This is a genomic window from Phaeovulum vinaykumarii, assembly GCF_900156695.1.
GTDB classification, from domain to species: Bacteria; Pseudomonadota; Alphaproteobacteria; order Rhodobacterales; family Rhodobacteraceae; genus Bieblia_A; species Bieblia_A vinaykumarii.
Window position 1 is genome coordinate 615743 of sequence record NZ_FTOM01000002.1, and the last position, 57046, is coordinate 672788.

48 protein-coding genes and 2 tRNA genes (1 of these 50 only partly in view) are annotated in these 57046 nt (G+C 69.7%); 32 read left to right on the forward strand and 18 right to left on the reverse strand.

Features of this window, described 5'->3' with window-relative positions; genetic code table 11:
* Window positions 1–54: 54 nt before the first annotated feature.
* Both BW949_RS07190 and BW949_RS07195 read right to left on the reverse strand, forming a co-directional pair.
* A complete protein-coding gene (locus tag BW949_RS07190) occupies window positions 55–240 on the reverse strand; it encodes a hypothetical protein (protein ID WP_076364458.1) in 186 nt (61 codons plus the stop codon).
* A 241-nt stretch (window positions 241–481) separates the two neighbouring features.
* A complete protein-coding gene (locus BW949_RS07195; RefSeq protein ID WP_076364460.1) occupies window positions 482–2002 on the reverse strand; it encodes a DEAD/DEAH box helicase in 1521 nt (506 codons plus the stop codon).
* A 250-nt stretch (window positions 2003–2252) separates the two neighbouring features.
* Here BW949_RS07195 and BW949_RS07200 point away from each other — a divergent pair, with 250 nt between their 5' ends.
* The 7 genes from BW949_RS07200 (at window position 2253) to BW949_RS07230 (ending at window position 9979) form a co-directional block, all read left to right on the forward strand.
* Window positions 2253–4073: a cation:proton antiporter gene (locus tag BW949_RS07200; RefSeq protein WP_076364462.1), complete on the forward strand. Its 1821-nt coding sequence runs from the start codon at window positions 2253–2255 to the stop codon at window positions 4071–4073.
* Between the two features lie 118 nt (window positions 4074–4191).
* Window positions 4192–5931 (forward strand): arginine--tRNA ligase, encoded by a 1740-nt coding sequence (argS, locus tag BW949_RS07205; RefSeq protein WP_076364464.1) that lies wholly within the window; start codon window positions 4192–4194, stop codon window positions 5929–5931.
* A 129-nt stretch (window positions 5932–6060) separates the two neighbouring features.
* Window positions 6061–7158 carry an SPOR domain-containing protein gene (locus BW949_RS07210; RefSeq protein ID WP_076364466.1) on the forward strand — a complete coding sequence of 366 codons (1098 nt, stop codon included), beginning with the start codon at window positions 6061–6063 and terminating at the stop codon, window positions 7156–7158.
* Between the two features lie 28 nt (window positions 7159–7186).
* Window positions 7187–8245 carry a glycoside hydrolase family 3 N-terminal domain-containing protein gene (locus tag BW949_RS07215; RefSeq protein WP_076364913.1) on the forward strand — a complete coding sequence of 353 codons (1059 nt, stop codon included), beginning with the start codon at window positions 7187–7189 and terminating at the stop codon, window positions 8243–8245.
* A 6-nt stretch (window positions 8246–8251) separates the two neighbouring features.
* Window positions 8252–9031: a segregation and condensation protein A gene (locus BW949_RS07220; RefSeq protein WP_076364468.1), complete on the forward strand. Its 780-nt coding sequence runs from the start codon at window positions 8252–8254 to the stop codon at window positions 9029–9031.
* A gap of 134 nt (window positions 9032–9165) precedes the next feature.
* Window positions 9166–9771: an SMC-Scp complex subunit ScpB gene (scpB, locus tag BW949_RS07225; protein ID WP_235816245.1), complete on the forward strand. Its 606-nt coding sequence runs from the start codon at window positions 9166–9168 to the stop codon at window positions 9769–9771.
* A 13-nt stretch (window positions 9772–9784) separates the two neighbouring features.
* Window positions 9785–9979 carry a hypothetical protein gene (locus BW949_RS07230; RefSeq protein WP_076364470.1) on the forward strand — a complete coding sequence of 65 codons (195 nt, stop codon included), beginning with the start codon at window positions 9785–9787 and terminating at the stop codon, window positions 9977–9979.
* A 50-nt stretch (window positions 9980–10029) separates the two neighbouring features.
* Here BW949_RS07230 and BW949_RS07235 read toward each other — a convergent pair whose 3' ends face one another.
* Both BW949_RS07235 and carA read right to left on the reverse strand, forming a co-directional pair.
* Window positions 10030–12078, reverse strand: coding sequence for a glycosyltransferase (locus BW949_RS07235; RefSeq protein ID WP_076364472.1), 2049 nt, complete (start codon window positions 12076–12078; stop codon window positions 10030–10032).
* A gap of 285 nt (window positions 12079–12363) precedes the next feature.
* Complete coding sequence (gene carA, locus BW949_RS07240) at window positions 12364–13524, reverse strand: glutamine-hydrolyzing carbamoyl-phosphate synthase small subunit (protein WP_076364474.1); 1161 nt, start codon at window positions 13522–13524, stop codon at window positions 12364–12366.
* Between the two features lie 182 nt (window positions 13525–13706).
* On the opposite strand from carA, the gene BW949_RS07245 reads away from it, so the two are divergent.
* The 3 genes from BW949_RS07245 to BW949_RS07255 all read left to right on the forward strand — a co-directional run bounded on the left by BW949_RS07245 (window position 13707) and on the right by BW949_RS07255 (window position 15770).
* Window positions 13707–14177, forward strand: coding sequence for a GatB/YqeY domain-containing protein (locus tag BW949_RS07245; protein ID WP_076364475.1), 471 nt, complete (start codon window positions 13707–13709; stop codon window positions 14175–14177).
* A 223-nt stretch (window positions 14178–14400) separates the two neighbouring features.
* Window positions 14401–15084 (forward strand): GatB/YqeY domain-containing protein, encoded by a 684-nt coding sequence (locus tag BW949_RS17320; protein ID WP_076364477.1) that lies wholly within the window; start codon window positions 14401–14403, stop codon window positions 15082–15084.
* 341 nt (window positions 15085–15425) lie between these two features.
* Window positions 15426–15770 carry a hypothetical protein gene (locus BW949_RS07255; RefSeq protein ID WP_076364479.1) on the forward strand — a complete coding sequence of 115 codons (345 nt, stop codon included), beginning with the start codon at window positions 15426–15428 and terminating at the stop codon, window positions 15768–15770.
* Window positions 15771–16271: 501 nt separating this feature from the next.
* Here BW949_RS07255 and BW949_RS07260 read toward each other — a convergent pair.
* A complete protein-coding gene (locus BW949_RS07260; protein ID WP_076364481.1) occupies window positions 16272–16688 on the reverse strand; it encodes a c-type cytochrome in 417 nt (138 codons plus the stop codon).
* 278 nt (window positions 16689–16966) lie between these two features.
* Window positions 16967–17692: a lipoyl(octanoyl) transferase LipB gene (lipB, locus tag BW949_RS07265; RefSeq protein WP_268875844.1), complete on the reverse strand. Its 726-nt coding sequence runs from the start codon at window positions 17690–17692 to the stop codon at window positions 16967–16969.
* Window positions 17693–17897: 205 nt separating this feature from the next.
* Here lipB and BW949_RS07270 point away from each other — a divergent pair, with 205 nt between their 5' ends.
* The 3 genes from BW949_RS07270 to BW949_RS07280 all read left to right on the forward strand — a co-directional run bounded on the left by BW949_RS07270 (window position 17898) and on the right by BW949_RS07280 (window position 20282).
* Window positions 17898–19469, forward strand: a complete 1572-nt coding sequence (locus BW949_RS07270; RefSeq protein WP_076364485.1) for a peptidoglycan-binding domain-containing protein — start codon at window positions 17898–17900, stop codon at window positions 19467–19469.
* A 230-nt stretch (window positions 19470–19699) separates the two neighbouring features.
* A tRNA-Leu gene (locus BW949_RS07275) sits at window positions 19700–19786 on the forward strand.
* A gap of 289 nt (window positions 19787–20075) precedes the next feature.
* On the forward strand, window positions 20076–20282 hold the full coding sequence (locus BW949_RS07280; RefSeq protein ID WP_076364487.1) for a cold-shock protein: 207 nt from the start codon (window positions 20076–20078) through the stop codon (window positions 20280–20282).
* Between the two features lie 112 nt (window positions 20283–20394).
* On the opposite strand, the gene metG is transcribed toward BW949_RS07280, so the two are convergent.
* Window positions 20395–22104 carry a methionine--tRNA ligase gene (metG, locus tag BW949_RS07285; protein WP_076364489.1) on the reverse strand — a complete coding sequence of 570 codons (1710 nt, stop codon included), beginning with the start codon at window positions 22102–22104 and terminating at the stop codon, window positions 20395–20397.
* Between the two features lie 227 nt (window positions 22105–22331).
* On the opposite strand from metG, the gene BW949_RS07290 reads away from it, so the two are divergent.
* Window positions 22332–22415 (forward strand) — tRNA-Leu (locus BW949_RS07290).
* A 139-nt stretch (window positions 22416–22554) separates the two neighbouring features.
* A complete protein-coding gene (locus BW949_RS07295) occupies window positions 22555–24348 on the forward strand; it encodes an ABC transporter transmembrane domain-containing protein (RefSeq protein WP_076364491.1) in 1794 nt (597 codons plus the stop codon).
* Here BW949_RS07295 and BW949_RS17645 read toward each other — a convergent pair.
* Complete coding sequence (locus BW949_RS17645) at window positions 24294–24608, reverse strand: hypothetical protein (RefSeq protein WP_076364493.1); 315 nt, start codon at window positions 24606–24608, stop codon at window positions 24294–24296. The two genes, BW949_RS07295 and BW949_RS17645, sit on opposite strands and share 55 nt — an antisense overlap.
* A 345-nt stretch (window positions 24609–24953) precedes the next feature.
* Between BW949_RS17645 and fabF the strand changes: the two genes are divergently transcribed.
* Together fabF and mltG are read left to right on the forward strand one after the other, a co-directional pair.
* A complete protein-coding gene (gene fabF / locus BW949_RS07305; RefSeq protein ID WP_076364495.1) occupies window positions 24954–26216 on the forward strand; it encodes a beta-ketoacyl-ACP synthase II in 1263 nt (420 codons plus the stop codon).
* Window positions 26216–27370 (forward strand): endolytic transglycosylase MltG, encoded by a 1155-nt coding sequence (mltG, locus tag BW949_RS07310; protein ID WP_076364497.1) that lies wholly within the window; start codon window positions 26216–26218, stop codon window positions 27368–27370. Before fabF ends, mltG begins: the two co-directional genes overlap by 1 nt.
* A 95-nt stretch (window positions 27371–27465) precedes the next feature.
* Here the strand turns inward: mltG and purD are convergent, their stop codons facing one another.
* The gene (gene purD, locus BW949_RS07315) at window positions 27466–28731 is read right to left on the reverse strand and encodes a phosphoribosylamine--glycine ligase (protein WP_076364499.1); all 1266 of its coding nucleotides are present in this window, start codon (window positions 28729–28731) and stop codon (window positions 27466–27468) included.
* A 72-nt stretch (window positions 28732–28803) separates the two neighbouring features.
* On the opposite strand from purD, the gene xseA reads away from it, so the two are divergent.
* The 4 genes from xseA (at window position 28804) to BW949_RS07335 (ending at window position 33755) form a co-directional block, all read left to right on the forward strand.
* The gene (xseA, locus tag BW949_RS07320; protein WP_076364501.1) at window positions 28804–30414 is read left to right on the forward strand and encodes an exodeoxyribonuclease VII large subunit; all 1611 of its coding nucleotides are present in this window, start codon (window positions 28804–28806) and stop codon (window positions 30412–30414) included.
* Window positions 30415–30527: 113 nt separating this feature from the next.
* Window positions 30528–32198 carry a signal recognition particle-docking protein FtsY gene (ftsY, locus tag BW949_RS07325; RefSeq protein WP_076364503.1) on the forward strand — a complete coding sequence of 557 codons (1671 nt, stop codon included), beginning with the start codon at window positions 30528–30530 and terminating at the stop codon, window positions 32196–32198.
* 30 nt (window positions 32199–32228) lie between these two features.
* A complete protein-coding gene (locus BW949_RS07330) occupies window positions 32229–33128 on the forward strand; it encodes an EamA family transporter (protein ID WP_076364917.1) in 900 nt (299 codons plus the stop codon).
* Between the two features lie 3 nt (window positions 33129–33131).
* A complete protein-coding gene (locus BW949_RS07335) occupies window positions 33132–33755 on the forward strand; it encodes an inner membrane-spanning protein YciB (RefSeq protein ID WP_076364505.1) in 624 nt (207 codons plus the stop codon).
* On the opposite strand, the gene BW949_RS07340 is transcribed toward BW949_RS07335, so the two are convergent.
* Window positions 33688–34668 carry an alpha/beta hydrolase gene (locus BW949_RS07340; protein WP_143524420.1) on the reverse strand — a complete coding sequence of 327 codons (981 nt, stop codon included), beginning with the start codon at window positions 34666–34668 and terminating at the stop codon, window positions 33688–33690. The genes BW949_RS07335 and BW949_RS07340 overlap by 68 nt on opposite strands.
* Before the next feature lie 298 nt (window positions 34669–34966).
* On the opposite strand from BW949_RS07340, the gene metZ reads away from it, so the two are divergent.
* The 5 genes from metZ (at window position 34967) to BW949_RS07365 (ending at window position 40943) form a co-directional block, all read left to right on the forward strand.
* Window positions 34967–36142 (forward strand): O-succinylhomoserine sulfhydrylase, encoded by a 1176-nt coding sequence (gene metZ / locus BW949_RS07345; protein ID WP_407947240.1) that lies wholly within the window; start codon window positions 34967–34969, stop codon window positions 36140–36142.
* A 141-nt stretch (window positions 36143–36283) separates the two neighbouring features.
* The gene (locus BW949_RS07350) at window positions 36284–36553 is read left to right on the forward strand and encodes a DUF3861 family protein (RefSeq protein WP_076364511.1); all 270 of its coding nucleotides are present in this window, start codon (window positions 36284–36286) and stop codon (window positions 36551–36553) included.
* 123 nt (window positions 36554–36676) lie between these two features.
* Window positions 36677–37774, forward strand: coding sequence for a GTP cyclohydrolase FolE2 (gene folE2 / locus BW949_RS07355; RefSeq protein ID WP_076364513.1), 1098 nt, complete (start codon window positions 36677–36679; stop codon window positions 37772–37774).
* A 158-nt stretch (window positions 37775–37932) separates the two neighbouring features.
* Entirely contained in the window at window positions 37933–39822 is a 1890-nt protein-coding gene (locus tag BW949_RS07360) for an acyl-CoA synthetase (RefSeq protein ID WP_076364515.1), read from the forward strand.
* Window positions 39823–39923: 101 nt separating this feature from the next.
* A complete protein-coding gene (locus tag BW949_RS07365; RefSeq protein ID WP_076364517.1) occupies window positions 39924–40943 on the forward strand; it encodes a hypothetical protein in 1020 nt (339 codons plus the stop codon).
* Window positions 40944–41023: 80 nt separating this feature from the next.
* On the opposite strand, the gene BW949_RS07370 is transcribed toward BW949_RS07365, so the two are convergent.
* The 5 genes from BW949_RS07370 to BW949_RS07390 all read right to left on the reverse strand — a co-directional run bounded on the left by BW949_RS07370 (window position 41024) and on the right by BW949_RS07390 (window position 46143).
* Complete coding sequence (locus BW949_RS07370; protein ID WP_097176981.1) at window positions 41024–42343, reverse strand: SPOR domain-containing protein; 1320 nt, start codon at window positions 42341–42343, stop codon at window positions 41024–41026.
* 66 nt (window positions 42344–42409) lie between these two features.
* Window positions 42410–43042, reverse strand: a complete 633-nt coding sequence (gene upp / locus BW949_RS07375) for a uracil phosphoribosyltransferase (protein ID WP_076364521.1) — start codon at window positions 43040–43042, stop codon at window positions 42410–42412.
* 1 nt (window position 43043) lies between these two features.
* Window positions 43044–44384 (reverse strand): phosphopentomutase, encoded by a 1341-nt coding sequence (locus BW949_RS07380; RefSeq protein ID WP_083947630.1) that lies wholly within the window; start codon window positions 44382–44384, stop codon window positions 43044–43046.
* Entirely contained in the window at window positions 44381–45700 is a 1320-nt protein-coding gene (locus BW949_RS07385; RefSeq protein ID WP_076364523.1) for a thymidine phosphorylase, read from the reverse strand. Before BW949_RS07385 ends, BW949_RS07380 begins: the two co-directional genes overlap by 4 nt.
* On the reverse strand, window positions 45697–46143 hold the full coding sequence (locus tag BW949_RS07390) for a cytidine deaminase (protein WP_076364919.1): 447 nt from the start codon (window positions 46141–46143) through the stop codon (window positions 45697–45699). Before BW949_RS07390 ends, BW949_RS07385 begins: the two co-directional genes overlap by 4 nt.
* A gap of 194 nt (window positions 46144–46337) precedes the next feature.
* Here BW949_RS07390 and prpE point away from each other — a divergent pair, with 194 nt between their 5' ends.
* The 3 genes from prpE (at window position 46338) to BW949_RS07405 (ending at window position 51551) form a co-directional block, all read left to right on the forward strand.
* Window positions 46338–48230: a propionate-CoA ligase PrpE gene (gene prpE, locus BW949_RS07395; protein WP_076364525.1), complete on the forward strand. Its 1893-nt coding sequence runs from the start codon at window positions 46338–46340 to the stop codon at window positions 48228–48230.
* 325 nt (window positions 48231–48555) lie between these two features.
* Window positions 48556–50031, forward strand: coding sequence for an ATP-binding response regulator (locus BW949_RS07400; protein ID WP_076364527.1), 1476 nt, complete (start codon window positions 48556–48558; stop codon window positions 50029–50031).
* Between the two features lie 86 nt (window positions 50032–50117).
* Entirely contained in the window at window positions 50118–51551 is a 1434-nt protein-coding gene (locus BW949_RS07405; protein WP_076364921.1) for a sigma-54-dependent transcriptional regulator, read from the forward strand.
* Window positions 51552–51607: 56 nt separating this feature from the next.
* Here the strand turns inward: BW949_RS07405 and BW949_RS07410 are convergent, their stop codons facing one another.
* Window positions 51608–52360 (reverse strand): NAD kinase, encoded by a 753-nt coding sequence (locus BW949_RS07410; protein ID WP_076364529.1) that lies wholly within the window; start codon window positions 52358–52360, stop codon window positions 51608–51610.
* Window positions 52361–52570: 210 nt separating this feature from the next.
* Here BW949_RS07410 and glyA point away from each other — a divergent pair, with 210 nt between their 5' ends.
* Entirely contained in the window at window positions 52571–53863 is a 1293-nt protein-coding gene (glyA, locus tag BW949_RS07415; protein WP_076364531.1) for a serine hydroxymethyltransferase, read from the forward strand.
* A 192-nt stretch (window positions 53864–54055) separates the two neighbouring features.
* On the opposite strand, the gene glnA is transcribed toward glyA, so the two are convergent.
* Window positions 54056–55465: a type I glutamate--ammonia ligase gene (glnA, locus tag BW949_RS07420; RefSeq protein WP_076364533.1), complete on the reverse strand. Its 1410-nt coding sequence runs from the start codon at window positions 55463–55465 to the stop codon at window positions 54056–54058.
* Between the two features lie 61 nt (window positions 55466–55526).
* Window positions 55527–55865, reverse strand: a complete 339-nt coding sequence (locus tag BW949_RS07425; RefSeq protein ID WP_076364535.1) for a P-II family nitrogen regulator — start codon at window positions 55863–55865, stop codon at window positions 55527–55529.
* A gap of 175 nt (window positions 55866–56040) precedes the next feature.
* On the opposite strand from BW949_RS07425, the gene BW949_RS17650 reads away from it, so the two are divergent.
* Window positions 56041–56790, forward strand: a complete 750-nt coding sequence (locus tag BW949_RS17650) for an NAD(P)H-hydrate epimerase (protein WP_076364537.1) — start codon at window positions 56041–56043, stop codon at window positions 56788–56790.
* Between the two features lie 72 nt (window positions 56791–56862).
* On the forward strand, window positions 56863–57046 hold the 5' portion of the coding sequence (locus BW949_RS17655) for an NAD(P)H-hydrate dehydratase (RefSeq protein WP_076364539.1). Its footprint extends 680 nt past the window's final position; the window shows 184 of its 864 coding nt (coding positions 1–184); the start codon lies at window positions 56863–56865; the stop codon falls past the right edge of the window.

The following is a 57046-nucleotide window of genomic DNA, read 5'->3' on the forward strand; positions in this document are numbered from 1 at the left end:
AGGCCGAAGCCTTCGCACCATTTGGCTCATGCGCGCCGATGCCCCTGTCGCCGCTCAGGCGGATTGGGTCAACTTGCGCGCAACGATGAAGGCCACGGGCAAACCGATGATGAAGCCCGCGGCCACGGAATAGATGATCGCCGTGCTGTTGAACATGTTCATGCTCAGCACTGCGACCATGAGAATGCCGGCAAGCGTAGGTCCGGTCAGCGCATAGATGATGGCGAAAAGACGGAACATGGAAGCCTCCTGTCGGCGCGTTTCATACGCGACGGAATCACGTTTCCGTGCAAGGGGCCTTGATCTGCGTCATGCTGCCGCGGTATTGCGGGCGCGGTGACGCAGATCAAGCCCCCGAAGGGGCCGATCCGGGCGGCGCCCAGCCCGAAAGCGGGGCCGCCCAGGCCATCCGGCCCTTTGCATTCGCAAGGGCAGGGGCATTCGAAAGGGCGGGGTGGGCGCAAGTAGCGGGGTGGGGGGCTCAGTCGTCGGTTGCGCTGTCGGCCACGGCCGTGCGCGTGGTCTTGGCGGCCGAGGCCGTGCTGGCGCGGGGGCGGAAGCTGCGCAGCAGGAAGTCGGGGACGTGATCGCCCATGCCCACCACCGGCGCGCCCCGGTCGCCGCCCCGGTCCCCACCGCGATCGCTGCGCCGGTCGTCCCGCCGGGGCTCGCGGCGGTCTTCGCGGCGCGGTTCCGCGCGCGGGGTCTCGACGGCTTCGACCACGGGCGTCTCGGCAACGGCGGCTTCGGTCTTGGCGCTGTCGCTGCGGCTGCGGCCCCGGCCCGAACGGCTGCGCGCGGGCTTGGCGTCGTCGGAGGCGCGCGCACGCGGCGCGCTGACCGAAGGGGCAAAGCCCTCGGGGATCTCGCCGCGCGGGATCGGCGCCTTGACCAGGCTTTCGATGGCCGCGAGGTATTTCTCGTCGGCGGGCGTGGCGATGGTGAAGGCGCGGCCCTTGCGGCCCGCCCGCCCGGTGCGCCCGATGCGGTGGACGTAATCTTCGGCGTGGCTGGGCACGTCGAAGTTGAAGACGTGGCTCACCGCCGGAATATCGAGCCCGCGCGCGGCCACATCCGAGGCCACGAGGAACCGGACCGACCCGTCGCGGAAGCCATCGAGCGTGCGCATCCGCTGGCTCTGGTCCAGATCGCCGTGGATGGGCGAGGCGTTGAAATCATGCGCCTTCAGCGACTTGGCGACGATATCGACTTCGGTCTTGCGGTTGCAGAAGATGATCGCGTTGGTGCAGGCCTCGCCCTCGGAGCGGATCAGCGCGCGCAGCAGCTCGCGCTTGTTCTTGGCGGCGGTGTCGCGCCGGGCGGGGGTGATCTCGATCAGCTTCTGCTCGATCGTCTCCGAGGTCGTGGCCTGGCGCGCCACCTCGACCTTGACCGGCGTGTGCAGGAAGGTGTTGGTGATGCGTTCGATCTCGGGGGCCATCGTGGCGCTGAAGAACAGCGTCTGGCGGGTGAAGGGCGTCAGCTGGAAGATGCGCTCGATATCGGGGATGAAGCCCATGTCGAGCATCCGGTCGGCCTCGTCCACGACCATGATCTGGACGCCGGTCAGCAGCAGCTTGCCGCGTTCGAAATGGTCCAGCAGGCGGCCGGGCGTGGCGATCAGCACATCGACGCCGCGGTCGATCAGCTTGTCCTGTTCGCCAAAGCTGACGCCGCCGATCAGCAGCGCCTTGGTCAGCTTGGTGTTCTTGGCGTAGACGTCGAAGTTCTCGGCCACCTGCGCGGCCAGTTCGCGCGTCGGCGCCAGAACCAGGCTGCGCGGCATGCGCGCGCGGGCGCGGCCCTTCGACAGGAGCGTGATCATCGGCAGCGTGAAGCTGGCGGTCTTGCCCGTCCCGGTCTGGGCGATCCCCAGCACGTCGCGCCCCTCGAGCGCGGGCGGGATGGCCCCGGCCTGGATGGGGGTGGGGGTCTCGTAACCCGCGTCGGCCACCGCCGACAGAACCTTGGGATCGAGCTTGAGGTCGGAAAACTTCGTCATCAGCGTCCTATTATGGATGGTTTGCGCCCCGGAGCCCCGCGCCTGTTTCGCGCCGGAAGCCCATGCGGTGTCGGACCGCAGAGTAATGAGGGACGCATGATCCGAACGCCCCGAACGTCTTGCCGCCCCGTTGCGGCGCTTTTTGCCCTAATCCAAATGTGCCTGCACGTCAATCATGGCTGGCCGAATTGGCACGCATGCCCCATATCGAAAGGGATGGCCCCATATCGAAATGGATGGAGGGACCGGCATGAGCGACACGACGGGCGCGCTGGGCGCGATCGAGGCGGCGACGGGGCTTCACCTTTCCGGGCCGATGATGGCCTTTGCGCTGGTCGGCGTGCTGGGTGTCGGCGCGCAATGGCTGGCCTGGCGGTTGAAGCTGCCGGGGATCGTGCTGATGCTGGCGGCGGGGCTTCTGGCGGGGCCGGTGTCGGGGCTGGTGGTGCCCGCGCGCGATTTCGGCGCGCTGACGGGGGCGATGATCTCGCTGGCGGTGGCGGTGATCCTGTTCGAGGGCGGGCTGGCGCTTGACGTGCACAAGCTGGGCGATGCGCGCCGCGGCGTGGCCCGGCTGGTGGCGATCGGCGCGCCGCTGGGCTGGGCGGCCTCGACGGTGGTGCTGCATTGGGGCGCCGGCCTGTCCTGGGAGGCCGCGGCCGTCTTCGGCGGCATCATGATCGTGACCGGCCCGACCGTGATCGCGCCGCTTCTGCGCCAGGCACGGCTGCCGCGACGGCCTGCGCAACTGTTGCAATGGGAAGCCATCGTCAACGACCCGCTGGGCGCGCTGGCCGCCGTTCTGGCCTTCGAGGTGGTGCTGGTCACGCGCTCGGGCCTGCCCGCGGCCGAGGCGCTGGGCCAGATGGCGCTGGGCATCGCGCTGGCGGCGGGGCTGGGGTTCGGCGCCGGGCGCGCCATCGCCGGGGCCTTCCGCGCCGCGCGCGTGCCCGATTACATGAAGGTGCCGGTCCTCGTGGTCACGCTGCTGGCGGTCTTTGCGCTCTGCGAGGCGGTGCTGCACGAAAGCGGCCTTCTGGCGGTGACGGTGATGGGCGTGGTCATCGCCAATGCCGGCCTGCCCAGCTTCGAGGATCTGCGCCGCTTCAAGGAACAGGCCACGATCCTTCTGGTGTCGGGGGTGTTCATCCTGCTGGCGGCGTCGATGGATTTCGGCCAGATCGCGCGGCTGGACTGGCGGGCGGGGCTGTTCGTGGCGGCGGTGGTGCTGGTGGCGCGGCCGCTGACTGTGATGGTGTCGCTGATCGGGTCCGGGCTGCCGGGGCGCGAGCGGGCGCTGATCGCCTTCACCGGCCCGCGCGGGGTGGTGCTGGTGGCGGTCGCGGGCCTTTTCGGGGAACGGCTGGCCGAGGCTGGGGTCGAGGACGGCGCGCTGATCGGGCCGCTGGCCTTCGTGCTGGTGCTGGCCACGGTGGTCCTGCACGGCTTCACCCTGGCGCCGATGGCCCGCGCGCTGGGGCTGGCGCAGAAGGGTCGGCCGGGGCTGATCGTGGTCGGTGGCGGGCGCTTCACCACCGCCCTGGCCGAGGCCCTTGCGCGCGAGAAGGTGCCGGTTCTCGTGGCCGATCCCAACCACGCGCATCTGATCCGTCCGCGCGCGGCGGGGCTGCGCATCCATTGGGGCGACATCCTCTCCGAGGAGGCCGAGACCACGCTGGAACGCGCCGAATTCGGCCGGCTGCTGGCGGCCTCCGACAATGACGCCTACAACACGCTGGTGGCGACCGACCTGGCCGCCGAATTCGGCCGCGACGCGATCTGGCAGGTGGCCCGCGCCCGCGAGGATCGCGCCAGCCACGCGCTGCCGCCGCAGCTGGGCGGGCAGGCCTTTGCCGGGCGCCGCCGCATCGAGGAGCTGGACGCGGCCCTGGCCGAGGGCGCCGAGATCCGCGCCCTGCCGCCGGGCGCGCCCCTGCCCGACGGTGCCTGGCCCCTGGCCGCGATCACCCCGCGCGACCTGCGGCTTCTGGCCGATCTGCCCGAGGAGGGCGCCCCTCAGCCCGAGGACACCACGCTTCTGGCGCTGTGCCCGCCCGCGAAGGCGGCATGAGTGGCGGCGGGGCCGGCGGCGTGACGGGGGCAGAGCATTGACGCCGCGGCCGGGCTCTGGCAACAGCAGCCAATCTCCGAAAATGCGCGTGACTGCGCCCGTCTGACAGGTCCGACCGATGAACCTTTTTGCCGATATCCGCACCGCTGTCGTGGAGGCGCTCGCCCGGCTCGAGGCCGCGGGCGATCTTCCGGCGGGGCTCGACACCGCCAATGTGACCGTGGAGCCGCCGCGCGATCCCGCGCATGGCGACATGGCCACCAATGCCGCGATGGTGCTGGCCAAGCCCGCGGGCCGCAAGCCGCGCGAGATCGCCGAGCGCCTGGCCGCGGAACTGGCGCAGGATCCGCGCATCGCCCTGGCCGAGGTGGCCGGGCCCGGCTTCCTGAACCTGCGCCTGGCGCCCGCGGCGCTGGACGATGTGGTGCGCGCGGCGCTGGCCGCGGGGCGCGATTTCGGGCGCTCGGACATGGGCGCGGGGCGCAAGGTCAACGTCGAATTCGTCTCGGCCAACCCCACCGGCCCGATGCATGTCGGCCATACCCGCGGCGCGGTCTTCGGCGATGCGCTGGCCAGCCTGCTGGATTTCGCGGGCTTTGACGTCACGCGCGAATATTACATCAACGACGGCGGCGCGCAGGTCGATGTCCTGGCGCGCTCGGCCTATGAACGCTACCGCGAGGCGCATGGCCTCGAGCCCGAGATCCGCGAGGGGCTCTATCCCGGCGACTATCTGATCCCGGTGGGCCAGGCGCTCAAGGACCGCTTCGGGGATCGCTACCTCGAACAGCCCGAGGCCGAATGGCTGCCGCTCTTCCGCGACTTCGCCACCGAGGCGATGATGACCATGATCCGCGAGGATCTGGCCCTTCTGGGCGTCAGGATGGACGTCTATTCCTCGGAAAAGGCGCTTTACGGCACCGGCCGGATCGAGGCCGCGCTCGAGGCGCTGCGTGCCAAGGGGCTGATCTACGAGGGCACGCTCGAGCCGCCCAAGGGCAAGCTGCCCGAGGATTGGGAGGAGCGCGAGCAGACCCTGTTCCGCTCGACCGCCCATGGCGATGACGTCGACCGCCCGGTGATGAAATCGGACGGCAGCTGGACCTATTTCGCCCCCGACATCGCCTATCACTACGACAAGGTGACCCGCGGCTTCGACCTGCTGATCGACGTCTTCGGCGCCGACCACGGCGGCTATGTCAAGCGGATGAAGGCGGCGGTGGCGGCGCTGTCGGACAATGCGGTGCCGCTCGACATCAAGCTGATCCAGCTGGTCAAGCTCTATCAGAACGGCGAGCCCTTCAAGATGTCCAAGCGCGCGGGCACCTTCGTGACGCTGCGCGATGTGGTCGAACAGGCCGGCGCCGGGGTGACGCGCTTCGTCATGCTGACGCGCAAGAACGATGCGCCGCTCGATTTCGACTTTGCCCGCGTGATCGAGCAATCCAAGGACAACCCGGTCTTCTACGTCCAATACGCCCATGCGCGTGTGTGTTCGGTGCTGCGCAAGGCCGCCGAGGCCGGCATCGCGGTCGAGGACGGGGCGCTGGCCGCGGGGCCGCTGGCCATCACCCACGAGGCCGAACAGGCCCTGGCGCGCAAGATCGCCGAATGGCCGCGCCTGGTCGAGATTGCTGCGCGCACCAACGAACCCCACCGCATCGCCTTCTATCTCTATGAGCTGGCGTCGGATCTGCATGGGCTGTGGAACCGCGGCAACGACGAACCGTCCTTGCGCTTCTTGCAGGACGACCCCGCCGTGTCGCAGGCGAAAATCGCCCTGGCGCGGGCCGCGGCCGTTGTCATTTCGGCCGGTCTTGGTATTCTTGGCGTCACCCCCGCCGAAGAGATGCGCTAGGCATCCGGCGCGGATCCTTCGACGGGCCGCGGGTGGCTTCTGCCCGCTGCCCTCCCGGTGCCGATCGGGGCGCGCGGGACGCGGGGGCGATGCCCCCGAGGCGCGGCGTTGCCCCAGGCGAGGCGTTGAATGACAGGCAGATCCGGCCCATCCCATCCCGAAAGCACGCCCCAGGGTGCTGCGCGTCTGGCCAGCCGGCTGGGCGTGGTGCTATCGGCGGCGCTTGTCGGGGGGCTGGTCTGGTGGGGCTATGGCCTTGTCATGCGCGACGTGACCGGGGTGCCGGTTCTGCGCGCGCTGGAAGGTCCGGCGCGCATCGCCCCCGAAGACCCCGGCGGCCGTCTGGCGCGCCACACGGGCCTTGCGGTCAACGAGGTGGCCGCCAATGGCGTGGCCGAACCCGCCCCCGATCGTGTGATGCTGGCCCCCGGCCCGGTCGAGCTGGCCGAGGAAGACGGCGCCATGACCGGCGTCGCGCCGCCCCGGCTGGGCGATCCCGGCCGACCGGCCCCGGCGGACGCCCCCGCGTCCGGGGCGCCTGCCTCGCCCTTGGGGGTGCCGCGCGTCTTGCCCCCGCCCGATCTGCCCGGTGGCACGGCGCGTCCCGCCGCCCCGCCCACGGATGAAACCCGCGCTGACGCCAGCGCTGATGCCAGTGCTGATGCCAGTGCTGATGCCAGTGCCGGGGCCGAGGTCGACGATGCCCCCGCGGATGCTGCCGCAGACGCGGACGCGGCAGCCCCTCTCGACCCCGCCGCCGCGGCGACCCTGGCCCTGGCCGAGGATCTGGCCCAGCGTGCCGATGATGCCGCGGCCTCGGATATCGTGCCGCCTGACGTGCCGGGGCTTGCGCGCTCGCCCCGCCCCGTGGCCAAACCCGCCAACGAGGATCTGATCGCCCTGGCCGCTGCGCGTGCCGTGGCCGAGGCGCTGGCCCCCGCCCCCGAGATCGAGATCGCCCCCGAGGATATCCCCGCCGGCACCCGGCTGGCGCAGCTGGGCGCCTTTGACAGCGCCGAGATCGCGCGCGCCGAATGGGACCGGCTGGCGGGGCGTTTCGGTGCGCTGATGGCAGGCAAGCGCCGCGTGGTGCAGGCCGCCGAGAGCGGGGGGCGCAAGTTCTTCCGGCTGCGCGTCGAGGGGTTCGCCGATCTGGACGAGGCGCGCAGCTTCTGCGCGGCTCTGGTGGCCGAGGGGCAGAATTGCATTCCCACATTGGCGCATTGAGGGGAGGGGCCATCCGATGAGCGGGGCCATGAACGGAGCCACGACAGGGGCCACGACAGGTGCGGCGATCCTTGGGCTTGCAGGGCCGGTGCTCGGCACCGAAGAAGCCGCCTTCTTCCGCCGCGCCGACCCCTGGGGCTTCATCCTTTTCGCGCGCAACATCGACACGCCGGCGCGGCTGAAACGGCTGACGGCGGATCTGCGCGACGCGGTGGGCCGCGATGCGCCGATCTTCATCGACCAGGAGGGCGGGCGCGTCCAGCGCCTGCGCCCGCCGCATTGGCGCGCCTGGCCGGCGCCGCTTGACCAGGTGAATGCGATGATCGCGCGCGGGGCCGGGGTGGGGGCGGTGCTGCGCGGGTTGTGGCTGCGCGGGCGGCTGATCGCGGCGGAGCTGTCCGAGATGGGGATCGACGCCAATTGCGCCCCCGGCGTGGACCTGGCCCGCCCCGAGACGCATGACTTCCTGAAAAACCGCTGTCTGGGCCGCCAGCCCGCCGAGGTCGGCGCGCGTGCCCGTGCGCTGGCGGCGGGGCTGATGGCCGGCGGCGTCCTGCCGGTGATCAAGCATATCCCCGGCCATGGCCGCGCCCGCGCCGACAGCCACCAGACCCTGCCCGTGGTCACCGCCTCGGCCGAAGACCTGTCGCGCAGCGATTTCGCGGCCTTTGCGGCGCTGCGCGACATGCCGATGGCGATGACCGCGCATATCCGCTTCACCGCCTTCGATGCCGCGCATCCGGCCACCCAGTCGCGCCGCATGATCGGCGCCATCCGCGACCGCATCGGCTTTCGCGGCCTGCTGATGACCGACGATCTGTCGATGCAGGCGCTCGAGGGCAGCCTGGGCGCGCGCACCGCGGCCGCGATCGGGGCGGGCTGCGATGTGGCGCTGCATTGCAACGGCGATCCGGGCGAGATGGCCGAGGTGGTCGCCGCCGCCGGCCGGCTGGAGGGCGCGGCCCTGGCGCGCGCCGAGGCCGCCCTGGCCCAGCGCCGCCCGCCCGCCGATGCCGATCTGCCCGCGCTCTGGGCGGAATTCCAGCGTCTGACCGGCTGGGAGCCGGCCGAACCTGTCGCAGGCTGATCCGGGATGGCCGCGGAACTGCCCCTTCAGCCGTCGGTGGCCGAGCGCCTTCAGGCCGAGGCGCTGATCGTCGATGTGGACGGTTTCGAGGGGCCTCTCGACCTGCTGCTGACGCTCTCGCGCAGCCAGAAGGTGGACCTGCGGCGCATTTCGGTCTTGCAACTGGCCGAGCAATATCTGGCCTTCGTCGACCGCGCCAAGGCGTTGCGCATCGAGCTGGCGGCCGATTATCTGGTGATGGCGGCCTGGCTGGCCTATCTGAAGTCGCGCCTTCTCCTGCCGCCCGATCCCGCCGAAGAAGGCCCCTCGGCCGAGGACATGGCCGCGCATCTGGCCTTCCAGCTCGAGCGGCTCCAGGCCATGCGCGAGGCCGCCGCCCAGCTGATGGCGCGCGACCGGCTGGGGCGCGATATCTTTGCCCGCGGCGCGCCCGAGGAAATCTCGCATGTGCGCAGCGTGCGCTATGGCGCCACGCTTCTGGACCTGATGCGGGCCTATGCGCGCATCCGCACCCGCGACGAGTTCCGCCCCTATGCCTTTGACCGGCGCGACGTCTACACGATGGAGGAAGCGCTCGAGCGGCTGCGCGCGCTGGTCGGCGATCTGCCCGACTGGACCGAGCTTCAGACCTTTCTGCCCGAGGGCTGGCGGGCCGATCCGCGCCGCCGCCGCGCGGCGACCGCGGCCACCTTCGCGGCCTCGCTGGAGCTGGCGCGCCAGGGCCGGATCGAGCTGCGCCAAGCCGAGGTCTTCGCCCCGATTTCGGTCCGCCGGAGAAGCGAATGAGCCCCGACGAGTCTCCCTTCGAGTCCCCCTTCGACGCCGCCGAGGCGCCCGCCTTCGCGCCGGTAGAGGATCCGCGCGAACGGCGCGATGAGCCCAGCCTCTTCACCGCGCCGCCGCTGGCCGAACAGGAACGCATGGTCGAGGCGATCCTCTTTGCCTCGGCCGCGCCGGTGACGCTGGCCGAACTGGACCGCCGCCTGCCGCATGGCTGCGATCCGGCCGAGGCGCTGGTGCTGCTGCGTCGCCGCTACGAGGGGCGCGGCGTGCGCGTGGTGCGCGTGGGCGATGCCTGGGCGATGCGCACCGCGCCCGATCTCGGCTTCCTGATGCACAAGGAGGTGGTCGAGGAACGCAAGCTCTCGCGCGCGGCCATCGAGACGCTGGCCATCATCGCCTATCACCAGCCCGTCACCCGCGCCGAGATCGAGGAAATTCGCGGCGTCGCGGTCTCGCGCGGGACGATCGACCTCTTGCTGGCGATGGACTGGATCCGCTTCGGGCGGCGGCGGATGACGCCGGGCCGGCCGGTGACCTTCGTGGTGACGCCGGCGTTTCTTGATCATTTCGGCCTTGAAAGCCCGCGCGATCTGCCGGGCCTCAAGGATCTGCGGGCGGCGGGGCTGCTTGACTCGCGGCCGCTGCCGGGGGGCATGGGGGGCCCGCGCGACGAGGCCGACGACGAGGGGCTGTTCGAGCCGCTTGATGACGACGACGACCAGAGCGACCTGTTCGAAAGCTGAAGGGAGAACGGCAATGTCCTTCGAGGCCATCCTGAACCGCATCCTGCGGCGGGTGCTGATGCAAGGCGTGCGGCGTGGGATCGACAGCGCCGCGCGCGGACAGGGCGGGCCGCAGACCCCGGCCGACCGCGAGGCCGCGCGGCAGGGGCAAGAGACCGCCCGCCGCGCCCGCCAGATGATGCGGCTGATGCGCCGGATCGGCCGCTAGCGCCGCGCGCGCCTGCGTTTGCGTCGCCGCCCGGCTGCTCGGCCTTGCCCTCAGAGGGCGGTCTCGCGCCGGGGGCAGGCGACGGCGGCCACCTGATGCACCGGGATCGGGCAGAGCTGCGGCGCGCCGCGGCCGGGGCCGCCGTCATGGGGCGGCAGGCGCGGCGCGGGCGGGGGCGCGGGGTCCGTGCCCGTCTCGGCGCCGTCCTCGTGCCCGGCGTCATAGATCCCGTGCGAGGTCTTGTCCCAGTAGAAGGGGCGGGTGATGACCTCATAGAGCCCCTTCCAGGCGGCAAAGGTGCCCAGCGGGAAATAGAGCGACAGGAACGGCACCCAGGGCAACAGGTGCCGATGGCGCGGCCCGCGCACGGCCCAGGCCGAAAGGGTCATCGACAGCGCCTCGCAGCCGATCGACAGCGCCACCAGCGCCATCAAAGCCTCGGGCGCGGCCAGGGCGCTGATCGGATGCCACAGGCCCGCCGCCATCAGCCACAGCGTCCACAGGAGCGGTGCCAGCAGATATTGCGCCAGCGCCCCCAGGAACAGCACCTGAAAGCCCAGGAAGCGCCAGGGCCCCAGCTCGCGCCACAGCTGGCCGGGCCGGCGCATGTGCACGCCCCAGGTCATCGCATAACCCTTGAGCCAGCGCGACCGCTGCTTGACCCAGGGCAGCGCGCGGCAATTGGCTTCCTCGTGGGTGACAGTGTCCACCAGTTCGGTGCGATAGCCGCGCCGGGCCAGGCGCACGCCCAGATCGGCGTCTTCGGTGACGTTATGCGCGTCCCAGCCGCCCAGTGCCTCGAGCGCGGCGCGCCGGAAGAACAGCGTCGTGCCCCCCAGCGGCACCACCAGCCCCAGCCGCGCCAGCCCCGGCAGCATGGCCCGGAACCAGGCCGCATATTCGATGGTGAAGGCGCGGGCCAGGAAATTGGTGCGCGGGTTGTAGAAGTCGAGAATGCCTTGCAGGCAGGCCACCTCGGGGCCGCGCTCGTGGAAGCGGCGGACGATCTTGTGGATCTGGTCGGGCTCGGGGGCGTCCTCGGCGTCATAGACCCCCACGATCGACCCGCGGCAGAAGTTCAGCGCGAAGTTCAGCGCGCGCGGCTTGGTGCGGATGGGGCCGTCGGGCACCACGATCACGCGCATCCATTGCGGCAGGCGCGCGCGGGCCAGCGCGGCGCGGGTCAGGGCGTCGCTTTCTTCGACCACCAGCAGGATATCCATGGCCTCGCGCGGGTATTCCAGCCGCTCCAGCCGCTTGACCAGCCGTCCGGCGATGTCGTCCTCGCGGAAAAGCGGGACCATGATCGACACGATCGGAAGCCGCGCGATCAGGGGGCGTTCGGGCTGGGCGCGGCGGGCGGCGCGGGCGCGGCCGCGGATCTCGGCGATCAGGGCGGCGGCCTTGAGCGCGGTCGACAGCACCAGCGAGCCCACGGTGACCGCCATCAGCGCCCCGAACACCCACAGCGGTGCGATCAGCAGGCCCAGCGCCAGCGCGCCAAGCCCGATCAGTGCCCATTGCGACACCCGGTCCTCGGCGTGGATGCGGCAGCTGTCCTCGGCGGCGACACAGGTTTCGGCGGCGCGGATCAGCGCGGTCTGGCGGCGCGCCAGCAGCGCGTCGTGGATGGCGCGTTCGCCGGCCAGCACCATGCGGAACGGGCCCAGCTCGGCCGGGAGTTCGTGGCGCAGGCGGACGAATTCCTCGGGGCGCGAGGTGGCGATCAGCAGCGCATCGCCCACCCGTTTCCACGGCACCATGCCATTGACAAGGCAAGTCTTTGCCCCCAGCCGGTCGATCAGGCGCGGGTCCGGCGGTTCGGCGGCCAGATCGACCACCGCGGCGTTCCATTGCTGCGCCAGCGCGCGCATCAGGTCGGCTTCGCTGACCCAGCCATGGGCGCGCAGGATCTCGCCCAGGCGGGTGCCCTGGCGGTCGCGCATGGCCAGGGCCTTGAGCAGGTTACCCGGCGAGACGGCCTGCATCTCGACAAGGATCTGGCCCAGGGGCTTGCGGCCCCCGGCGGGAGCACGGGCCACACGGGGCCGGGCGGCGGCGCGCTTGCGCGCCCCGTCGATGGGAACAATGACAGACATGGCAGCAGACACACACAGAAGAGCAGACTTCGCCTTAAAGGAGAGCCACCGATGGTTAATGCAGCGTTAATTAGTGCGGTTCCGAGAACGATTTTGAGTCAAAAGCGCGGCGGTGCGACCGCGCCGCCCGGAACGCTCACGGAACATTAACCAAGACCTGTGGATAAGCCTGTGGGCAAAGCCTGCGCCGGCTGTGGGCAGAACCCGCGCGGCCCCCAAAATGCCAAGGGGGCGATCGCCCGATCACCCCCTCGATCCCGAAAAGCGAATCGCCTCAGGCGCTTGTCAGGCTGCGCGCCGCGCGCGCATGGCCTGTGCGAAGCGCTCGAACAGGTAATAGCTGTCCTGCGGGCCGGGGCTGGCCTCGGGGTGATATTGCACCGAGAACACCGGCCGGTCGGCCATGCGGATGCCGCAGTTCGACCCGTCGAACAGGCTGACATGGGTTTCCAGCACGCCTTCGGGCAGGGTCTGACTGTCCACCGCAAAGCCATGGTTCATCGAGGTGATCTCGACCTTGCCGGTCTCGCGGTCCTGCACGGGATGGTTGGCGCCGTGGTGGCCGTGGTTCATCTTGATGGTGCGTGCGCCCAGCGCCAGCGCCAGCATCTGGTGGCCAAGGCAGATGCCGAAGACGGGCAGATCGGCCTTCAGGATGCCCTGGATCATCGGCACGGCATATTCGCCCGTGGCCGCCGGGTCGCCCGGACCGTTGGACAGGAACACGCCATCGGGGTTCAGCGCCAGCACGTCTTCGGCGGTGGCGGTGGCGGGCAGCACGGTCACGTCGCAGCCGGCCGACGCCAGGCAGCGCAGGATGTTGCGCTTGGCGCCGTAATCCACGGCGACGACGCGCAGGCCGTCGCCCGTGCGCTGGCCATAGCCGTCGGGCCAGGCCCAGCGGGTCTCGTTCCAGCGATAGGATTGGGTGCAGCTGACCTCGCGCGCGAGATCCAGCCCGACCAGCCCCTTCCAGCCGCGCGCCCGCGCCACCAGCGCTTCGATGTCGAACTTGCCTTCGGGGTTGTAGGCCAGCGCCACATGCGGCGCGCCCTGCTGGCGGATGGCCCGCGTCAGCCGCCGCGTGTCGATGCCGCCCACGCCGATGCGGCCGCCCCGTTCCAGCCAGGCGGTCAGATCCCCGGTCGCGCGCCAGTTCGACGGCTCGGTCGGATCCCACTTGACCACCATGCCGGCGGCGACGGGCTGGGCGGCCTCGTCATCCTCGGGGGTGATGCCGACATTGCCGACATGGGGGAAGGTGAAGGTGACGACCTGCCCGGCATAGGACGGATCGGTCATGATCTCCTGATAGCCGGTCATGGCGGTGTTGAAGACCAGCTCGGCCACCGTCTCGCCCGGTGCACCGAACCCGTGGCCGTAAAACAGCGAACCATCGGCAAGCGCGATCAGCGCGGTCGGCACGGGAAAGATGCGGGCGGGCATGACGAGTCTCTTTCGCGGGGGGAGTGAAATCTGTGGGAACCTAAGGGGGCGGCTGGCGCGGGTCAAGCGGAAATCTGGCCTAAATTATTGTTCAAAAACAATGTCTTGGCATGTGTTCGTTCGCTTGTGTCCCTGCTGCTTTGGCGGTAATCTCGGGGCTTCCCAGTTCAGGAGGACAGCCAATGGCCCTGCGTGACCGGATCAACCAGGCCCTGAAGGAGGCCATGAAGGCCAAGGAACCCGTCCGTCTGTCGACGCTGCGTCTGGTCAATGCCGCGATCAAGGACCGCGAGATTGCCCAGCGCGGCAGTGCGCCCGAGGGCACCGCCCCCGCCGGGCTGGCCGATGACGAGATCATCGCCGTGATGGGGCGCATGGTCCGCCAGCGCCAGGAAAGCGCGCGCGCCTACGAGGAGGGCGGGCGGCTGGAACTGGCCGAGAAGGAGCTGGCCGAGATCCGCGTGCTCGAGGAATTCCTTCCCCGCCCGATGTCCGAAGACGAGGTCGCCGCCGCCGTCGAGGCCGCCATCGCCGCGACCGGCGCCGCCTCGATCCGCGACATGGGCCGGGTGATGGCCGAGCTGAAGGGGCGCTACGCCGGGCGCATGGACTTCGCCACCGTCGGCCCGCAGGTCAAGAACCGCCTTCTCTAGGCCGGCCGCGGGCCCCCTCATGGCGGCGTAGCAGGGGGGGTGTCTTGACGGCGTATCGGGGGGGGGCGTGTCAACACCCCGGCAACATCCGCGCGCTAAGAAGGCCCGGCAAAAGCGATCGCGCCTGTGACAAAGCGTCCGTGCCCCCCTTGCGGGGCGCGCGCGGCGTCCCGATCTGGGCGGCGGGGCGCGCAAGCGCGACAGGCAGAACAGGAGGGGGGCGATGAGGCCTCGATTTCGCAAGCTGAGCCATCTTCTCGAACTGCCGGTCACCTTGCTGCGGGTGCTGGCCGGGGTTCTGGTCGTGCTGCATGTGCTGATCGCCAATTTCATGGTGGTCCAGTATCGCTGGGTCTTTGCGCTGACGGCGGTGATCCTGGGGCTTCTGCTTGCGCGCGAGATGTATCAGGACATGGCCGCCCGTTTCTTCCGGCTGAAATCCGACGAGCTTGAGGAGGACCGGCGCGCTCCGGGCCGCATTCGCCGTCCGCGGCTGACGCGGTTGCGGCAGGCCAGGATCGCGGCTCCGGTGACGCCCGCCCGCAGGATGCCCGACGCGCCGCCAACCGTCAGCACGAGATCCGACGCCATGACGTCCGACGCGGCCTGGGCGCCCAGCCCGCCGCCGCCGAAACCGGCCGGGGCGATGCCGCGGGCGGGGCGCTATGGTCCCGGCACCGGCGCGCGCCCCGGGACGGGCGCCCCGGCCGAGCCCGCTCAAGACCCCGCGCCCCTGCCGCCGCTTGGCCCCGACGAGGTCGACGCCGCCATCGAGGCCGCCATCGCCGAGGTGGGCCCGGAGTCGGTCCGCGACATGGGCCGGGTGATGCAGGAGCTGCGCCGCAGCTACGCGGGCCGGATGGATTTCGCCGCCGCCCTCCCCGAGGTGCAGCGCCGGCTTCTGTGACGCGGGGGCGCGGCTGCCGTGGCCCTTGGGCGTTCGGGCGGGTGACGCGGCCGGGTGGGGCGTGATCATAAAGGATTATGTAACGCAGGTTCAGGTATACCCTTGCCCCAGAAGACCTCGGTGCCGCTCGGGTCCGTGATGCGGCTGGCAGCCGTGTGCGTTTCATGTCATGGAAAGGGCCCGGCGCATCACCGTATCGGGGCCGTATCGGGAGGCGAACGGGGTCACATCGGGGGCTTGCGACAAAGCGTCCGGGTGGCCCTTGCAATCGGGACGCGGCAACCGATCTTTGCCGGGGTTCGCGTCCGCCGGGCGCACGCGCAGATCAGGAAGGAAAACGCATGGCGCATTTTTTCAAGGGCACGCATCTCAGCGACCTGCCGGTGACCATTCTTCGGGTGGCCGCGGGCACCATGGTCGTGCTGCATGTCTTCATCGCCCTGTTCGTGGTCGTGCAATACCGCTGGGTGTTCATGCTGACCGCGGTGGTCATGGGGCTGCTTCTGGCCCGCGAGATGTATGAGGACATGGCGCGCCGGTTCTTCCAGCTGAAGGCCGACGAGCTGGAGGAGGAGCTCGAACACGAGGACGCGCGCGCCGCCCCTGGCGTCAAGGTGATCGACGTGCAGGCGTCGGCCCCCGATGCCGAGATCGTCGAGCCCAAGGACAACGCCACGCGCAACTGACGCGGGCTGTGCCCGAGCGGGGCGGCCCGGAGGCAGCCCGCCGGTCCTGCCTGACCAGATGCCGGTGGGGCAGGGACAGTCGCGCGGGCCGCCGATCATGGCGGCCCTTTTCGCATGTCCGCTTTTGCCGTCCCGCCCTGTCCGGGCCTTTGTCCGGGGCGCTCTTGCCATGTGCGCCCGTGACCGGGGCGTCCTTGCCATGTGCTGCATGCGGCCAGGGGCGGGCGACAAGCGCCGCGTCGTGATCGGGGGCGCGCGCTCTCTGACGGGGAGGTGGGGCTTGTGATCGGGCCCCCGTGTCCGGCCCGACTGCGGGTAGCAGCCGGGGGAGCAGATCCCGCGCGAACACGGGCCACCGCCCGGAACACGCCCCGCCCGGAACACGCCCCGCCCAAAACGCATCCCGCCCGGAACGCGCATCGCCAAGGCACGCACCACAGAAAAGGGGCGCACCGACCCAAGCCGATGCGCCCCCTGAATGCCCGTGACGGGACGTTCTGCTTATTCGGTCACGACCGATTGCAGATAGGCCACGACGTCTTCCTGCTTCTTGCGCAGTTGGAACGCCATGTTGCCCTTGGCTTTCTTGTCGCCGGTCTTGGCGCGCAGGTATTTGGTCGGGTCGGTGATGTAATCCGCGATTTCCTCGGGGGTCCAGACCGCGCCCGAGGCACCCAGCTCGGCGATCGAGTCACCGTAGCGGAAGTCTTCGACCGAGGCGACCTGACGGCCGACCACGCCATAGAGGTTCGGGCCCACGGCGGCCCCTTTCACGATGGCGGTGCCATCGGGCGCGATGATCGAGTGGCACGCCCGGCATTTCATGAATTCCTTCTCGCCCACGGCGGGGTCGCCTTCGGCGAAGGCAGGCGTCGCCAGGGCGAGAGCGGCGAGGGTGGCGAACAGGCTGGTCTTCATCGCGTTTTCCTTGTTTGCTCAGGAGTTTTGACCAAGGCGTGAGAGCTGGCTCCTCCCACCTCCAACGCACGCGGCCAGTGATTCCGGCGTGCGGTATAGCACGTCAATCTTAACAAGGCAAAATCGTCACGGTGGTGCAAGGCCCGCCAAGGGCGTCTTTTCGCGTCGATTTCGCCGGGAAAGGGGCTTCAATGCCCAATATGGGCGGGGTTTTCCCGCCCTGAATTCAAGGGGGTGCGGCGAAACGTCTGGGAGTGAGTTGTTTTTCTGATTATTTTCTAGTCACTTGCGGGATTTTCCGGGCGCGGATGGCCCGGCGCGGCCAGGGCGGCCAGCAGGTCGGGAAAATTTGCGTGAAGGGCCGCGTCCAGATCGGCCATCGTCATCGGCAATCCCAGATCCACCAGGCTGGTGACCCCATGCCCGGTGATGCCGCAGGGCACGATCCCGTCGAAATGGCTCAGCTCCGGCTCGACGTTGATCGACAGGCCGTGGAACGACACCCAGCGGCGCAGCTTGATGCCGATGGCGGCGATCTTGTCCTCGCGCGGGGTGCCGTCGGGCAGGGGGGGCTTTCCGGGGCGGCGCACCCAGACGCCGACGCGGCCCTCGCGGCGCTCGGCGGTGACGCCGAAATCGGCCAGCGTGGCGATCACCCAGCCTTCGAGCGCCGACACGAACCGGCGCACGTCGCGGCCGCGGCGGTTGAGGTCCAGCATGACATAGACGACGCGCTGGCCGGGCCCGTGATAGGTGTATTGCCCGCCGCGCCCGGCGATGTGGACCTCGAAGCGGCCGGGGTCGCGCAGATCGGCAGGGCGCGCGGATGTCCCGGCGGTATAGAGCGGCGGATGCTCGAGCAGCCAGATCGCCTCGTCGGCGGTGCCGGCATGGATGGCGGCCACGCGGGCCTCCATTTCTGCCAATGCCTGGGGGTAAGCCACGAGATCTTGTGACACGATCCATTCGACCATGGGGGCGGTCCTTGCTGGGCGTTGCGGCAGATGCGGCAGGCGGCTGCGCGCGGAAAGGGCGGTATCTTGCACAATTCGCCGCAAGCCCGGGGGCGTTGCAAGTTCGTTTTTCTTGCCTTGGGCGTGATTCGGGCCAACACTCGAATCATGATGACCGTCGATGCGTGGCGGCCGTCCGCCTCGAGGTTCCCGCGGATGGGGGGCGGGCGGACAGGAGTTCCGGGGGGAAACCAGCATGAAGATGTCCAAACTTGTCAGTGTGAGCCTGGTTGCCATGCTCAGCGTCACCTCGGCCACGAGCGCGCGCGCCGACGGCAACGGCCTGGTCGGCGGCCTGGTCGGCGGGATCATCGGCGGCGCCATCGCCGCGGACATGGCGCGCCATTCGCGTCAGAACACCACCAACCACCGGGCCACGACGCAGCGCAGTTCGGCCAATACGGCGCAGCGCCAGGCCAACCGCGAAACCCAGACCGCGCTCAACCATTTCGGCTTTGATGCGGGTGCGCCCGACGGGGTGATGGGGCGGCGCTCGCGCGCGGCCATCACCCAGTATCAGGTCACGCTGGGCTATCCGCCCACCGGCCAGCTGACCGAATTCGAACGCAACCATCTGGTCTCGTCCTATCACCGCGCGGTCGCGGGCGGCGCGCTGACGATGCAGCAGGCGGCGGCGAACCCGATGGGGATGAAGGGTCTTCTGGTCGAATGGCGCGATGCCACGCTGGGTCTTCCGCCCGGCGGCGGGATGGCTGCCGGCACGATGGCGGCGGGGACCATGGCGGCGGGCGCGGCAGCCGCGGGCACGCTGGGCGTGCTGAACAAGCAGCCCAGCCCCGAAGGCGCCGAGCCGCCCGCGGCGGCTTCGGTTCCGGCGGCCACGGCTCCGGCGCTGCCGAATTTCCTGGGCGGCATGACCACGCAGGCGTCGCTGGCCTCGCATTGCAACCGGGTCAATCTGGTCACCTCGTCGAACGGGGGCTTTGTCACCGCGGCCTCGATGACCGACCCGAACCAGGCCTTGGGCGAGCAATTCTGCCTGGCCCGCACCTATGCGATCACCCAGGGCGAGGAACTGGTCGCGCGCATTCAAGGGGTCAGCGCAGACGAGATCGCCCGCCAGTGCGAGGGGTTCGGCACCGCGCTGCGCGACCATGTCGCCGCGCTGTCGCTTCAGGATCGCGCCGCGGTCAGCGCGGGCGTGGCCAGCTTCGTTCTGGCCTCGGGCATGGCGCCGGCGCAGCTGACCGACACCGCCAAGATCTGTCTGTCGGTGGGCTATCGGACCGACAACATGGATACGGCCATCGGCTCGGCGCTGGTGCTCGATGCGCTGGGCGAGAAGGTCTATGACGAGCTTCTGGGCCACCACCTGGCCATGGGCTTCGGGACCAGCCGCCGCCCGGATCTGGCGCTGGCCTGGTATCAGGGCGGGATCGACGCGCTGGGGCAGGGGGGGGGGGCGGTCTTTGCGCCCGGCCAGCCCGAGCGCACCGAGCTGATCCGCCGCGCCGCCTATACGCTGAGCGGGCGCGCCGATCTGCTGCAACCCGCAGCCCCCGTGCCGGCCGCGCTGCCGAATTTCGCCCCGATGGCCCCGGCGCCCGCCGCGCCGGCGGCGGTTGCCCCGCAGGTGCAGGGCGCGCTGACGCCCGCGCCCTCGGCGCCCGCGACCGCCGAGATCAGCGCCCCGGCGGCCCCGGCGCCCAGCCCGGCAACGGTGACGGCGGCCTCGTCGCAGCCGGTGGGCGTGGCCTCGGGCATGGCCAATATCCTGCGGTTGCCGGGCGCGCTGCTGCGCCCCTGACATGGGCCCGACCCGCCGGGCCGAAGGGGCCCCGGCGGCGATGCGACAGGGCGCGCCCGGACAGGCTCCGGGCGCGCGTTTTGCCGGGGTGGATGTGGCCCCGGATCCGGCGGGCGCGGGCGGCGCAAGGGGCCCCTGGCGCGCGGCATGGATAATCGCCGCGGCATGCAAGTTTCCTCTTTTCAACGCCCGGCGGCTCGGCTAAACACCCGCCACCAAGCCAAGGCAGTGCGGTCGTGGCGGAATTGGTAGACGCGCAGCGTTGAGGTCGCTGTGGGGTAACTCCCGTGGAAGTTCGAGTCTTCTCGACCGCACCAATCTTCTGCTGATATCAGTAGCTTCCCCTGTTCAGGGCCGGTGGTTTCCACGGGCCCTTGCGCATTTTGCGGTCCCTTGCAGCGGCGACATGCCGCTGTCAGGGGCGGCGCACAACCGCGCGCCCGGCCACGCACGTCTTGATTTTTTCCGGCCTTTTGCGCATATGTCCTCGCAGCGACGTTACCTTTATCGAACCACTGATCCGTCACGGCCCGGTCCTTTCGATTCTGCACTGACCGAGCCGGGCCGCCGCAGTTCCGCGGGCGGCATAGATCAGGAGTTCTCACGATGGCCAACGGCACCGTGAAATGGTTCAACGCCACCAAGGGTTATGGCTTCATTGCCCCCGAAGGCGGGAAACGCGACGTTTTCGTGCATGTGACCGCGCTTCAGCGCGCCGGTCTGACCGAACTGGCCGACGGCCAGCGCGTGACCTTCGACGTGGAAGCGGGCCGTGACGGCCGCGAGTCGGCGACCAATCTGGCGCTGGCCTGAGGCCGAGCCACGATCGCCCCCATCGGCGATGAAGATTGAAAAACGGGGCGCATCACGCGCCCCGTTTTGCATTTCGGGCCCCTGTTCGAAGGGGCCGTTCCTCCCCGGGGGGTCAGTCGCGGCGGCCGGCGAAGCGGCGCTGCCACTCCTCGCGCTCCTCGTCGGCGATCTTGCGGAAAAGAACGTCGGGCGTGGTGAAGGCGTGACCCTCGGGCAGGACCGCCAGCGCGGCGCCGATATCTTCGGGCCAGCTGCGGTCCTCGGTGCCCATCGCCGCCAGCATTGCCGCGGCGGCATCGGGGATGAAGGGTGCCGACAGCACCGCATAGACCCGCACCAGGTTCAGCGCCAGGCGCACCTGTGCCGCCGCGGTCTCGGGGTCGGTCTTGAAGGTCGACCAGGGGGCCGCGGCTTGCAGATATTCGTTGCCCGCCACCCAGATCGCGCGCAGCTCGGCGGCGGCCTTGCGGACCTCCATCGCCTCCATCAGCCCCTCATAGGTGCGGATGCGCGTTTCCAGCTCGGCCATCAGCTCGGCCTCGCGCGGGCCGGTCACACCGCCTGCGGGCAGAGCCTCGCCGAATTTCGACCGGCAGAACTTGGTCACGCGGCTGACGAAATTGCCCAGAACGTCGGCCAGATCCTTGTTCACCGAAGTCTGGAAATTCTCCCAGGTGAATTCGGCGTCCGAATTCTCGGGGGCATGGCTCAGCAGCCACCAGCGCCAGTAATCGGCCGGCAGGATCTCGAGCGCCTGATCCATGAACACCCCGCGCCCGCGCGAGGTCGAGAATTGCCCGCCGTCATAGTTCAGGTAGTTGAACGACTTGATGTAATCGACCAGCTTCCAGGGTTCGGCCGAGCCCAGGATCGTGGCCGGGAAGGACAGGGTGTGGAAGGGCACGTTGTCCTTGCCCATGAACTGGGTATAGGTCACGTCGTCGGCGCCCTTGTCGGTGCGCCACCAGCGCGCCCAGTCGCCGCCCGTCGCGGCCGCCCATTCCTGCGTGGCGGCGATATATTCGATGGGCGCGTCGAACCAGACGTAGAAGACCTTGCCGTCCATGCCGGCCCAGGGCGCGCCGTCGAATTGCGCAGGCACCCCCCAGCTCAGGTCGCGGGTGATGCCGCGGTCCTGCAGCCCGTCCCCGTCAAAGAGCCATTTCCGCGCGATCGAGGTCGTCAGCACCGGCCAGTCGGTCTTGCTGTCGATCCATGCGGCCAGCTTGTCCTTCATCGCCGACTGGCACAGGAACAGATGTTTGGTCTCGCGCATCTCGAGGTCGGTCGAGCCCGAGATGACCGAGCGCGGTTCGATCAGATCCACCGGATCGAGCTGCTTGGTGCAATTGTCGCATTGGTCGCCGCGCGCCGAATCGTAGCCGCAATTGGGGCAGGTGCCCTCGATGTAGCGGTCGGGCAGGAAGCGCCCGTCGGCCACCGAATACATCTGTTTCTCGGTGACTTCGCGGATCAGCCCTTCCTCGGCCAGGCGCTTGGCGAAATGCTGGGTCAGGGCGCGGTTCTCGGCCGAGGACGAGCGCCCGAAATGGTCGAAGGACAGCCGGAAGCCGCGTGCGATGCGGGCCTGCACCTCATGCATCTCGGCGCAATAGTCCGCGACGGGCTTGCCGGCCTTGGCCGCGGCCAGCTCGGCGGGCGTGCCGTGTTCGTCGGTGGCGCAGATGAACATCACCTCGTGCCCGCGCGCGCGCAGGTAGCGGGCATAGAGATCGGCGGGCAGCTGGCTGCCGACCAGGTTGCCCAGGTGCTTGATGCCGTTGATGTAGGGAATGGCGGAGGTGATGAGATGTCGGGCCATCGCGTGCGCCTTTCGGGATGGGGGGATCGGGCTGAGCGCGGTTTAGCCTGATGCCGCGCCGAGGGCCAGAGCAATGAACGGCCGCCCCGGTTGCGTTGCGCTCGCGGGTCTGTGGCAGGGGCGCGCAGGTAGAATGTTGCGCCATGGGGTGCAGGACAGAATGTTGCGACCGTGGAGCGCATGGCGCCCTTGCCAGAACCCGCCCGCGCCGCTAGCCAGAAGGCGGCGCGGGCGTGGCGGAATGGTAGACGCACGGCACTTAAAATGCCCCGGGCTTGCCCATGCGGGTTCGAGTCCCGCCGCCCGCACCACCTTTTCAGGCATCCGCCGCCGTCCGCAGGGGGGCGACGTTCCGTTCCGGGGCGGGGCGCGCGGGGCTTATGGCCTTGCCCATGGGCGTCTTGGCCCCTAAACCCGGACAGGGTGACGCAGGGGGGGAGGCCTCGACCGATGGTTCGCAGATCCGATGATCCGGCGCAGGACCGGCCGCGCAGCAAGCGTGTGGGCGCACTGCGGGGGCTCGAGCCCTTCATCCGGCCCTACAAGGGCCAGGCCCTGGCCGCGCTGGCCGCCCTTGTCCTGACCGCCGCGATCAGCCTGATCCTGCCGCTGGCGGTGCGCCGCGTCGTCGATGGTTTCAACGAGGGCGCCGAGCTTCTGGACCATTACTTCGTGGCCGCGCTGGTCATCGCCGGGCTTCTGGCGATCGGCACCGGGGCGCGGTATTTCCTGGTCACCCGGCTGGGCGAGCGCGTCGTGGCCGATATCCGCAAGGCGGTCTTCGCGCGCGTCATGGGGCTGAGCCCGGCCTTCTTCGAGAAGGTGCTGACCGGCGAGATCCTGAGCCGGCTGACCACGGACACCACGCTGATCCTGTCGGTGGTGGGATCGTCGGTGTCGGTGGCGCTGCGCAACATCCTGATGCTGGTGGGCTCGCTTCTGATGCTGTGGCTGACCTCGGCCAAGCTGTCGGGGATGGTGCTGCTGATCGTGCCGGCGGTGATCGTGCCGATCGTGGTGCTGGGCCGGCGCCTGCGCAAGCTCTCGCGCGAGAACCAGGACTGGATCGCGGCCTCGTCGGGTTCGGCGTCCGAGCTGCTTCTGGCCGCGCAGACGGTGCAGGCCTTCACCAACGAGACCCGCTCGGCCGCGCGCTTTTCCGAAACCACCGAACATTCCTATGACGCGGCGATGAAGCGCGTCTCGACCCGCGCGATCATGACGGTGATCGTGATCTTCTGCGTCTTCGCCGGGATCGTGGGCGTGCTGTGGATCGGGGCGCGGGACGTGCGCGCGGGCGCGATGTCGGCGGGCGAGCTGGTGCAATTCGTCATCTATGCGGTGATGCTGACCGGGTCGGTCGGCGCATTGACCGAGATCTGGGGCGAATTGCAGCGCGCGGCCGGCGCGACCGAGCGGCTGGGCGAATTGCTGGCCACCGAGGACACGGTGACCGATCCCCCGCGTCCGGCGGCGCTGCCCCGGCCGGTGAAAGGGGCCATCGCCTTTGAAGGCGTCAGCTTCCATTACCCGTCGCGCCCGGATGTCTCGGCGCTTCTCGACGTGAACCTGGTCATTGCGCCCGGCGAGACGGTCGCGCTGGTCGGGCCCTCGGGGGCGGGCAAGACCACCGTGATCCAGCTGATCCAGCGGTTCTGGGATCCCGAGACCGGCCGCGTGACGCTGGACGGGCACGACCTGCGCAGCCTGGCGCGCGCCGATTTCCGCGCCGAGATCGCGCTGGTGCCGCAAGATCCGGTGATCTTTGCCGCCTCGGCGCGCGAGAACATCCGCTTCGGCCGCCCCGAGGCCACCGACGCCGAGGTCGAGGCCGCCGCGCGCGCCGCCCACGCCCATGATTTCCTGGCCGCGCTGCCCGAGGGCTATGAGACCTTCCTGGGCGAACGCGGGGTCATGCTGTCGGGTGGGCAGAAGCAGCGCGTGGCGATTGCGCGGGCGATCCTGCGCGATGCGCCGATCCTGCTTCTGGACGAGGCGACCTCGGCGCTCGATGCCGAAAGCGAGCGCGCGGTTCAGGCCGCGGTCGAGACCCTGGCGCGCGACCGCACCACGCTGATCATCGCGCACCGGCTGGCCACGGTGAAGAAGGCCGACCGGATCGTGGTCTTCGATCAGGGCCGGATCGTGGCGCAGGGCACCCACGAGGCGCTGGTCGCCGAGGGCGGGCTCTATGCGCGGCTGGCGCGGCTCCAGTTCACGCAAGGGGCGGACGCCGCGGCCTGAGGCGTTTTTCCGCCCAGCGCCGCTTCCTTTTGCGTCCAGTCACGGACGCGGCGCCCGACGAAGAGGTGCTGCGCAGCGAATTGCGCGCGCTGGGCCTGGATGACACCGGCGTCGAGCTGAAGGTCGAGGGCGACAAGGTCGTGGTGACGGGCGGGCCGGCCGATGCCGAGACCCGCGAGAAGATCATCCTGGCGGTGGGCAATGTGGACGGCGTGGCCGCGGTCGAGGCCGAGGCCGAGGCCGGCGCGGCCGTCTTGCACACCGTCGAAAAGGGCGACACGCTGTCGGCCATCGCGCGCAAGACCCCGGGCGATGCCAACCGCATCCCGAGATCTTCGAGGCCAACACGCCCATGCTCAGCCACCCCGACAAGATCTATCCCGGCCAGGTGCTGCGCATCCCGTAGGACTGAACCCGCCTTGCGCCGGGGTCCGCCGTGCGTTTGGGCCCGAAGGGGGCAGGGGCGGGCCGCGCCTTTGCTCCTTCGCGGGCCGCCGCCCCGCGCCCATAGGCCGCGTCTCGCCGCTCCCACGCGCCCGTGTGTTGCGCGCAGCCCCCCCCCCGTGTATCAAACCGGCGAAATTTTCTGCCCAAAGAGGTATGTCATGCGTCGCGTTGTCGTCACGGGTCTGGGAATGGTCACGCCGCTCGGGTGCGGTGTCGAAACCACGTGGTCGCGCCTTCTGGCCGGTCAGTCGGGCGCGCGCCGGATCACGCGCTTTGACCCCGAGCGTCTGACCACCCGCTATGCCTGCGAGCTGCCGCTGGGGGATGGCACCGACGGCACCTTCAACCCCGACGACTGGATGGACCCCAAGGACCGCCGCAAGGTCGATGACTTCATCCTTTACGGCATGGCCGCGGCCACTCAGGCGGTGCGCGATTCCGGCTGGATGCCCGAGGACGAGGAAAGCCGCCTGCGCACCGGGGTGATGATCGGCTCGGGGATCGGCGGGCTCAGCGCGATCGCCGACACCGCGCTGCTGATCCGCGACAAGGGGCCCAAACGGGTGTCGCCCTTCTTCATTCCCAGCGCGCTGATCAACCTGGTTTCGGGGCAGGTGTCCATCCGCTTCGGCTTCAAGGGTCCGAACCACGCCGTCGTCACCGCCTGCTCGACCGGCGCCCATGCCATCGGCGATGCCGCGCGCATCATCCAATGGGGCGATGCCGACGTGATGGTGGCCGGCGGCGCCGAGAGCCCGATCTCCGAGATCGGGATCGCGGGCTTCAACGCCTGCAAGGCGCTCTCGACCAAGCGCGAGGACGATCCCACCCGCGCCTCGCGGCCCTGGGATGCCGACCGCGACGGCTTTGTCATGGGCGAGGGCGCGGGCTGTGTCGTCCTTGAGGAATACGAACACGCCAAGGCGCGCGGCGCCACGATCTATGCCGAGGTGCTGGGCTATGGCATGTCGGGCGACGCCTATCACATCACCGCCCCCTCTGAGGACGGCGACGGCGGCTTCCGGTCGATGACGGCGGCGCTCAAGCGCGCGGGTCTGACCCCGGAGGCGGTGGATTACATCAACGCGCATGGCACCTCGACCATGGCCGATGTGATCGAACTGGCCGCGGTCGAGCGCCTTCTGGGCGATCACGCGCCCAAGACCACGATGTCCTCGACCAAATCCTCGGTCGGGCACCTGCTGGGCGCGGCCGGCGCGGTCGAGGCGATCTTCTCGATCCTGGCCATCCGTGACCAGATCGCTCCGGCGACGCTGAACCTTGACAACCCGGCCGGTAGCCCGCGCATCGACCTGGCGCCCAATGCGCCCGTCAAGCGCAAGATCGACGTGGCGCTGTCCAACAGCTTCGGCTTCGGCGGCACCAATGCCAGCCTCGTGCTGGGGCGGGTCCAGGGCTGATGTGGCGCCACATCGTCTCGAATTTCCTGACGCTGCTGGTCGTGATCCTGATCGGGCTGGGGACGCTGGCCGCCTGGGTCAAGCACCAGTATGAGGGGCCCGGCCCCCTGGCCGAGGCCGTCTGCGTGCGCGTGGCGCCGGGGGCGGCGCTCTCGACTGTCTCCGAGGATCTGGCCGCGCAGGGGGTCGTGTCCTCGTCCTATATCTTCCGGGTGGGCGCCGATTACGCCGGGCGGGCCAATGCGCTGAAATATGGCTCGTATCTCATCCCGGAAGGGGCTTCGATGTCCCAGGTGGTGGGGGTGCTGACCGACGGCGGCCCGTCGACCTGCGGCAGCGAACTGAACTATCGCGTGGGGGTGAACGCGACCCGGATCATCCTGCGCGAACTGGACCCCGTCACGGGCCGCTATGTTGAAAAAGCGAAATTCGACCCTCTGTCCGAGGAGGTTCCGGCCGAGGTTTCGTCGGAATTGTCCAAATCCGATCTGCGGGTGCGGGTGACGCTGGCCGAGGGCGTGACCTCCTGGCAGGTGGTCGAGGCGCTTAAGGCCGCGCCGTTCCTGACCGGCAATGTCGAGGAGGTTCCCGACGAGGGCACGCTCTCGCCGCAAAGCTACGAGGTGACCCGCGGCAGCGATCGCGCGGCGCTTCTGGCCGAGATGGAGGCCCGGCAATCCGCCATTCTGGCCGCCGCCTGGGCCGCGCGTGCCGATGGCCTGCCCTATGAAAGCCCCGAAGAGGCGCTCATCATGGCCTCGATCGTCGAAAAGGAAACCGGCATCGCCGAGGAGCGCGCGCGTGTGGCGGCGGTTTTCGTCAATCGCCTGCGCCGGGGCATGAAGCTTCAGACCGACCCGACCGTGATCTATGGCGTGACGCGCGGGCAGGGGGTGCTGGGCCGCGGCCTGCGCCAGAGCGAATTGCGCCGCGAGACGCCCTGGAACACCTATGTCATCGACGGCCTGCCCCAGACCCCGATCGCCAACCCCGGACGGGCCGCGATCGCGGCGGCGCTGAACCCGGCCCAGACCGACGATCTCTATTTCGTGGCCGATGGCACCGGTGGCCATGTCTTCGCCACGACCCTGGCCGAGCATAACCGCAACGTTGCCCGCTGGCGCGAGATCGAGGCGCAGCGTCAGGGCAATTGATCGGTGCATTCGGGGGCTGAACGGGCCCGGAAATGTTCGAAAATGAAAAGGGCGGCCCCCCAGCCGCCCTTTTGCGTTCCGCTGTTCCGGCCGGTTCAGTCCAGCGCGCGCCAGCCGATGTCGCGCCGGAAAAAGCCCTCGGGCCAGTCCACCGCATCGACCAGCGCATAGGCGCCGTCGCGGGCCTGGGCCAGACTGTCGCCGCGCGCGGTGGCGCAGAGCACCCGCCCGCCGCTGGCCACGACCGCGCCATCCTGCATCGCGGTGCCGGCATGAAACAGCATCTGCCGCGCGCTTTCCGGCAGCGCCGCCAGCCCGCCGATGACCGAGCCCTTTTCGTAATCGCCCGGATAGCCCTTGGCCGCCATGACCACGCAGAGCGCGTGATCCTGGGCCCAATTCACCTGCATCCCGGCCAGCCGGCCCTCGGCCGCGGCCATCATCAGATCGAGGATCTGCCCGCCCAGCCGCATCATCAGAACCTGGGCCTCGGGGTCGCCGAAGCGGACGTTATATTCGACCAGCCGCGCGCGGCCGCCGTCGATCATCAGCCCGGCATAGAGCACGCCGCGGAAGGGTGTGCCGCGGCGGGCCATCTCGGCGATGGTGGGGCGGATGATCTCGGCCATGACCTGATCGGCCACGGTCTGGGTCAGGATCGGGGCGGGGGAATAGGCGCCCATGCCGCCGGTGTTGGGGCCGGTGTCGCCTTCGCCCACGCGCTTGTGGTCCTGCGCGGTGCCCACGGCCAGCACGTCGCGCTCGTCGGACAGCACGAAGAAGCTGGCCTCTTCGCCTTGCATGAATTCCTCGATGACGACCGAGGCGCCCGCATCGCCGAAGGCCCCGCCAAAGATGTCGTCCACCGCGGCCAGCGCCTCGGCCTCGGTCATGGCCACGATCACGCCCTTGCCCGCGGCCAGCCCGTCGGCCTTGACCACGATCGGCGCGCCTTGCGCCTGGATATAGGCGCGCGCGGGTTCGGCGGCGTCAAAGCGCGCCCATGCGGCGGTGGGGGCCCCGCAAGCGTCGCAGATCGCCTTTGTGAAACTTTTGGACGCTTCGAGCCTGGCCGCGGCCGCAGAAGGTCCGAAAACTGAAATTCCGGACGCGTCCAGCGCATCGGCCACACCGGCGGCCAGCGGCGCCTCGGGGCCGATCACGACGAAATCCACCGCATTCTCGGCGCAGAAATCGACCACTTCGGCGGGGTTGAGGATGTCCAGCCGGGCACATTCGGCAAGGGCCGCGATCCCGGCATTGCCCGGCGCCACGATCAGCCGGTCGCATTTGGGGTTCTGCTTGATCGCCCAGGCCAGCGCATGTTCGCGCCCGCCGCCGCCCAGCACCAGGATGTTCATCGCCTCTGCCCCCTCTTGGCCCTCGGATCGGCGCGTTCTAAGCTGGCGGTGACGGTTTCACAAGGTTTGCCGATGGACGAGCTGATCGAGGGGGGCAATGCGCCCGAGTTCACGGTGTCGGAATTGTCCGGCGCGGTGAAGCGGGTGGTCGAGGGCGAGTTTGGCCGCGTGCGCGTGCGCGGCGAGGTCGGGCGGGTCTCGCGGCCGCGCTCGGGGCACATGTATTTCGATCTCAAGGACGAGAACGCCGTGATCGCCGCGGTCTCGTGGAAGGGGCAGGTGGCGCGGATGGGCCTTCTGCCCGAGGAAGGCATGGAGGTCATTGCCTCTGGCCGGATGACCACCTTTCCCGGCCAGTCGAAATATCAGCTGATCGTCGATGACGTGCAGGCCGCGGGGGAAGGCGCGCTGATGGCCATGCTCGAGCGTCGCCGCAAGGCGCTGGCAGCCGAGGGGCTGTTCGACCCCGCCCGCAAGCGGCCCATCCCCTTCCTGCCACAGGTGATCGGGGTCGTGACCTCGCCTTCGGGGGCGGTGATCCGCGATATCCTGCACCGTTTGCGCGAACGTTTCCCGCGTCATGTGCTGGTCTGGCCGGTCGCCGTGCAGGGCCAGTCCTGCGCCGAGGAGGTCGCCCGCGCCATCCGCGGCTTCAACGCGCTGCCGGCGGGCGATCTGTCCGGGCGCATCCCGCGGCCAGACCTGCTGATCGTGGCGCGCGGCGGCGGCAGTCTCGAGGATCTGTGGGGCTTCAACGAGGAAATCGTGGTCCGCGCCGCGGCCGAAAGCGCGATCCCGCTGATCTCGGCGGTGGGCCACGAGACCGACACGACGCTGATCGACCATGCCGCCGATCTGCGCGCGCCCACGCCCACGGCCGCGGCCGAGATGGCGGTTCCGGTCCGGCGCGAGCTGATCGCGCGCGTGGCCGAGGCGGGCGCCCGGCTGACCCGCGCCGAGACCGCCCGCGCCGAGGCGCGCCGCCAGCGGCTGGCCGATCTGGGGCGCGCGCTGGGCCGGCCGCAGACCCTGCTGACCGGCCCGCGGCAGCGCTTTGACCTGTGGGCCGAGCGGCTTGAACCGGGGCTGCGGGGGCTGGTTGCGCGGCGGCGCGGCGATCTGGCGGTGCGGGGCGCGCGGTTGGCGCCGTCGCTTCTGCGCGGGTTCCTGGCCTGGGAGGCGCGCGCCCTGCGCGAGCGCGGCGAGAAGCTGGCGCGTCTGGCCGCCCAGCCCGCCCAGCGTGGGCGCGAGCGTCTTGACGGGCTGGCCGCGCGGCTGCGCCCGGCGCTGGATCGGCTGAACCAGCGCGTCACCGGCCCCGAGGCCCGCCTGGCGGTTGATCTGGGCGATCTGTCGGTGCGGCTTGACCGGGCGATGGCGCAGCGTCTCGAGGACCGGCGCGCCCGGCTCGATCATGCCGAGCGGCTGCGCCAGACGCTGGGTTACCGCGAGACCTTGCGGCGCGGTTTTGCGGTGGTGCGCGACGGCGCGGGCGCGCTGGTGACGGATCGGGCCACGGCGGCGCGGGCCGCCGCGCTCGAGATCGAATTCCACGACGGCCGCATGGCGGTCGGGGCGGGCGGCGGTCCCCCGGTGCCGGGCGGGTCCGGCGGCGCGGCGCCGAAGCCCGCGCGCCGCCGGGCGCCGCGGGGCCGCGACGGCGATCAGGGGTCGCTTTTCTGAGCGCGGGGCCCGAAAAGCGGGCGGATGCGCGCATCGGTGCCTTTTCCTCGCGCGCGGGATTGATTAGGTGTTTGGCGGTCCGCAACGGGCAGCCAGCATGAGGGGAGCGGCCGATGTCCTTTTTCTCCAAGCTCAAGACGCGTCTGGGCAAGTCGTCCTCGAAGATCGACGAGGGTCTGTCCGCGATTGTCGGCGAAGGTGACGGCGCCCCCGAGCCCGACCGCACTCCCGAGTCCGCCCGCACCCCCGAGGGGCCGGGCGCCGATCTGAGCGCGATTGCCGACGAGGTTCTGCGGTCCTATCAGGAGGGCAAGCCGCGCGCCGAGGCCCAGGAGGCCGCGCCCGGAGCCTCCGAACCCGAGCCCGCGATCGCAGCCGAAGCCACGCCGGAGCCCGAGCCCGAACCTGCGCCGCTTGCGCCGCTGGTTCTGGAGACGCCCGCGGGGACCGATCCGGTCGAGACGTCCGAGGTGGCGGAGGTTGCCGACCCCGAGCCCGAGAGATCCGAGCCCGCGCCTGAGATGCGCGCCGAGCCCGCGCTCCCCGCGGACATCGTGTCCGAGGAACGCGCGCCCGCGGATGTTGCGGAGCCCGAAGCCCCCGAGGACGTTGTTTCCGAGACGGTCCCGGAGGCGGTCCCCGAGGCGGCTCAGGTCGAGGCGCCGGCCGCGCCCGAAGCGCTTGCCCCGCCGCCCGCACCGGAGCAGCTTCAACCCGAACCCGAACCCGAACCCGAACCCGAACCCGAACCCGAACCCGAACCCGAACCCGAACCCGAACCCGAACCCGAACCGCAGCCGATGGCGGCGGCGTCGGTCGAGGCCCCGGCAGGGGACGAGGGGCAGAAGCGGGGCTTTTTCGGGCGGATGTTCGGCCGTGGTCCCGCCGAGGACGAGGACGCCGCCGAGGCCGCGCGTCCCGCGGCCCCGCGTCCGCGTGGCCCCGAACCCCGGCGCGAGATGGACGACGCGATGCTCGAACAGCTCGAGGAAGTCTTGATCACCGCCGATATGGGCGTTGATACCGCGCTGCGGGTCGTGGCCAATATTGCCGAGGGCCGTCTGGGCAAGCGCCTGTCGGTGCGCGAGATCAAGGAGGCGCTGGCCGAGGAGGTCGGCCGGATCATGGACACCGTGGCCAAGCCGCTGCCGATCTATCCGCAAAAGCCGCAGGTGGTTCTGGTCGTGGGCGTCAACGGCTCGGGCAAGACGACGACGATCGGCAAGCTGGCCGCGCAGTTCCGCGATGCGGGCAAGAATGTCATCATCGCTGCGGGCGACACCTTCCGCGCCGCCGCGGTCGAGCAGCTCCAGGTCTGGGGCGAACGCGCGGGCGTGCCGGTGATGACCGCGCCCGAGGGCTCGGACCCCGCCAGCCTGGCCTTCGACGCCATGACGCGGGCGCAATCCGAGGGCGCCGACCTTCTGATGATCGACACGGCCGGGCGGCTTCAGAACCGTCAGGATCTGATGGAGGAACTGGCCAAGATCGTCCGCGTGATCCGCAAGAAGGATCCGACCGCGCCGCACAACACGCTTCTGGTGCTGGATGCCACCACCGGCCAGAACGCGCTGAGCCAGGTCGAGACCTTCCAGAAGCTGGCCGACGTGACCGGGCTGGTGATGACCAAGCTGGACGGCACCGCGCGCGGCGGCGTGCTGGTGGCGCTGGCCGACAAGTTCGGCCTGCCGATCCATGCTATCGGCGTGGGCGAGCAGATCGACGACCTGGACGCCTTCGACCCCGACGAATTTGCGCAGGCGCTGGTGGGGCTCGAGGAATGACCGCCACCGCCCGGCGGGCCTGAGATGGACATGAGCGGATATCTGACCTCGATCGAGGGGACCGAGGCCGGCCATCAGGCGGCGCTGATCCTGGCGCTGTCGGCCGCCCTTCTGCATGCGCTTTTCGGCGCGCTCCAGAAGGGGCGGCATGACCCCTGGCTGTCGCGGGCGGGCATCGACCTGGCCTATGGGCTGATGGCGGCGCCGGTGGCGCTGTTTCTCGTGCCCTGGCCCGAGCCGCATATGTGGCCCATCTTTGCGGGCGCCTTCGTCATCCATTCGGGCTACAAGTTCGCCCAGGCCGCCACCTACATGCGCGGCGCCTATACGGTGGTCTATCCGGTCGTGCGCGGCACGGGGCCGCTCATCACCGTGCTGGCCGCGGGCGTGGTCTTCTCGGAACATTTCACGGCGCAGCAATGGCTTGGTGTAGGGGTGCTGCTGGCGGGGATCTTCGGGCTTGCCGCCTATAACTTCCGCTTTCTGGAGGGCGGGCGCGAGACCTTGGGCGCGGCGCTGGGGCTGGCGGTGCTGACCGGCGTCTTTGTCGCCGCCTACACGACCTATGACGCCTATGGCATCCGCGCCACGGCCGATCCCTTCACCTTCCTTGCGTGGTTCTTCTTTCTCGACGGCTGGCTGATGCCGCTCCTGCTGGCGCCGCGGCTGGCGCGTCTGGCCCGCCCCGAGGCGCTGGCGCTGGCGCGGCGGGGGATCTTCGGCGCGCTGGTGGCCTATCTGTCCTTCGGGTCGGTCATGATGGCCACGCGGCTGGACAAGGTCGGCGAGGCCGCCGTCCTGCGCGAGACCTCGGCCGTCTTCGCCGCCTTGATCGGGTGGCTGGTTCTGGGCGAGAAGGTGGGGCCGGTGCGCACCGGCCTGATGGCCCTGATCGCGCTGGGCGCGGTGGTGGTGGAAACGGGAGGCTGAAGCATGACCGACAAGACCGGACGCAAGATCAACCCCTGGCTCAAGTTCGGGCTGGAATTCGGCCCGCTGGTGGTCTTCTTCGTCGTCTTCGCGCGGCTCAAGGACCAGAGCGTGAGCCTGCTCGGCACCGAATATTCGGGCTTCGTGGTGGCGACGGCGGCCTTCGTGCCGATCCTCGTGGTCTCGATCCTGGCGCTGTGGCGGCTGACCGGGCGCATGGCGCCGATGCAGGCGGCGACGCTGGTTCTGGTGCTGGTCTTCGGCGGGCTGTCGGTCTGGCTCAATGACCCGCGCTTCTTCAAGATGAAGCCCACGATCATCTATCTTCTCTTTGCCGGGGTGCTGGGGCTTGGCGCGCTTTTGGGGAAATCCTGGCTGGCGCTGGTCATGGACGAGGTGCTGCCGATGCAGCCCGAGGGCTGGCGCATCCTGACGCGGCGCATCATCGGGCTGTTCCTGGCGCTGGCGGTGGCCAACGAGGCGGTCTGGCGGCTGTTCAGCGACGGAACTTGGGTCAATTTCAAGGTCTTTGGCCTGCCGCTGATCATGTTTGCGTTCTTCATGGCGCAGGGGGGGCTGTTCTCCCGGTACGCGCTGCCACAGGACGATGACGCAGCGCCGAAATGACCCCGTCCAGCGGCGCGCGCAGCCGCGACCAGCGCGGCGCCTGTTCGGCGGGCAGCAATTCGGCCAGCCAGGGCAGGGGCATTTCACCGGGCCGGCGCAGCAGCATCCGGTAAAGCCCGAAGAGGCCCGGCCGCAGATAGGGCGAATAATGCGACACCCGCGCCGGGGCGCCCTGCACCAGATGGCCCAGCCCCGCCAGCGCCGTCAGCGTGGCCGGATCGTCGATCTGGATATCCAGCCAGTTGCGCCGCCCGCCGCCCTGGCCGTGCGGGCCCGGCCCGTGTCCGCCCAGCCCATGGCCCAGCGCGCTGCCGCGCGGCGCCCCCAGCCAGCGTTCCATGGCGAAATCGAAAAGATCGTTCTCGCGCGTGGTGATGTTGAACACCTCGGTGCCGCGGGCGCCGGGGGCATCCAGCGCCGCCAGCGCCGGGCCGCGGAACTCGGCCGCCGACAGCAGGATGACGCGGCCCACCGCGCCGGCGGCGTCTGCGGGCAGCGCGCGCAGCGCCGCCAGCGCCACGCGCGCGCCCAGCGAATGCGCGATCACCCCCACGGGGCGGCGCGCCGCCCGCGCCAGCCGCGTGATGGCGCAGGCCAGTGCCACGCCCACCTCGTCGGCGCGGGCATAGGCCTCGTGCAGCCGGCCGCGGGCTTCCCAGCCGAAGGCGATGGCCAAGCCTTCGTCGGGGGCGCCGGTGCCGAAGCCCAGCGCCCTGGGCCAGGACCGCGCGCTGCGGTGCTTGCGCGGGGTCAGCGACAGGATATGGGCGTGCGGGGAATGGGCATGGCGGCGCGGCGAGAACCCATAGCCATGCAGCATGAAGATGAGCGGCGCGCCTTCGGGCAGGCCGGCGGCCAGCGCGGTCAGGCGCGGGGGCAGCGGTTCGTCGGCATTGATCGTCACAAGCGGCATCGGCGCATCTCCCATTGCGCGGTGCGTGGATCTGCCTTCCCTGCGGTCCTTTCCGTCTGACGCGCCCTGACGCGCCCTTCCGTCTCAAGCGGTTGCGGTCGTCCCTGTCATCAGCTTGCACGCCAAAGATGAACGCCGGGTTTCCGGCCCGAGTTCCGCCCCGGCGCCGGGTCAAGAGGTGTTTGCGCGCGCGGCAACACGCCGCAGCGGGCATTGACCGGGGCGCGCGGCACAGCTAACCCCGCAGGCAAAGAACGCGCGCACAGGGTGCCGCCCGTCCGGACGAGGAATGACCCACATGAATGACGATAGGATCGACACGAAACTTGTCCACTCGGGCATCCGGCGCAGCCAATACGGCGAGATGGCCGAAGGCCTGTTCCTGACCCAGGGCTATGTCTATCCCACCGCCGAGGCCGCCGAGGCGCGCTTTGCCGAATGCGGGCCCGACGAATACATCTATTCGCGCTATGCCAACCCCACCACGCGGATGTTCGAGGAACGCATCGCCGCCGTCGAGGGCACCGAGGACGCCTTTGCCGTGGCCTCGGGCATGGCGGCGGTGCATGGCGTGCTGGTGCCGCTTCTGAAGGCAGGCGATCATGTCGTGGCGGCACGGGCGCTTTTCGGGTCGTGCCTGATCGTGCTCGACATGTTCCGCCGCTTCGGGGTCGAGGTGACGCTGGTCGATGGCCGCGATCTGGACGCCTGGCGCGCGGCGGTGCGGCCGGGCACGCGGGCGGTCTTCTTCGAATCCGTCTCGAACCCCTGCCTCGAGGTGATCGACATCGCCGCGGTGGCCGAGATCGCCCATGCCGCAGGCGCGCTGGTCATCGTGGACAATGCCTTTGCCACGCCCGTGGGCTCGCGCGCGACGGCGCTGGGCGCGGATCTGGTGATCTATTCGGCCACCAAGCATATCGACGGCGGCGGGCGCACGCTGGGCGGCGTGATCCTGGGCACGCGCGATCTGATCCGCGGCCAGATCGAGCCCTGCCTCAAGCATCTGGGCGCCTCGATCAGCCCGTTCAACGCCTGGGTGATGCTCAAGGGCATGGAGACGCTGGCCCTGCGTGTGCGTGCCAGCAGCGCGACCGCGGCGCAGATCGCCGCGGCGCTGGACGGCGACGACCGCGTGGCGCGCGTGCTCTACCCCGGCCTGGCCAGCCACCCCGACCATGCCGTCGCGCGCCGCCAGATGCAGGGCGGCGGCACGATGCTCGCGCTTGATCTTGGCACGCGCGATCGTGCCTTTGCCTTCCTGAACGCGCTGCGGGTCTTCACCCTGTCGAACAACTTGGGCGATGCGAAATCCATCGCCACCCATCCGGCCACCACCACCCACGCCAAGGTCTCGGCCGAGGACAAGGCGGTGCTGGGGATCGGGCCGGGGCTGGTGCGGCTGTCGGTGGGGATCGAGGCGCCCGAGGATATCCTGGCCGATATCGAGGCGGGTCTGGCCGCCCTGGGCTGAGGGGGCCCTCGCGCTGACAATCGCGTGAACGCGGCGACGGCCCCCGCCCGCCGCCGCGTTCCACCTGACGCAAGGGCAGGATGGTCCTGCACAGACCCCAGACCTTGGGCGCCAGACGCCCGAACCCAGACAGGAGGCCCGATGGCCAAGCATGAATTCCGCGTCACGATCGAGGCGGACCCCGCCCGCGATGACGTCTCGCCCGTTGTTTTCAACGTGTCCAACCACGACGATATCCTGGGCATGATCGCGCGTTTCAACCTGACCGAGGACCATGACCGTGCCTTCTTCGTGGGGCTCAAGCTTCTGGGCGAGGCCATGCTCGAGGACCGTAAAAACCCCCTCTACGCCGAGTTCCTGCCGCAGTTTGCCGCCTTCATGAAACGTCTCAAGGCCGCGCGGCAGGCGTGAATTGTCCCCCATTCGCCGTTTGCGTGTGATCCGATGTGCCCTGGCCCGCGTATTGCGATTGAAACCGACGCCCGGAAGGCCACATTGGAGAGGTCAGGGGCGCAAGCCGAAGGGAGGCATGGCATGAACATTCACGGACGCATTCTCGGCGCGCCCGACCGCGAGGACGCCCGGTCCGCGCTCGAGACCCTGCGCGCCTGGGCGGCCGAGGCCACCGAGGCCGAGATCTCGACCCTCGATCCCGCGATCGCGCGGCTGGTGCCGGGGCGGGCGCCCGACAGCTATCCCACGCTGTCGCGGGCCTATCCGGCCGATTTCGCGGTCGATGAGGCCTACAAGGACAGCCTGCCCGACCTTCAGAACGGCCCCTCCAGCCTGATCGTGGGCGCGCGCACCCAGATCCAGCATGTCGGCATCTCGAACTTCCGCCTGCCGATCCGCTATCACACCCGCGACAACGGCGATATCACGCTCGAGACCGGGGTGACGGGGACGGTCAGCCTCGAGGCCGAGAAGAAGGGCATCAACATGAGCCGCATCATGCGGTCGTTCTATGCCCATGCCGAGCGCACCTTCTCCTTCGAGGTGATGGAAGCCGCGCTCGACGATTACAAATCCGACCTCGAGAGCTTTGACGCGCGCATCCAGATGCGCCTGTCCTTCCCGATGAAGGTCGACTCGCTGCGCTCGGGGCTGTCGGGCTGGCAATATTACGACATCGCGCTTGAACTCGTGGAACGGGCGGGGGTGCGCAAGAAGATCGTGCATCTGGATTTCGTCTATTCCTCGACCTGCCCCTGTTCGCTGGAACTGTCCGAACATGCGCGCGCCACGCGCGGGCAACTGGCCACGCCGCATTCGCAGCGGTCGGTGGCGCGCATTTCGGTCGTGCTCGAGCCGGGCGCGGTGCTGTGGTTCGAAGATCTGATCGAGGCCGCCCGTGCCGCCGTGCCGACCGAGACGCAGGTCATGGTCAAGCGCGAGGACGAGCAGGCCTTTGCCGAGCTGAACGCCGCCAACCCGATCTTCGTCGAGGATGCCGCGCGCGCCTTTGCGGCGGTGCTTCTGGCCGATCCGCGGGTGGGGGACTTCCGCATCCTGGCCAGCCACCAGGAAAGCCTGCACAGCCATGATGCCGTCAGCCTGCTGACCGAAGGGCCGACCTTTGCCGCCGAAAGCCTTGATCCGCATCTCTTTGCCACGCTGATCCACCGCGGCTAGGGCCGATTGCCGCAAGGGGACAGGACGTTACGTCCCGCCCCTTGCAACCCGGCAATGACGCAACGTTGTCTTTCTCCGCGTGGTCTTGCCCGGACCGTCGTTTCTTCGCATTCTGCCTTCCGGAGGGCGACGAGGAGAACGCCCCCGAGGGAGGACTCATGTCGAAATTCGCCTCGGTCGCGGATCGCGATGCCGTGGAAGCCGAAATGGATTGGGCGGCGCGTCCGCGTCCGCACACGATCCATGCCTTTCTGAGCGAGACGCGCGCCCGCCACCCCGACCGGCCTGCCGTGTCGTTCCAGCTGCTGTCGGACCCCGACGCGCCGGCGCAGACGCTGAACTGGGCCGAACTGCACGATCAGGTGACGCGCGCGGCCAATCTGTTCCGCCGTCTGGGCGTGGGGCCTTCGGATACGGTGGCCTATCTGCTGCCAAACACGCTGGAAACCGCGGTCACGCTGCTGGCCGGTTCGACCGCGGGGATCGTCAACCCGATCAACCCGCTTCTTGATGCCGAACAGATCGCCGGCATCCTGCGCGAGACCAAGGCGCGCGTGCTGGTCACGTTGAAGGGCTTTCCCAAGACCGACATCGCCCAGAAGGCGGCCGAGGCCGTGGCCCAGGCCCCCGACGTCAAGGCCGTGCTCGAGGTCGATCTGCTGCATTACCTGACCGGGCCCAAGCGGCTGATCGTGCCACTGATCCGGCCCCGCGTGCGCTATCCGCGCGGGGTCAAGGTCATGGACATGAACGCCGCCCTCGCGCGCGAGCCCGCCACGCTGGCCTTCGACGACCCGCCCCGGGACCGGGTGGCCGCCTATTTCCACACCGGCGGCACCACCGGAACGCCCAAGGTCGCCCAGCACAAATATTCGGGCATGATCTATAACGGCTGGCTGGGGGGGCGGCTGCTCTTCGGGAAGGAGGACGTGCTGATCTGCCCGTTGCCGCTGTTCCATGTCTTTGCCGCCTATCCGATCCTGATGTCCTGCATCGCCTCGGGGGCGCATATGGTCATGCCCACCCCCGCGGGCTATCGCGGCGATGGCGTCTTCGACAATTTCTGGAAGCTGATCGAACGCTGGCAGGTGACCTTTCTCATCACCGTGCCCACGGCGCTGGCTGCGCTGATGCAGCGGCCGGTCAATGCCGATGTGTCCTCGCTCAAGACGGCGATCTCGGGCTCGGCGCCGCTGCCGATCGAGCTTTACAACCGGTTCGAGACCGCGACGGGCGTGCAGATCGCCGAAGGCTATGGCCTGACCGAGGCGACCTGCCTCGTGTCCTGCAACCCGCCCGGCGGCACCAAGAAGGTGGGCTCGGTCGGGATCCCGCTGCCCCATACCCATGTGCGCATCCTCGCGCGCGACGGCAACGGCGGCATGCGCGAATGCGCCATCGACGAGGTGGGCGAGATCTGCGTGGCCAATCCCGGCGTCTTCGAGGGCTCGACCTACACCGAACCCGACCGCAACCACGACCTGTTTGCCGAGGACCGCTTCCTGCGCACGGGCGATCTGGGGCGGATCGACCCGGACGGCTATCTGTGGATCACCGGCCGGGCCAAGGATCTGATCATCCGCGGCGGCCACAACATCGACCCCGCCGAGATCGAATCCGCGCTTCTGGCGCATCCCGACGTGTCCTTTGCCGGCGCCATCGGCCAGCCCGACGCCTTTGCCGGCGAATTGCCCTGCGCCTATGTCGAACTGGTGCGTGATGCCACCGTCACCGCCGAGGCGCTGATGGAGCACGCCCGCGCTCATATCCACGAGCGCGCCGCGATCCCCAAGCATATCGAGATCCTGAAGGAATTGCCCAAGACCGCGGTCGGCAAGGTGTTCAAGCCCGACCTGCGCAAGCGGGCCATCGCGCGGGTCTACAACGGGGCGCTGGCCGCGGCGGGGCATGATGCCGAGGTCGCCGCCGTGACCGAGGACCGCAAGCGCGGCCTGGTCGCCCATATCCGCCCGCTGGGGCCCGTCGACAAGGAGGCGATCACCCATCTTCTGGGCGAATACACCAGCCCCTGGGACTGGGCGAACTGAGCTGCGGGTGCGCGCGGGCAGGTGCGGCGGCGTGCGGCTGCGGTTGACCCCGCAGTGGCTTTGACTATCCTCGCGCCGAACGGGGCAGGACAGGCAGGCCGATGACGGCGCTCATCGAATACCAGAGGCTGGAGGCGCCGGGCCTCTGGCGTGAAACGCCGCAGGATCAGCGCCGCGAGGTGATCGTGTCCTTCGGCGACGCCACGCTGGTGATCGCGGATGCGCGTTCGGAACGGCCGCTGGCACATTGGTCACTGCCCGCGCTGATCCGGCTCAACCCCGGCAAGAGCCCGGCCGTCTATGTGCCCGGCCCCGAACCGGGCGAGGATCTCGAGATCGACGACGACACGATGATCGCCGCGATCGAGAAGGTCCATGCCGCGATCGCGGCGCGCCGGCCGCATCCGGGGCGGCTGCGCCATGTTCTGGCGGGGGGCGTGCTGCTGGCGGCGCTGGGGCTGGGGGTGTTCTGGCTGCCCGGCGCGCTGACGCGCCATGCGGCGGCGGTGGCGCCCTTTTCGGCGCGCGTCGAGATCGGGCGCGCGGCGCTGACCGAATTGTCCACGCTGACCGGCACGCCCTGCGCCGCGCCCGACACGGCCCGGCCGTTGCGCGCGCTGGCCGAGCGGCTTCTGGGGCCGGGCGGGCGCATCGTCGTGGTGCCCGCAGCGCTGGGCGATGCGCGCATGCTGCCGGGGCGTCTGGTCGTTCTGGGCCGGCCGCTGGTTGAAGGTCAGGACAGCCCCGAGGTGGCCGCGGGCCATATCATCGCCGCCGCGCTCTCGGCCGAGATCGAGGATCCGCTCCATGCGCTGCTGGCCTGGGCGGGGATCGGAACCAGCCTCAAGCTGCTGACCTCGGGCGCGCTTCCGGTTTCGGCGCTTGCGGGCTATGGCGCGCATCTGCTGGATGCGCCGCCTGCCGCGCCGGCGGACGACTTGCTGCTCGAGGCCTTCGCCGAGGCGGGCGTGCCCTCGACCCCTTATGCCTTTTCGCGTGACCCGTCGGGCGAAAGCGTGCTGGGCCTGATCGAGGGCGATCCCCTGCGCGGCCGGCCCATGCCCGAGCCCCTGATGCCCGATGGCGATTGGGTGCTGCTCCAGGGGATCTGTGCCGACTGACCCGCGCCTGCCGCGTCAATCCCGCATGAAAAAGGCCCCCGGATTGCGGGGGCCTTGCCTTGTCTGTCGATGGGCCCACCTCAGCGCAGAAGCGCGTCGGCAAAGCCTGCGCTGCGCGCCCGTGCCAGCGCGGCCGAGGCCGCGGCGGGATCGGCAAAGGGGCCGGCAAAGACGATCTGGAGATCGCGCCCGCCCTGGTGGACCCTGGCGCTGGCAACCGGCAGGCCCAGCGCGCGCAGACGCGCCTTGCTGCGCTGGGCGTTCTCGGCCACCCCGAAGGTGCCCACCTGAACCAGACGTCCGGTCCGGGCGGCTTGGGCTGCGCGGGGCTGCGGGGCCTGGGCGGCATTCTTCGATGAAATGCGGGTCTTCGGCGTCAGCCAGACCGGGGCCGTGGGGGCGACGCCGGTCGCCACGGGCGCCGCCGCGGCCGGGGCCGCGGTGCGGGGGGGCGCGGCCATCCGCATCGGCACCGTGTCGGTCCAGACCCGCGCGGTCTGCGCATCGCCGGCGGCGGTGCCGACGCCGCGCATCGGGTTCAGGCGGTCATCCTTGAAGGCGGGGCGATAGCCCGCGGGCATCGGCGGCATGGCGGCGGCCGCCGCGCGGGCGGTTGCGATGCCCCCCACCGCGACACCGGCGCGGGTCAGCGCGCCCACCGGGTCTTCGGTCTGCGGCCCGCAGCGCACGACATGGCGGCCGTCGCTCAGCATGTAGCGCTGCGCGACCGGCGACAGGTTGGGGCAGGCGGTGGTTCGCCCATCGACGGTCGCCGCCGAGACGATCACCGGCAGGCGGTCGTGGCCCCAGATCGTGGCGGGGCGGCGCCCGGCCCAGCCCGGCGCGACATAGGGCGAGACATATCCCCCCGGCGCGGCAGGCAGCGCCGTCGTGACCCTGCGATAGGGCGCATCGGCCGCCGGTTGGGCGGCCTGCGCGGCCCGCGGCGCGCGCAGCGACAGAAGCGGCGTGGCGGCCAGAGGTGCGGCGCGCACAACCGGCGCGCGCGCGGCGCGGGTGGTGTCGGGCACCGCGATCATGCGGGTGCGGGCCGTGGTGTCGGGCCGCGCGGCCGCGGGCGCCGCCGTCGCCGGGCGTGGGGCGGGGGCCGCCGTGGCGGGGGCAGGGGCCGCCGGCGTCTGGGCCAGCGTCGGGGCATAGCCGCACAATTGCTGGCGGTCGCGGCCCACCCGCGGGATCCAGTTGACCAGATTGCCATAGCCGCCCCGCACGAAGACGCAGCCGTTCGAGTCGACATATTGCCGGCCCTTGTAGCTGGCCGGCGGGATCTCGGCCGGGGTGTTGATATCCATGCCTCGCGCCCAGGCACCCTGCGGTGCCAGCGGCGCCCCCAGGGCCGCCGCCAGCGCGATTGCCGAAAGAACCTTGCCCAGTTGCATGTCTGCCCCTCGCCTGAATTTACGGAAAAATGGCGCAAGACATGCTCTGAGTAAAGAGAATTCCCCTTATTTTGTGCCGAACATGCGGTCTCCCGCATCACCTAGGCCGGGGACAATATATCCATGGTCGTTCAGATGATCGTCCACAGCCGCTGTCACGATCGGCACGTCGGGATGCGCCTCCTGCATTCGCGCAACGCCTTCGGGGGCGGCCAGCAGGCACAGGAATCTTATGTTTTTCGCACCTTTTTCCTTCAGAAGCTGCACCGCGGCGGCCGAGGAATTGCCGGTTGCCAACATCGGGTCGACGACGATCACCATCCGGTCCTCGAGCTCGGCGGGCACCTTGCAGTAATATTGCACCGGTTGCAGCGTCTCGGGGTCGCGGTAGAGCCCGACAAAACCCACCCGCGCCGAGGGGATCAGCTCGAGGATGCCGTCCAGCAACCCGTTGCCCGCGCGCAGGATCGAGATCAGCGCCAGCTTCTTGCCGTCGAGGATCGGCGCATCCATCTCGCACAGCGGCGTCTCGATGCGCTTGGTGGTGATCTCCAGCTCGCGCGTGATCTCATAGGCCAGCAACAGGCTGATCTCGCGCAGCAGGCGCCGGAACGAGGCGGTCGAGGTGTCCTTCTCGCGCATCAGCGTCAACTTGTGGGCGACCAGCGGGTGGTTCACCACGGTCAGATGTTGGGTCATGTCAGTCTCTCCTGTCGGACGTGTCGGCGGCCCCTGCGGCGGGCCCGGATATGTCGGAAGCGGCGGGCAGGAAGCTTTTCCCGGCCCCGAGGGGCGCAAGCCCCGGATGATCTGCCCCTAGGGGCGCAAGCCCCAGATGATCGGCGACCGAGGCTGCCACATCGGCATAATCGACCCGGCCCACGGCCAGCGGCCCCGCGCCCCAGCCCAGGACCGGCACGCATTCGCGCGTGTGATCGGTGCCGTGCCAGCTGGGGTCGTTGCCATGATCGGCGGTGAACAGCGCCAGATCGCCGGGGCGCAGGCGCGCCAGCACCTGACCGGCCACGCCGTCGAACCATTCCAGCGCGCGGGCATAGCCGGCCAGGTCGCGGCGGTGGCCATAGAGGCTGTCGAATTCCACGAAGTTGGCAAAGGTCAAGGACCCGGGCTCGGCCTCGGATGCAAGGCGGATCAGATGTTGCGAAAGGTCAAGATCGCCCTCGCCCTTCCACAGGTGATCGACCCCGCGCATCGAGAAGATGTCGCCGATCTTGCCCACCGCATGGGTGGTCCGCCCGGCCGCCTGCGCCCAATCCAGAAGCGTGGGCGCAGGCGGCGCGATGGCGTAATCGTGCCGTCCGGCGGTGCGGCGGAACGCGCCGGGCTGGCCCACGAAGGGACGCGCGATCACCCGGCCGATCTTCATCGCGTGAAGCCGCGGGGCGATCGCGGCGCAGAGCGCGTGCAGCCGCGCAAGGCCGAAGCGTTCCTCATGCGCGGCGATCTGGAACACGCTGTCGGCCGAGGTGTAGCAGATCGGCCAGCCGTTGCGCAGGTGCACGGCGCCCAGCCGTTCCAGGATCTCGGTCCCCGAGGCATGGCAATTGCCCAGCGTGCCGTCGGTGCCGGCCAGCCGCGCCACCTCGGCCATCAGATCGGCGGGAAAGGCGGGCTCGGTCTTGGGGAAATAGCTCCATTCCCAGGGGACCGGCACCCCGGCCAGTTCCCAATGCCCCGAGGGCGTGTCCTTGCCGCGCGAATGCTCGCGCGCGGCGCCCCACAGGCCGGTGGGCGTGGCGCCAAGACCCGGCGCGTCCTGTCCCGTGGCCAGCCGATGCGCCGCGCCCAGCCCCAGCGCATCAAGGACCGGCATCTGCAGCGGCCCGTGGCGGCCGGTCTCGGCGCGCCCCTCGGCGCAGGCCTGCGCGATATGGCCCAGCGTGTCGGCGCCGGTGTCGGGCCGGCCGTCGTTAAAGAAGGACGCGGCATCGGGCGCGCCGCCGATGCCGACGCTGTCCATCACGATCAGGAAGGCGCGGCCGCCGGGGGCGCGCAGGGCGGACGGGATCTGCGGGCTCATTCGGCGATCCGCTCGCGGATCAGGGCGCGGGTCAGGGGCGCCTCGTCGCCGATCACATAGGCGTCCTGGACGGCGGTGATCGCGGCCTCGGCGGCTTCGGGGGTGGCGGCATGGACCAGCCCCAGCGCCTCGTCCGCATCGACGACCGTGCCGCAGGAGACCAGCGCCGACAGCCCCACGCCGGGGTCGATGCGGTCGCCGGCCACGCGCCGTCCGCCGCCCAGCCGCACCACGGCCATGCCCAGCGCGCGCGTGTCGATGCGCGCGACATGGCCCGCGCGCGGGGCGGGGATCTCGCGCACCACGGCGGCGGCCGGCAGCCGGTCGGGGTAGCGCTCGACGAAATCGGCCGGCCCGCCCAGCGCCGCGACCATCTTGCCGAAGCGTTCCGCCGCCTGCCCCGAGGACAGCGCATTGGCGATCATCCGCGCCCCCACGGCCGGCGATCCGCAACGTTTCGCCAGAAGCAGCGCCTCGGCCCCCAGCGCGCAGGTCACCGTCCACAGCGCCTGGTTGACGCGCGTGCCGGTCAGGATCTCGAGGCATTCGATCACCTCGAGCGCATTGCCCGCCGAATGGCCCAGCGGCTCGTCCATGTCGGTGATCAGCGCGGTGGTCGGGCAGCCGGCCCCGCGCGCGGTCTCGACCAGGGCGCGGGCCAGGGCCTCGGCCTCGTGCGGGGTCTGCATGAAGGCGCCCGAGCCGCATTTGACGTCGAGCACCAGCGCCTCGAGGCCCGCGGCCAGCTTCTTGGACAGGATCGAGGCGGTGATCAGGTCGATCGATTCCACCGTCCCCGACACGTCGCGGATGCCATAGAGCCGCCGGTCGGCCGGGGCGATGCGGTCGGTGGCCCCGACGATGGCGCAGCCGGCCTCGCGCACCACGGCGCGCAGCGTGTCGAGGCCGGGCGTGCCGCGATAGCCGGGGATCGCCTCGAGCTTGTCGAGCGTGCCGCCGGTATGGCCCAGCCCCCGCCCCGAGATCATCGGCACATAGACCCCGCAGGCCGCCAGCGCCGGCGCCAGCAGCAAAGACACGCTGTCGCCGATGCCGCCGGTCGAATGCTTGTCCACCACCGGGTCGGGCAGATCCCAGTCCAGCACATCGCCGGAATCGCGCATGGCCCGCGTCAGCGCCACGCGCCCCTCGGGGCCGATCCCGTTCAGAAGGACCGCCATGGCGAAGGCGCCGCCCTGGGCGTCATCGACCGTCCCCGAGGCCAGCCCGCGCGCGAACCATTGCGCCGAGGCCTCGGGCAGGCCCTTGCCGTCGCGCAGCGCGATCAGGATCGAGCGGGCGTCAAGCGCGCTCATGTCGCGCGCTCCATGTGCCCGGCGTCGAAGCGGCCGGGCAGAAGGTCGCCCACGGTCGTCTGGAGCTGCTGACCCGACACCGTGGCCAGCGTCACCGGCACGTCATGGCGGGCGAATTCGGCCAGCTTCTGGCGGCAGCCGCCGCAGGGCGGGACCGGCGTGGGGCTGTCGGCGATCACGCAGACCTCGAGGATCTCGGTCTCGCCGGCGGCCACCATGGCGGCAATGGCGCCGGCCTCGGCGCAGGTGCCTTCGGGATAGGCCACGTTCTCGACGTTGCAGCCGCGGTAGATCGCCCCCGACGCCCCCCGCACCGCCGCGCCCACGCGAAATTGTGAATAGGGCGCATAGGCGTTCTCGCGCACTTCGGCGGCGGCACTCAGAAGCGGCATGTTCTCCCCCCGGCAGGCTGTCCGCGACCGCCCGGCCGCGCTTCGCGCGATTCTGCGCGCTTGGCGCCGGGGATGCAAGCGCGCCGCGAAGGCGCTGAAACTGCGCGGATTTGTCCGCTTTTCGGGCGCTGCCCGGCCGGGTTGGCGCTAACATTGAAAGGTGAAGATACAAGTTTGAGGTAACAATCTTGCGCAAGCGGAATTCAGGGCGTAACAAGCGGCAACCTTAGGCGAGGAGGCATGCTATGGGATACAAAGAGGTCTATGCCGAGTGGCAGGCCGATCCGAACGGATTCTGGATGCGCGCGGCCGAGGGAATCGACTGGGTCCAGAAGCCCTCGAAGGCCCTCTTTGGCGAGAACGCACCCCTCTATGAATGGTTCGCCGATGCGCAGGTGAACACCTGCTGGAACGCGGTGGACCGCCATGTCGAGGCCGGGCGCGGCGAACAGCTGGCCATCATCCACGACAGCCCGATCACCCATTCGACCAAGGGCATCACCTACCGCGAATTGCGCGACCGCGTGGCCAGCCTGGCCGGTGCGCTGCGGGCCAAGGGCGTGGAAAAGGGCGACCGGGTCATCATCTACATGCCGATGATCCCCGAGGCGCTGGAGGCGATGCTGGCCTGCGCGCGCCTGGGCGCGATCCATTCGGTGGTCTTCGGCGGTTTTGCCGCCCACGAGCTGGCCGTGCGCATCAACGACGCCAAGCCCAAGGCGATCATCGCCGCGTCCTGCGGGCTCGAGCCGGGTCGCGTGGTGCATTACAAGCCGCTGCTCGACCGCGCGATCGAGGAAGCCACCCACAAGCCCGATTTCTGCGTCATCTTCCAGCGCGAGCAGGAAGTCGCCAAGCTGATCGAGGGCCGCGATTTCGCCTGGCACACGTTCCAATACGGTGTCGAGCCGGCCGATTGCGTGCCGGTCGAGGGCAACCACCCGGCCTATATCCTCTATACCTCGGGCACGACCGGCGCCCCCAAGGGCGTGGTGCGTCCGACCGCGGGCCACATGGTGGCGCTGCACTGGACCATGAAGGCCATCTACGACATCGACCCCGGCGACGTGTTCTGGGCGGCCTCGGACGTGGGCTGGGTCGTGGGCCACAGCTACATCTGCTATGCGCCCCTGATCGTGGGCGCCACCACCATCGTCTTCGAGGGCAAGCCCGTCGGCATGCCCGATGCCGGCGTCTTCTGGCGCGTGATCCAGAACCACAAGGTCAAGTCGTTCTTCACCGCCCCGACCGCGCTGCGTGCGATCAAGCGCGAGGATCCCGAGGGCCAGCTGATCGGCGAATACAACCTGCGCTCGCTCCAGGCGCTTTACCTGGCCGGCGAACGCGCCGACCCCGACACCGTGCAATGGGCCCAACGTCATCTGGATGTGCCGGTGGTCGACCATTGGTGGCAGACCGAGACCGGCTGGGCCATCGCGGCCAACCCGCTGGGGATCGAGGAGCTTCCCACCAAGGTGGGCTCGCCCTCCGTGCCGATGCCGGGCTATGACGTGCAGGTGCTTGACGAGGGCGGCCACCCGGTGCCCGCGGGCACGCTGGGCGCCATCGCCGTCAAGCTGCCGCTGCCGCCCGGCACGCTGCCCACGCTGTGGAATGCCGAGGACCGCTTCCGCAAGTCCTACCTCGAGCATTTCCCCGGCTATTACGAGACGGGTGACGCGGGCTTCGTCGACGAGGACGGCTATCTCTACATCATGGCCCGCACCGATGACGTCATCAACGTGGCCGGCCACCGCCTGTCGACCGGCGCCATGGAAGAGGTGCTGGCCTCGCATCCCGACGTGGCCGAATGCGCGGTGATCGGCGTGTCGGACAAGCTCAAGGGGCAGGCGCCGCTGGGCTTCCTGTGTCTCAACAAGGGGGCCACGAAGCCCGCACCCGAGATCATCAAGGAATGCGTCGGCCTCGTGCGCGAGCAGATCGGCCCGGTCGCGGCCTTCAAGCTGGCCTGTGTCGTCGATCGTCTGCCCAAGACGCGCTCGGGCAAGATCCTGCGCGGGACCATGGTCAAGATCGCCGACGGCGAGGATTTCAAGATGCCCGCCACGATCGACGATCCGGCGATTCTCGACGAGATCGCCGGCGCGCTGAAGGGGCTGGGCCTGCCCGCCGCCTGATCTGCGGAACCGCCTGAAAATGTGGCCGGGGTGCGACTTGAGGGCGCATCCCGGCTTCGTTTGTTCTGGAATGATTGTGCATCAAGGGGTTGCGCGGCAGACGGGGCGCGGCGCCTTTGGCTTGTGGCGGGGCTTCTCCGGCCCAAAGACCGCAAGCTTGTGTTATGATTTCGGTCGCGTTCGGGCGTTCACGGGTCTTCGCCTTGCCAAAACGGCCGCGGACAAGGACCATGTGGCCCCGCGAGGATCTTCGATGAAGAACGAGACGTTCGGGACAGGACCGTTGGCGCCGGCATCGCCCGGTGCCGCTGAAGATGCGGCGCGGATGTCCCTTCTGGGGCACGATCTGCGCGCGGCTGTCTCCGACATCATCGGCGGGTTGCGTCTGATCGACAGGGCGGCGCTGGACGAGGGCACGCGGATCCAGATCGAACGGGTGCGTGCCGCCGGCGAGGTGCTGGCGCGTCTGCTCGAGGAAGGTCTGGCCGTGATGCCGGGCGATGCGGCGGCAGCCGGGCCGGCCGATCTGCGCGTGGGCGATTTCCTGCACGATCTCGAGATGCGCTGGACCGGGCGGGCGCGCGAACGGGGCCTGCGCTTTCACGTCGCCGCGGCACCCGACCTGCCCGAGGTGCTGACGCTTGACCGGCTGGCGCTGGACCGGGCGCTGTCGAACATGATCGCCAATGCGATCAAATACACCGACGCCGGCGAGGTGCGGCTGGCGGTGCTGCTCGATCCCGAGGGCTGGCTGGAATTCTCGATCCGCGATCAGGGGCCGGGGTTCTCGGATGCGGCGCTGGGGCGGCTGTTCGAATTCGCCGGGCGCCCGCTTGATGCGGCCAAGCCGGGTTTCGGGCTGGGCATGCATATCTGCAAGAAGATGAGCGGCCGTCTGGGCGCCCAGATCGGGGTGCGCAACCTGACCGAGGGCGGCGCCGAGGTCACCTTGCGCCTGCCGGTGCGCGACTGGGGCGTGGTGGGCGACAGCGCCGGCCCGCTGCCGTGTTTTCGCGGCGCGCGCGTGTTGGTGGCCGAGGACGGGGCCACCAACCAGGCGATCCTGGGCCACATGTTGACGCGGCTGGGCGCGACGGCGGTTCTTGCCGCCGATGGCGAGGCCGCGCTGGCGGCGCTGGCGCAGGAGCCCTTCGATCTGGCGCTGATCGACATCGAGATGCCGCGGCGCTCGGGGCTTGACGTGATCGCGGCGCTTCGGGCCGGGCATGGCGGCCAGCCCGAGCTGCCGGTGGTGGCCGTCACGGCCTATGTCCTGCGCTCCAACCGCGAGGCGATCCATGCCGCCGGGGCCGATGCCATCCTGGCCAAGCCGCTGGCCGGGATCGAGACCTTTGCCAATGCGATCTCGGCGGCCTGCGCCTTGCGCGGCCAGCCCCAGGGGGCCTGCCTGCCGCCGGTATCGCCAAGCCATTGCGCCGACCCCACCGCCGACCCGCTTGATCCCGCGCGGTTTGCGGAATTGCTTGCGCTTGCCGGGCCCGACCAGGCGCGCGACCTGATCCAGCGGCTGATCGCGGATCTGTTGCGGGTCGAGCGCCAGCTGGTCGCGGCGCTTTCGCAAGGCGACACCGACGCCCTGCGCGCGCAGGCGCATGTCCTGCTGGCCGTGGCCGGGGCCGTGGGGGCGGCGCCGCTGACCCGCCTGGCCGAAGATCTGAACGCCGCCGTCCGGCGCGAGGATGCCGTGGCGATCCAGTCGCTGGGAGCCGAGACGCTGACCCGCATCGACCGGCTGATCCAGTTCGCCCGGCGCGAGCTGGCGGCACGGTTCGGCGCATGAGCCTGCCGCAGGCCCCGCGCGGGATGCTGTCCGGTGGCGGCAGCGGGGGGGGCGGCAGCGGTTCGGGGGGCGGCGCGGGGGGCGCCATGCGCGCCGGAATGGCGGCGATCCTGCTGGTCGAGGACACGCCCACGCTGCGGCTGATCTATGAAACCATGCTGCGCGGGCAGGCCAAGGCCATCCTGAGCGCGGGCTCGGCCGCCGAGGCCATGGCGATCTTTCGCCGCGAACGCCCGGCGGTGGTCGTGCTGGACCTGATGCTGCCCGACGGCAACGGCTTTGACCTGATGGCCGAGATGCTGGCGCTGGCGCCCGAGGTGCGGGTGATCGTGATCACCGCCAATGGCTCGGTCGCGCGCGCGGTCGAGGCGGTGCGGGCGGGCGCGCATGATTTCCTGGTCAAGCCGGTCGACGAGACCCGCCTTCTGACAGCGGTCGAGACGGCCTGCGGGTCCGGGGGGGGGCGCACCTTTCCCGCCGGGGCCCGCGGCGGCCTGCCGCCCGGCGCCTTCATCGGCGCAAGCCCCCCCATGCAGGAGGTCTATGCCCGTATCCGGTCGGTGGCGCGCTCGATGGCCAGCGTTTTCGTGACCGGCGAAAGCGGCACCGGCAAGGAACTCTGCGCGCAGGCCATCCACGACCTGTCGCCGCGCGCCGACGGGCCCTTCGTGCCGCTCAACTGCGCCGCCATTCCCGCCGAGCGCATGGAATCCGAGGTCTTCGGCCATCTGCGCGGCGCCTTCCCCGGCGCCATGTCCGACAAGGCTGGCGCGGCGATCGCGGCCGACGGCGGCACGCTGTTTCTGGACGAGGTCTGCGAGATGGCCCCGGCGCTTCAGGGCAAGCTGTTGCGTTTCCTGCAAACCTTGCAGGTCCAGCCGCTGGGGGCGGCGCGGCCGCGCAAGGTCAACCTGCGCATCATCTGCGCCACCAACCGCGACCCGCGCGAGGCCGTGCGCCGGGGCTGGCTGCGCGAGGATCTCTATTACCGGCTTCATGTCGTGCCGATCCATCTGCCGCCCTTGCGGGTGCGCGGCGACGATGTGCTGCGCATTGCCGAAACGGCGCTGGCGCGCTTTGCCCGCGAGGAAGGGCGCGCGCTGCGGGCCTTTTCGCCCGAGGCGGCGGCGGTGCTTCTGGGCTGCGACTGGCCGGGCAATGTGCGCCAGCTTCTCAATGTGCTGCGCAGCGTCGTGGTGATGCATGACGGCCCGGTGGTGAGCGCCGAGATGCTGCCGCCCGAGCTGATCCGGGGCCAATGTGGCGGGGGGGCGGGCGCCATGCCGGCCCCGCCCGATTTCGCCGCGCCGGGCCCCGAGCCGTTCCTTCCCGACGACGCGCGCGCCACGGCGCTGCCGCGGGTCTGGGTCGGGCGCACGCTGGCCGAGATCGAGCGGCTGGCGATCGAGGATGCGCTGGCGCGTCATGGCGGGTCGGTGCCGCGCGCGGCGCGCGAACTCGATGTCGCGCCCTCGACGCTCTATCGCAAGCGCGACGCCTGGAAAAAGGGCCGCGGCTAGCGCCTGCCGGGGCAGAGCAGCGGGACTGCGCGAGGGGGCTGCGCGGGGGGGCGGCGTCAGACGAATTGTTCGCGCATCAGCCGTTCCTCGAGCCCATGGCCGGGGTCGAACAGGATGCGATGCGCCACCTCCGAATCCGATCGGATCTCGACCCAGAGCACCGACTCGACGCCGCGGCTGTCGGCGTCGGCCATGACCGGACGCTTCTCGGCCTCGAGCACGTCGAAGCGCACCACGGCCGATTTGGGCAGGATGGCGCCGCGCCAGCGCCGCGGGCGGAAGGGGGCGATGGCGGTCAGCGCCAGCACGCCCGAGCCGATGGGCAGGATCGGCCCATGCGCCGAGTAGTTGTAGGCGGTGGACCCGGCCGGCGTGGACAGAAGTGCGCCGTCGCACATCAGCTCTTCCATGCGCACGCGGCCGTTGACGGTGATGCGCAGCTTGGCCGCCTGGGGCCCCGCGCGCAGGAGCGACACCTCGTTGATGGCCAGCGCGTCATGTTCGCGCCCGTCGGCGCTGCCGGCGCGCATGGCCAGCGGGTTCAGCACGGCCTCTTCGGCGGCGGCCAGACGTTCGGGCAGGCGGTCTTCGGCATAATCGTTCATCAGGAAGCCGACGGTGCCGCAATTCATGCCATAGACCGGCAGTCCGGTCTGTTCGTGCAGCGTGCCCAGCATGAAGCCGTCGCCCCCCAGTGCCACGATGACATCGGCATCGGCGCGGTCGAACTGGCCGTAGCGGGCGGTCAGACGCGCCAGCGCGCCCTGGGCCGCGGGGGCGTTCGAGGCGCAGAAGTGGATCTGGGTCATGGGTCTTGCTCTTGCCGTCCGGGCCGTTGCGGCGCGCCCGGCCAGCTTTGCCAAAGCGGGCGGGAAACACAAGCGGTTCAAGGGGCTCGCCGCGCCTTGGAAAGGTCGCTGCATTTTGATCGCAGGTCGCAAAGGTCGCTTTCCGGCGCGCGAGGGATGCGATAAAGGGGGGCAGATTTTTCCGCCCCAGACATGCCGCAGGAGACGCCCATGACCGCGCCGCGCGATACCGGATTTTTCACCGAAAGCCTTGAGAGCCGCGACCCCGAGCTGTTCGCCTCGATCCGTGCCGAACTGGGCCGTCAGCGCGACGAGATCGAGCTGATCGCCTCGGAAAACATCGTCAGCCATGCGGTGATGGAAGCCCAGGGCTCGGTGATGACCAACAAATACGCCGAAGGCTATCCGGGCAAGCGCTATTACGGCGGCTGCCAATGCGTCGACGTGGCCGAGAACCTGGCCATCGCCCGCGCCACCGAGCTGTTCGGCTGTGAATTCGCCAATGTGCAGCCCAATTCGGGCAGCCAGGCCAACCAGGGCGTGTTCAACGCGCTGCTCAAGCCCGGCGACACGATCCTGGGCATGAACCTGGCCTCGGGCGGGCACCTGACCCACGGCGCCAGCGTCAACCAGTCGGGCAAGTGGTTCAACGCCGTGCAATATGGCGTGCGGGCCGAGGATTGCCTGATCGATTATGCCGAGGTCGAGCGGCTGGCGCTCGAGCACAAGCCCGCGCTGATCATCGCCGGCGGCTCGGCCATCCCGCGTCAGATCGACTTTGCCGCCTTCCGCGCCATCGCCGACAAGGTGGGCGCCTGGCTGATGGTGGACATGGCCCATTTCGCCGGTCTGGTGGCGGGGGGCGCGCATCCCTCGCCCTTCCCGCATGCCGATGTGGCCACCACCACCACCCACAAGACCCTGCGCGGCCCGCGCGGCGGCATGATCCTGACCAACAACCCCGACATTGCCAAGAAGGTCAATTCGGCCATCTTCCCCGGCATTCAGGGCGGTCCGCTGATGCATGTGATCGCGGCCAAGGCCGTGGCCTTCGGCGAGGCGCTGCGCCCCGAGTTCCGCGATTACGCCGCGCAGGTGGTGGTCAACGCCAAGGCGCTGGCGGATGAGCTGATGAAGGGCGGTCTGGACATCGTGACGGGCGGCACCGACACCCATGTGATGCTGGTCGACCTGCGTCCCAAGGGCGTGAAGGGCAACGCCACCGAGAAGGCGCTGGGCCGGGCCCATATCACCTGCAACAAGAACGGCATTCCCTTCGATCCGGAAAAGCCGATGGTGACCTCGGGGGTGCGTCTGGGCACGCCGGCGGGCACGACCCGCGGCTTCGGCGAGGCCGAGTTCCGCGAGATCGCGCGGCTGATCGTCGAGGTGGTCGATGGTCTGGCCGCCAATGGCGAGGAGGGCAACGGCGCCGTCGAGGAGGCCGTGAAGGCCAAGGTCGCCGCGCTCTGTGCGCGGTTCCCGATCTACCCGACGCTCTGAGCGCAGGGTTCTTTCCCGATTGTGACGGCCGTCCCGGAAGGGGCGGCCGTTTTCGTTTGTGGGCAAGGGCGTCGGGGCGCGCGCGCGGGACACGCGCGCTGATCCTGAAATGACAAGGGCGCCCGCGAGGGGCGCCCTTGAAGATTTCTTTCCCCCTGCGGACCCTTGCGGCCCGCAGGGGGCCTGCCGCGATCAGCAGGAATAATAGAGCTGGTATTCGACCGGGTGCGGCGTGTGCTCGTAGGCGTAGACCTCTTCCCATTTGAGCGCCATGTAGCCCTCGAGCTGGTCCTTGGTGAACACGTCGCCGGCCAGCAGGAAGTCGTGGTCCTTGGCCAGTTCTTCCAGCGCCTCGCGCAGCGAGCCGCAGACGGTCGGGATTTCGGCCAGTTCTTCCGGCGGCAGATCGTAGAGATCCTTGTCCGAAGCCGGGCCCGGGTCGATCTTGTTCTTGATGCCGTCGAGGCCGGCCATCAAGAGCGCCGAGAACGCCAGATAGGGGTTGGCCGACGGGTCGGGGAAGCGGGCTTCCACACGTTTGGCCTTGGGCGATTCCGCCCACGGGATACGCACGCAGCCCGAGCGGTTGCGGGCCGAATAGGCGCGCAGCACCGGGGCTTCGAAGCCCGGGATCAGGCGCTTGTAGGAGTTGGTCGCCGGGTTGGTCAGGGCGTTCAGTGCCTTGGCGTGCTTGAGGATGCCGCCGATGAAGTAGAGCGCCTCTTGCGAGAGATCGGCATATTTGTCGCCGGCGAACAGCGGCTTGCCGTCTTTCCAGATCGACATGTTGACGTGCATGCCCGAGCCGTTGTCACCCGCCATGGGTTTCGGCATGAAGGTCACCGACTTGCCATAGGCATGGGCGACGTTGTGGATGACATACTTGTATTTCTGGATGTTGTCGGCCTGCGCGGTCAGCGTGCCGAAGATCATGCCCAGCTCGTGCTGACAGGTCGCCACCTCGTGGTGGTGCTTGTCGACCTTCATGCCCATGCGCTTCATGGTCGAGAGCATCTCGGAGCGCAGATCCTGCGCTTCGTCGACCGGGTTCACCGGGAAGTAGCCGCCCTTGTGGCCGGCGCGGTGGGCCAGGTTGCCCATCTCGAATTCGGCGTCGGTGTTCCAGGCCGCGGCGGTCGCGTCGATCTCGTAGGCGACCTTGCCGGGGGTGACCGCATAGCGCACGTCATCGAAGATGAAGAATTCGGCTTCCGGGCCGAAATAGGCCGTGTCACCGATGCCCGAGGACTTCAGGTAGGCCTCGGCCTTGACGGCGGTCGAACGCGGGTCGCGCGAATAGGGCTCGCCGGTGTCGGGCTCGACGACGTTGCAGTGCACGCACAGCGTCTTCTCGGCGTAGAAGGGGTCGATGTAGACCGACGCGGCATCGGGGATCAGTTTCATGTCCGACTGGTCGATCGACTTCCAGCCCGCGATCGACGAGCCGTCGAACATGAAGCCTTCTTCGAAGAAATCCTCGTCCACGAGATCGGCGACCACGGTCACGTGCTGGAGCTTGCCGCGCGGGTCGGTGAAGCGGATGTCGACGTATTCGACCTCCTCGTCCTTCATCATCTGGAGAGCATTCTTGATGTCGCTCATGGAATTCCACCCTTTCGTTGGTGCTTGGCAGTGGGCGCGCCGGCGCCCAGAGAATGATGGCTCAGACGGCTTCGTCGCCGGTTTCGCCGGTGCGGATGCGGATCGCCTGTTCGATGGGGGACACGAAGATCTTGCCGTCGCCGATCTTCTCGGTGCGCGCCGCCGAGGTGATGGCCTCGATCGCGGTCTCGACCATGTCGTCGGGGAGGACCATCTCGATCTTCACCTTGGGCAGGAAATCGACCACATATTCGGCCCCGCGGTAAAGCTCGGTGTGGCCCTTCTGGCGGCCGAAGCCCTTGACCTCGATCACGCTGAGACCCTGGATGCCGGCCTCCTGGAGGGCTTCCTTCACCTCGTCCAGCTTGAACGGCTTGATGATCGCCTCGACCTTCTTCATCGGCCGACTCCCCCTTGTCGTGTCGCGTGTCGGGCCGTTCAGACCACTTTCACGCGCCCCCCGCAATCGGCTAGTCTGGCGCGGCCGTGGCGGGGGATTGGATTCCGAAATTCGCGCCCAAATTTTGCGCATATAGCGCATCGAAGGGGCGATTTGTAAACAAGGTGACGCGGAAATGGTCGAAATCCTGTCAGCCGCCGGGATGCGCGCGCGTGAGGCCGCTGCAATCGCAGGCGGTGCGGTGACGGGCCTTGCGCTGATGGAGCGCGCCGGGGCCGAGGTGGTCGCGGCGATCTTCGAGGTATGGCCTGAATTGGGGCCTGATCTGGCGCGCGATCCGGCCGCCGAACCGCGCCGTGCCGCGGTCCTGTGCGGGCCGGGCAACAACGGCGGCGACGGTTTCGTGGTGGCGCGGTTGCTTCACGATCTGGGCTGGCGGGTCGAGGTGTTCCTTCTGGGCGATCCCGCGCGTTTGCCGCCCGATGCCCGGCGCAACCATGACTTGTGGGCGGCGCGCGGCCCGGTGCGGCCCTATCTGGACGCGGGGGCGGCGGGGGCCTTTGCGCTCGATCCCGCGCTCTGGCGCGAGGACAGCTTGCTGGTCGACGCGCTTTTCGGGATCGGGCTGACGCGGCCCCTGCGTGCGGGGCTGGCCGCGGCGCGGCTGAGCCGGGACACCGAATTCCGCCTGCCGCAGGGGGCGCCGCGCGGGCAGGTGGCGGGCTGCCGGGTGGTGGCGGTCGATATCCCCTCGGGGCTGTGCGCCGACACCGGCCGGGTTCTGCGCGCGCCCGATCTGCCCACGGACTGGGCGCCCTTCACCGCCGATCTGACCGTGACCTTCCACGCCCCCAAGATCGGGCATCTGACGGCCGAAGGCCCGGCCCATTGCGGCCGGCTGGTGGTCCGCCCGATCGGCCTGTGAACGCGCGCGTTCACCCTTTCGACACCTGGCCCGCGCATCATGCAGGGCAGTCCCAGACCGTCCGAGGAACCGATGATCCGACCAATCGCCCTGACCGAGCCTGTGCGCGCGGCGCTGAGCAAGCGCGTTGACGCGCACAAGTTCGACCACGGCCATGCCCTTGTGCTGGGGGGCGGGCCCGGCCGCGGGGGCGCGGGGCGTCTGGCGGCGCGCGCGGCGCTGCGGATCGGGGCGGGGCTGGTGACTCTGGCGGTGC

Coding starts and splice junctions, on each gene's coding strand:
- BW949_RS07410 (WP_076364529.1), bottom strand. CDS start 52,360: ATGACCCAGATCCACTTCTGCGCCTCGAACGCCCCCGCGGCCCAGGGC.
- BW949_RS07215 (WP_076364913.1), top strand. CDS start 7,187: ATGAACGGAGCCACGACAGGGGCCACGACAGGTGCGGCGATCCTTGGG.
- BW949_RS07365 (WP_076364517.1), top strand. CDS start 39,924: ATGACGGCGCTCATCGAATACCAGAGGCTGGAGGCGCCGGGCCTCTGG.
- argS (WP_076364464.1), top strand. CDS start 4,192: ATGAACCTTTTTGCCGATATCCGCACCGCTGTCGTGGAGGCGCTCGCC.
- BW949_RS07330 (WP_076364917.1), top strand. CDS start 32,229: ATGAGCGGATATCTGACCTCGATCGAGGGGACCGAGGCCGGCCATCAG.
- mltG (WP_076364497.1), top strand. CDS start 26,216: ATGTGGCGCCACATCGTCTCGAATTTCCTGACGCTGCTGGTCGTGATC.
- BW949_RS07190 (WP_076364458.1), bottom strand. CDS start 240: ATGTTCCGTCTTTTCGCCATCATCTATGCGCTGACCGGACCTACGCTT.
- metZ (WP_407947240.1), top strand. CDS start 34,967: ATGAATGACGATAGGATCGACACGAAACTTGTCCACTCGGGCATCCGG.
- scpB (WP_235816245.1), top strand. CDS start 9,166: ATGGTCGAGGCGATCCTCTTTGCCTCGGCCGCGCCGGTGACGCTGGCC.
- ftsY (WP_076364503.1), top strand. CDS start 30,528: ATGTCCTTTTTCTCCAAGCTCAAGACGCGTCTGGGCAAGTCGTCCTCG.
- BW949_RS07200 (WP_076364462.1), top strand. CDS start 2,253: ATGAGCGACACGACGGGCGCGCTGGGCGCGATCGAGGCGGCGACGGGG.
- BW949_RS07425 (WP_076364535.1), bottom strand. CDS start 55,865: ATGAAGAAGGTCGAGGCGATCATCAAGCCGTTCAAGCTGGACGAGGTG.
- BW949_RS07360 (WP_076364515.1), top strand. CDS start 37,933: ATGTCGAAATTCGCCTCGGTCGCGGATCGCGATGCCGTGGAAGCCGAA.
- xseA (WP_076364501.1), top strand. CDS start 28,804: ATGGACGAGCTGATCGAGGGGGGCAATGCGCCCGAGTTCACGGTGTCG.
- BW949_RS07210 (WP_076364466.1), top strand. CDS start 6,061: ATGACAGGCAGATCCGGCCCATCCCATCCCGAAAGCACGCCCCAGGGT.
- BW949_RS07380 (WP_083947630.1), bottom strand. CDS start 44,384: ATGAGCCCGCAGATCCCGTCCGCCCTGCGCGCCCCCGGCGGCCGCGCC.
- glnA (WP_076364533.1), bottom strand. CDS start 55,465: ATGAGCGACATCAAGAATGCTCTCCAGATGATGAAGGACGAGGAGGTC.
- BW949_RS17320 (WP_076364477.1), top strand. CDS start 14,401: ATGAGGCCTCGATTTCGCAAGCTGAGCCATCTTCTCGAACTGCCGGTC.
- purD (WP_076364499.1), bottom strand. CDS start 28,731: ATGAACATCCTGGTGCTGGGCGGCGGCGGGCGCGAACATGCGCTGGCC.
- BW949_RS07195 (WP_076364460.1), bottom strand. CDS start 2,002: ATGACGAAGTTTTCCGACCTCAAGCTCGATCCCAAGGTTCTGTCGGCG.
- glyA (WP_076364531.1), top strand. CDS start 52,571: ATGACCGCGCCGCGCGATACCGGATTTTTCACCGAAAGCCTTGAGAGC.
- BW949_RS17650 (WP_076364537.1), top strand. CDS start 56,041: ATGGTCGAAATCCTGTCAGCCGCCGGGATGCGCGCGCGTGAGGCCGCT.
- BW949_RS07295 (WP_076364491.1), top strand. CDS start 22,555: ATGGTTCGCAGATCCGATGATCCGGCGCAGGACCGGCCGCGCAGCAAG.
- BW949_RS07405 (WP_076364921.1), top strand. CDS start 50,118: ATGCGCGCCGGAATGGCGGCGATCCTGCTGGTCGAGGACACGCCCACG.
- BW949_RS07235 (WP_076364472.1), bottom strand. CDS start 12,078: ATGTCTGTCATTGTTCCCATCGACGGGGCGCGCAAGCGCGCCGCCGCC.
- prpE (WP_076364525.1), top strand. CDS start 46,338: ATGGGATACAAAGAGGTCTATGCCGAGTGGCAGGCCGATCCGAACGGA.
- BW949_RS07270 (WP_076364485.1), top strand. CDS start 17,898: ATGAAGATGTCCAAACTTGTCAGTGTGAGCCTGGTTGCCATGCTCAGC.
- BW949_RS07245 (WP_076364475.1), top strand. CDS start 13,707: ATGGCCCTGCGTGACCGGATCAACCAGGCCCTGAAGGAGGCCATGAAG.
- BW949_RS07370 (WP_097176981.1), bottom strand. CDS start 42,343: ATGCAACTGGGCAAGGTTCTTTCGGCAATCGCGCTGGCGGCGGCCCTG.
- BW949_RS07350 (WP_076364511.1), top strand. CDS start 36,284: ATGGCCAAGCATGAATTCCGCGTCACGATCGAGGCGGACCCCGCCCGC.
- BW949_RS07280 (WP_076364487.1), top strand. CDS start 20,076: ATGGCCAACGGCACCGTGAAATGGTTCAACGCCACCAAGGGTTATGGC.
- BW949_RS07400 (WP_076364527.1), top strand. CDS start 48,556: ATGTCCCTTCTGGGGCACGATCTGCGCGCGGCTGTCTCCGACATCATC.
- BW949_RS07260 (WP_076364481.1), bottom strand. CDS start 16,688: ATGAAGACCAGCCTGTTCGCCACCCTCGCCGCTCTCGCCCTGGCGACG.
- upp (WP_076364521.1), bottom strand. CDS start 43,042: ATGACCCAACATCTGACCGTGGTGAACCACCCGCTGGTCGCCCACAAG.
- folE2 (WP_076364513.1), top strand. CDS start 36,677: ATGAACATTCACGGACGCATTCTCGGCGCGCCCGACCGCGAGGACGCC.
- metG (WP_076364489.1), bottom strand. CDS start 22,104: ATGGCCCGACATCTCATCACCTCCGCCATTCCCTACATCAACGGCATC.
- carA (WP_076364474.1), bottom strand. CDS start 13,524: ATGCCCGCCCGCATCTTTCCCGTGCCGACCGCGCTGATCGCGCTTGCC.
- BW949_RS07255 (WP_076364479.1), top strand. CDS start 15,426: ATGGCGCATTTTTTCAAGGGCACGCATCTCAGCGACCTGCCGGTGACC.
- BW949_RS07230 (WP_076364470.1), top strand. CDS start 9,785: ATGTCCTTCGAGGCCATCCTGAACCGCATCCTGCGGCGGGTGCTGATG.
- BW949_RS07385 (WP_076364523.1), bottom strand. CDS start 45,700: ATGAGCGCGCTTGACGCCCGCTCGATCCTGATCGCGCTGCGCGACGGC.
- fabF (WP_076364495.1), top strand. CDS start 24,954: ATGCGTCGCGTTGTCGTCACGGGTCTGGGAATGGTCACGCCGCTCGGG.
- BW949_RS07220 (WP_076364468.1), top strand. CDS start 8,252: ATGGCCGCGGAACTGCCCCTTCAGCCGTCGGTGGCCGAGCGCCTTCAG.
- BW949_RS07335 (WP_076364505.1), top strand. CDS start 33,132: ATGACCGACAAGACCGGACGCAAGATCAACCCCTGGCTCAAGTTCGGG.
- BW949_RS07340 (WP_143524420.1), bottom strand. CDS start 34,668: ATGCCGCTTGTGACGATCAATGCCGACGAACCGCTGCCCCCGCGCCTG.